Annotated in this window: 43 protein-coding genes (1 of these 43 cut by a window edge); 16 read left to right on the forward strand and 27 right to left on the reverse strand. The window is 58.1% G+C overall.

Annotated elements, in window-relative coordinates:
- Nucleotides 1-1110 carry the 3' end of a TonB-dependent receptor plug domain-containing protein gene (locus IE038_RS03440; RefSeq protein ID WP_189395126.1) on the forward strand. Its footprint begins 1695 nt before the window's first position, so 1110 of the gene's 2805 nt are visible here — the last part of the coding sequence; its start codon lies beyond the left edge, outside the window; it ends in the stop codon at nucleotides 1108-1110.
- Nucleotides 1107-2276: a cytochrome-c peroxidase gene (locus IE038_RS03445; RefSeq protein ID WP_229775603.1), complete on the forward strand. Its 1170-nt coding sequence runs from the start codon at nucleotides 1107-1109 to the stop codon at nucleotides 2274-2276. The genes IE038_RS03440 and IE038_RS03445 overlap by 4 nt, the downstream gene beginning before the upstream one ends.
- Before the next feature lie 32 nt (nucleotides 2277-2308).
- On the opposite strand, the gene IE038_RS03450 is transcribed toward IE038_RS03445, so the two are convergent.
- Both IE038_RS03450 and IE038_RS03455 read right to left on the reverse strand, forming a co-directional pair.
- Complete coding sequence (locus IE038_RS03450; RefSeq protein WP_163938689.1) at nucleotides 2309-2749, reverse strand: CopD family copper resistance protein; 441 nt, start codon at nucleotides 2747-2749, stop codon at nucleotides 2309-2311.
- A gap of 10 nt (nucleotides 2750-2759) precedes the next feature.
- On the reverse strand, nucleotides 2760-3947 hold the full coding sequence (locus IE038_RS03455) for an NnrS family protein (RefSeq protein WP_189395127.1): 1188 nt from the start codon (nucleotides 3945-3947) through the stop codon (nucleotides 2760-2762).
- Nucleotides 3948-4134: 187 nt separating this feature from the next.
- On the opposite strand from IE038_RS03455, the gene IE038_RS03460 reads away from it, so the two are divergent.
- Complete coding sequence (locus tag IE038_RS03460) at nucleotides 4135-7035, forward strand: HD domain-containing phosphohydrolase (RefSeq protein WP_189395128.1); 2901 nt, start codon at nucleotides 4135-4137, stop codon at nucleotides 7033-7035.
- 10 nt (nucleotides 7036-7045) lie between these two features.
- Here IE038_RS03460 and IE038_RS03465 read toward each other — a convergent pair whose 3' ends face one another.
- From IE038_RS03465 to IE038_RS03495, 7 genes are all read right to left on the reverse strand, one after another.
- On the reverse strand, nucleotides 7046-7732 hold the full coding sequence (locus tag IE038_RS03465) for a GNAT family N-acetyltransferase (protein WP_163938675.1): 687 nt from the start codon (nucleotides 7730-7732) through the stop codon (nucleotides 7046-7048).
- A 148-nt stretch (nucleotides 7733-7880) separates the two neighbouring features.
- Nucleotides 7881-9779: a lipase family protein gene (locus IE038_RS03470; protein WP_229775604.1), complete on the reverse strand. Its 1899-nt coding sequence runs from the start codon at nucleotides 9777-9779 to the stop codon at nucleotides 7881-7883.
- Between the two features lie 291 nt (nucleotides 9780-10070).
- The gene (locus IE038_RS03475; RefSeq protein WP_229775605.1) at nucleotides 10071-10904 is read right to left on the reverse strand and encodes a hypothetical protein; all 834 of its coding nucleotides are present in this window, start codon (nucleotides 10902-10904) and stop codon (nucleotides 10071-10073) included.
- Nucleotides 10905-10916: 12 nt separating this feature from the next.
- Nucleotides 10917-11687, reverse strand: a complete 771-nt coding sequence (locus IE038_RS03480) for a hypothetical protein (protein WP_189395130.1) — start codon at nucleotides 11685-11687, stop codon at nucleotides 10917-10919.
- On the reverse strand, nucleotides 11684-12538 hold the full coding sequence (locus tag IE038_RS03485) for a DUF4123 domain-containing protein (RefSeq protein WP_189395131.1): 855 nt from the start codon (nucleotides 12536-12538) through the stop codon (nucleotides 11684-11686). Before IE038_RS03485 ends, IE038_RS03480 begins: the two co-directional genes overlap by 4 nt.
- Nucleotides 12535-14577, reverse strand: a complete 2043-nt coding sequence (locus tag IE038_RS03490; RefSeq protein ID WP_189395132.1) for a type VI secretion system Vgr family protein — start codon at nucleotides 14575-14577, stop codon at nucleotides 12535-12537. Before IE038_RS03490 ends, IE038_RS03485 begins: the two co-directional genes overlap by 4 nt.
- A 155-nt stretch (nucleotides 14578-14732) precedes the next feature.
- Complete coding sequence (locus IE038_RS03495) at nucleotides 14733-16910, reverse strand: putative bifunctional diguanylate cyclase/phosphodiesterase (protein ID WP_189395133.1); 2178 nt, start codon at nucleotides 16908-16910, stop codon at nucleotides 14733-14735.
- Between the two features lie 260 nt (nucleotides 16911-17170).
- Here IE038_RS03495 and IE038_RS03500 point away from each other — a divergent pair, with 260 nt between their 5' ends.
- Nucleotides 17171-18337, forward strand: a complete 1167-nt coding sequence (locus IE038_RS03500; RefSeq protein ID WP_189395134.1) for an acetyltransferase domain-containing protein — start codon at nucleotides 17171-17173, stop codon at nucleotides 18335-18337.
- A 52-nt stretch (nucleotides 18338-18389) separates the two neighbouring features.
- Here IE038_RS03500 and IE038_RS03505 read toward each other — a convergent pair whose 3' ends face one another.
- The 5 genes from IE038_RS03505 to IE038_RS03525 all read right to left on the reverse strand — a co-directional run bounded on the left by IE038_RS03505 (nucleotide 18390) and on the right by IE038_RS03525 (nucleotide 22040).
- Nucleotides 18390-18677 carry a hypothetical protein gene (locus IE038_RS03505; protein WP_163939300.1) on the reverse strand — a complete coding sequence of 96 codons (288 nt, stop codon included), beginning with the start codon at nucleotides 18675-18677 and terminating at the stop codon, nucleotides 18390-18392.
- 135 nt (nucleotides 18678-18812) lie between these two features.
- A complete protein-coding gene (gene phnE / locus IE038_RS03510) occupies nucleotides 18813-19580 on the reverse strand; it encodes a phosphonate ABC transporter, permease protein PhnE (protein ID WP_163939299.1) in 768 nt (255 codons plus the stop codon).
- On the reverse strand, nucleotides 19577-20404 hold the full coding sequence (locus tag IE038_RS03515; protein ID WP_163939296.1) for a PhnE/PtxC family ABC transporter permease: 828 nt from the start codon (nucleotides 20402-20404) through the stop codon (nucleotides 19577-19579). The genes phnE and IE038_RS03515 overlap by 4 nt, the downstream gene beginning before the upstream one ends.
- Nucleotides 20398-21192 (reverse strand): phosphonate ABC transporter ATP-binding protein, encoded by a 795-nt coding sequence (locus IE038_RS03520; RefSeq protein WP_189395135.1) that lies wholly within the window; start codon nucleotides 21190-21192, stop codon nucleotides 20398-20400. The genes IE038_RS03515 and IE038_RS03520 overlap by 7 nt, the downstream gene beginning before the upstream one ends.
- Nucleotides 21189-22040, reverse strand: coding sequence for a putative selenate ABC transporter substrate-binding protein (locus IE038_RS03525; protein WP_163938532.1), 852 nt, complete (start codon nucleotides 22038-22040; stop codon nucleotides 21189-21191). The genes IE038_RS03520 and IE038_RS03525 overlap by 4 nt, the downstream gene beginning before the upstream one ends.
- Nucleotides 22041-22157: 117 nt before the next feature.
- Here IE038_RS03525 and selD point away from each other — a divergent pair, with 117 nt between their 5' ends.
- The 6 genes from selD (at nucleotide 22158) to IE038_RS03555 (ending at nucleotide 30509) form a co-directional block, all read left to right on the forward strand.
- Nucleotides 22158-23192, forward strand: a complete 1035-nt coding sequence (gene selD, locus IE038_RS03530; protein WP_189395136.1) for a selenide, water dikinase SelD — start codon at nucleotides 22158-22160, stop codon at nucleotides 23190-23192.
- Nucleotides 23192-24295 (forward strand): tRNA 2-selenouridine(34) synthase MnmH, encoded by a 1104-nt coding sequence (gene mnmH / locus IE038_RS03535; RefSeq protein WP_189395137.1) that lies wholly within the window; start codon nucleotides 23192-23194, stop codon nucleotides 24293-24295. The genes selD and mnmH overlap by 1 nt, the downstream gene beginning before the upstream one ends.
- Before the next feature lie 219 nt (nucleotides 24296-24514).
- Entirely contained in the window at nucleotides 24515-26461 is a 1947-nt protein-coding gene (gene hflK / locus IE038_RS03540) for a protease modulator HflK (protein ID WP_163938535.1), read from the forward strand.
- A 21-nt stretch (nucleotides 26462-26482) separates the two neighbouring features.
- Nucleotides 26483-27496 (forward strand): protease modulator HflC, encoded by a 1014-nt coding sequence (gene hflC / locus IE038_RS03545; RefSeq protein WP_163938538.1) that lies wholly within the window; start codon nucleotides 26483-26485, stop codon nucleotides 27494-27496.
- Nucleotides 27493-28539: a protease modulator HflK gene (gene hflK, locus IE038_RS03550; protein ID WP_189395138.1), complete on the forward strand. Its 1047-nt coding sequence runs from the start codon at nucleotides 27493-27495 to the stop codon at nucleotides 28537-28539. Before hflC ends, hflK (IE038_RS03550) begins: the two co-directional genes overlap by 4 nt.
- Nucleotides 28540-28553: 14 nt before the next feature.
- Nucleotides 28554-30509, forward strand: a complete 1956-nt coding sequence (locus tag IE038_RS03555) for a cation-translocating P-type ATPase (protein WP_189395158.1) — start codon at nucleotides 28554-28556, stop codon at nucleotides 30507-30509.
- A 42-nt stretch (nucleotides 30510-30551) separates the two neighbouring features.
- Here the strand turns inward: IE038_RS03555 and IE038_RS03560 are convergent, their stop codons facing one another.
- On the reverse strand, nucleotides 30552-30827 hold the full coding sequence (locus tag IE038_RS03560) for a metal/formaldehyde-sensitive transcriptional repressor (protein WP_065757639.1): 276 nt from the start codon (nucleotides 30825-30827) through the stop codon (nucleotides 30552-30554).
- A 68-nt stretch (nucleotides 30828-30895) separates the two neighbouring features.
- Between IE038_RS03560 and dmeF the strand changes: the two genes are divergently transcribed.
- Nucleotides 30896-31843, forward strand: a complete 948-nt coding sequence (gene dmeF / locus IE038_RS03565) for a CDF family Co(II)/Ni(II) efflux transporter DmeF (RefSeq protein ID WP_189395139.1) — start codon at nucleotides 30896-30898, stop codon at nucleotides 31841-31843.
- On the opposite strand, the gene IE038_RS03570 is transcribed toward dmeF, so the two are convergent.
- The 5 genes from IE038_RS03570 to IE038_RS03590 form a co-directional block, all read right to left on the reverse strand.
- A complete protein-coding gene (locus IE038_RS03570; protein ID WP_163938578.1) occupies nucleotides 31825-32127 on the reverse strand; it encodes a putative quinol monooxygenase in 303 nt (100 codons plus the stop codon). The genes dmeF and IE038_RS03570 overlap by 19 nt on opposite strands.
- Nucleotides 32128-32172: 45 nt before the next feature.
- Nucleotides 32173-33273 carry an NADH:flavin oxidoreductase/NADH oxidase gene (locus IE038_RS03575; RefSeq protein WP_163938576.1) on the reverse strand — a complete coding sequence of 367 codons (1101 nt, stop codon included), beginning with the start codon at nucleotides 33271-33273 and terminating at the stop codon, nucleotides 32173-32175.
- Nucleotides 33274-33353: 80 nt separating this feature from the next.
- A complete protein-coding gene (locus IE038_RS03580; protein WP_163938572.1) occupies nucleotides 33354-34028 on the reverse strand; it encodes a type 1 glutamine amidotransferase domain-containing protein in 675 nt (224 codons plus the stop codon).
- 185 nt (nucleotides 34029-34213) lie between these two features.
- Nucleotides 34214-34966, reverse strand: coding sequence for an anti-sigma factor family protein (locus IE038_RS03585; RefSeq protein WP_189395140.1), 753 nt, complete (start codon nucleotides 34964-34966; stop codon nucleotides 34214-34216).
- A complete protein-coding gene (locus tag IE038_RS03590) occupies nucleotides 34963-35472 on the reverse strand; it encodes a sigma-70 family RNA polymerase sigma factor (protein WP_189395141.1) in 510 nt (169 codons plus the stop codon). The genes IE038_RS03585 and IE038_RS03590 overlap by 4 nt, the downstream gene beginning before the upstream one ends.
- Before the next feature lie 130 nt (nucleotides 35473-35602).
- Between IE038_RS03590 and IE038_RS03595 the strand changes: the two genes are divergently transcribed.
- From IE038_RS03595 to IE038_RS03605, 3 genes are all read left to right on the forward strand, one after another.
- Nucleotides 35603-36649: a catalase family peroxidase gene (locus IE038_RS03595; RefSeq protein WP_163938569.1), complete on the forward strand. Its 1047-nt coding sequence runs from the start codon at nucleotides 35603-35605 to the stop codon at nucleotides 36647-36649.
- Complete coding sequence (locus IE038_RS03600; protein ID WP_163938567.1) at nucleotides 36646-37167, forward strand: cytochrome b; 522 nt, start codon at nucleotides 36646-36648, stop codon at nucleotides 37165-37167. The genes IE038_RS03595 and IE038_RS03600 overlap by 4 nt, the downstream gene beginning before the upstream one ends.
- 67 nt (nucleotides 37168-37234) lie before the next feature.
- Nucleotides 37235-37783 (forward strand): cupin domain-containing protein, encoded by a 549-nt coding sequence (locus tag IE038_RS03605; protein ID WP_163938564.1) that lies wholly within the window; start codon nucleotides 37235-37237, stop codon nucleotides 37781-37783.
- 108 nt (nucleotides 37784-37891) lie between these two features.
- On the opposite strand, the gene IE038_RS03610 is transcribed toward IE038_RS03605, so the two are convergent.
- On the reverse strand, nucleotides 37892-39382 hold the full coding sequence (locus IE038_RS03610) for a DASS family sodium-coupled anion symporter (protein WP_163938561.1): 1491 nt from the start codon (nucleotides 39380-39382) through the stop codon (nucleotides 37892-37894).
- Between the two features lie 370 nt (nucleotides 39383-39752).
- Between IE038_RS03610 and IE038_RS03615 the strand changes: the two genes are divergently transcribed.
- The gene (locus tag IE038_RS03615; protein ID WP_065757698.1) at nucleotides 39753-40082 is read left to right on the forward strand and encodes a hypothetical protein; all 330 of its coding nucleotides are present in this window, start codon (nucleotides 39753-39755) and stop codon (nucleotides 40080-40082) included.
- Nucleotides 40083-40170: 88 nt separating this feature from the next.
- Here IE038_RS03615 and IE038_RS03620 read toward each other — a convergent pair whose 3' ends face one another.
- Genes IE038_RS03620 through IE038_RS03640 form a run of 5 tightly spaced genes read right to left on the reverse strand, consistent with a single transcriptional unit; the run spans nucleotide 40171 to nucleotide 45775 of the window.
- Nucleotides 40171-41469 carry an MATE family efflux transporter gene (locus IE038_RS03620; RefSeq protein WP_189395142.1) on the reverse strand — a complete coding sequence of 433 codons (1299 nt, stop codon included), beginning with the start codon at nucleotides 41467-41469 and terminating at the stop codon, nucleotides 40171-40173.
- Entirely contained in the window at nucleotides 41466-42635 is a 1170-nt protein-coding gene (locus IE038_RS03625; RefSeq protein ID WP_189395143.1) for an NAD-binding protein, read from the reverse strand. The genes IE038_RS03620 and IE038_RS03625 overlap by 4 nt, the downstream gene beginning before the upstream one ends.
- 34 nt (nucleotides 42636-42669) lie before the next feature.
- Nucleotides 42670-43191: a hypothetical protein gene (locus IE038_RS03630; protein WP_189395144.1), complete on the reverse strand. Its 522-nt coding sequence runs from the start codon at nucleotides 43189-43191 to the stop codon at nucleotides 42670-42672.
- Nucleotides 43188-44678: a hypothetical protein gene (locus tag IE038_RS03635; protein WP_189395145.1), complete on the reverse strand. Its 1491-nt coding sequence runs from the start codon at nucleotides 44676-44678 to the stop codon at nucleotides 43188-43190. Before IE038_RS03635 ends, IE038_RS03630 begins: the two co-directional genes overlap by 4 nt.
- Nucleotides 44679-44713: 35 nt before the next feature.
- Nucleotides 44714-45775, reverse strand: a complete 1062-nt coding sequence (locus IE038_RS03640; RefSeq protein WP_189395146.1) for a hypothetical protein — start codon at nucleotides 45773-45775, stop codon at nucleotides 44714-44716.
- 891 nt (nucleotides 45776-46666) lie between these two features.
- Between IE038_RS03640 and IE038_RS03645 the strand changes: the two genes are divergently transcribed.
- Nucleotides 46667-47089, forward strand: coding sequence for a group II truncated hemoglobin (locus IE038_RS03645; RefSeq protein ID WP_189395147.1), 423 nt, complete (start codon nucleotides 46667-46669; stop codon nucleotides 47087-47089).
- On the opposite strand, the gene IE038_RS03650 is transcribed toward IE038_RS03645, so the two are convergent.
- Entirely contained in the window at nucleotides 47086-47388 is a 303-nt protein-coding gene (locus tag IE038_RS03650) for a hypothetical protein (RefSeq protein WP_163939915.1), read from the reverse strand. The genes IE038_RS03645 and IE038_RS03650 overlap by 4 nt on opposite strands.
- Nucleotides 47389-47821 lie beyond the last annotated feature (433 nt).

Consider the following 47821-nt stretch of genomic DNA (forward strand, 5'->3'; position numbering starts at 1 on the left):
ACCCAAGGCAAAATAGACTTCGATACCCAGTCCTGGGCGCTGTTCCTTCAAGACGATATGCGCTGGGGACGCGTGAAGATCAGGCCTGGCGTACGTGTCGACGCCGATGACTACATGAACACCACCACGGTTGCCCCGCGCCTGGCGGTGGAACTGGACGTGTTTGGCGACGGCCAGACCCGAATCACCGGCGGTGCCAACCGCTATTACGGACGCAACCTCTCCGCCTATCGTCTGCGCGATGGGGTCGCCGCCCTGCAAAGCTACTACACCCGTGCCAGCCAGACCTCGGAATGGGTCTACACGTCCCGCGTGGCCAACGGCGCCAAATTCAACGAGCTGGATGTACCCTACGACGATGAGTTGACCCTGGGCCTGACACACATCCAATGGAACACCGAGTTCGCGCTGAAGTACGTCAACCGCAAAGGCCATGACCAGATTTCGCGGGCATGGGGCGCTCAGATCGGTCAGCCCAGTACCGACACCCACGTACTGGCCAGCAACTACTTCACCTATTACAACGGCGGTGAAAGCGAATCCGACATCTACACCTTGACCATCACCCCGCTGCGCGACTTCGCCTTATGGGGCACGCGCAGCAGCGGCCAGTTGGCGCTCGACTGGACCAAGGTGCAAAGCTCAGGCCTGTCCGATTACACCACCAGCATTGGCCTGCTGTATGTCGACGATCCGATCATTCAGTACCAGGGCACGTTCATGAACTATTCGGACCGTCCTGCGGAGAACTACAACCGGCCCTGGACCGTGCGCCTGACCACCCTCACGGAGATTCCCCAACTTAACCTCAACTGGGGCAACTTCCTGCGTTACCGCGATGGTTACCGGCGCATTGCCGGCACCGGTGAGACGGTCGCTTACAACGGCCAACAGGTGCGCGTCTGGGAAGAAACCGATTACGCCGCCGCACTGACCTGGGACACCCGACTGGCCTGGGAGCTGCCTACCGCCAAGGATCAGGCACTGTTCGTCAATCTGGATGTCAGCAACCTGCTGGACAAGGCCATCGTCAGCAACACGGACAGTGACGACATTGCCACTTACGAGGTGGGCCGCCAGTTCATGGTTGAAGTGGGGTACCGGTTTTGAATACGCCTGAATACGGTCACCCGTTCGAGCTGAAACGGCAGCTCACGTGCGCCTTTCTGACCACGGCCTGGCTCGTGACCTTGCCGATGACTGCCAGCCCAGCCGATGCCGCCGAACCCTGCGAAGCCCTGGCAGGAACGCTACCTGCCTACCAAGCCTGTATCGGTCAGCTGTACCGTAAACCCATCGCGCAATGGCCCGCACCGCAGATTGACCCTGATGTGGCCTGGGAAGAAATGGGCCCCTTGCCTGAACGGGCCCCCTCCCCACCGGAAAACCCCTACACACCAGCCAAAGCGGCCTTGGGTGAGCGTCTGTTCAACGACCCGAAACTGTCCCGCTCCGGCCAGATCGCCTGTGCCTCCTGCCATGAACCTGACGAGGCGTTCGCCGACGGACGCCGGGTATCGTTCGGCCACGACCGCCGAAGCGGTCGGCGCAACGCCCCCAGTGTGGTGATGAGCGGCTTTACCCACCAGCTGTTCTGGGACGGTCGCAGCGCCAGCCTTGAGGCCCAGGCACTACGCCCCGTCAACGACCACGTCGAGATGGCATTCACCACCGATGAACTGCTCTCACGCTTGAACGCTGATGCCGAATACCCCGGTCTCTTTGACCGGGCCTTTGCCAGTAAAGGCCCGGTCACGGCTGAGCGCATTGCTCAGGCACTCGCCACCTACCAGCGCACGCTGGTCACGGCCACCCGCAACACCGCGTTCGAACAATTCCTGCGCGGCCGCCCACAACGCATGAACGACGAGCAGCTGCATGGTCTGCACCTGTTCCGTACACAGGCACGCTGCATGAACTGCCATTTCGGCCCAAGCCTGAGTGATGACCAGTTCCACAACCTGGGGCTGACCTATTACGGCCGCACGTATCAAGACCTGGGGCGCTACGAAGTGACGGGCAATGTGGAGGATGTCGGTGCCTTTCGCACCCCGTCACTGCGCCTGCTAAGCAAGACCGCACCGTGGATGCACAATGGCCTGTTCGTCAACCTGGAGGGCACTATCGCCCTGTACAACACCGGCATGCCTCGCCCACAGCCTGCCGGGCAACAGAAAAACGATCCGCTCTTTCCCAAGACCAGTGAGCGCCTGAAGCCGTTGGGGCTGGACATGAACGAACGCCGGGCACTGATGCGCTTTCTCGAAACACTGTGAAACCGTCGGCTGCCCAGTCCTGCGGCCAGGCATCACCAGCTCAGCAGGAACATGGCCTTGGCGAGAAACAGAATGCCGAGCATGTGCAGCAACACACTAAGGTGAAGCCGCCGTGACCGTGATGCGGTCATGCGGCCAGTACGCATCAGGTACACCACGCAGATGAACTGAACGAGGATACTCACGGCCAGGCCGATTTTCAGCGCCATCATGGTGCCGAGGCTACTGGCCAGGGGGTTATGCAGCACCGCTCGATACTGCCAGGCCAAACCCAGGCCAGCACCGTAGAGCACGGGTATCACCCAGCGCATGACACTGCGCGCGCGGGTGCCCAGCACGTTGGACAGTTGCTCACGTGACGCTGGCGCCAACTGTCGGGCCGAGCGACTGAGGATCATCACCTCGAAGAAAACACCGCCAATGAAGAACGCTGCCGCCGTCAGGTGGACAAACTTCAACAACAGATAACTCATACCGTCTCCATCAGCCTGGATGGCCATCAGCGCGAGTGCGCCAGAGCATGGGCGCATAGCAGAAAAGATACTGGGCAAATGCCCCCGTCCAACAGGCTGCCGCGAGCCACAGTGCCAGCGGGTGCCAGAAGCCGACCGCCAATACGCGGAACAGGCCGCCCAGGTTGAGCAGCACAAATGCCCAGGCGAAACCGTGTGGCAGCACCAGCGGACGCCCGGTATGACCCAGCGAGACACGCGCCAGCATGGCCAGGATCAACCCGCCCAGGGCGCCGACCGTGACCCCGTGCAACGCCTGGCTTGCACTGCCGAGCAAGCCGAAGTGCCAAAGCGCCATGCCAATACAGGCCATTGCCAACCAGGCATACGCCACATGCAGTGACCACAACAACGGCACCTTCAGCATGCCGCGATCAAACCAGCGCACCAGGCGAGTACCGTGCCCCGTGGCCAAGGCGACAAAGACCAGCCCCAGCCAGGCATGCACCTGCAGCGCGATTCCCAACGCATACAGCATCGCCAGCGAAACCGTGACAATCAACAACGCCCAGTCCAGCCAGGCCCACGGCTGAACGGCAGCCGCACGCCCAAGCCCCCGTTGAGTAAAGAATGGGATCACCCGGCCCCCGATCAAACCCATCATGGCGGCGACCAGCCAGACTGCCGCCCAGACGCCTTGTCGCTGCAAACCGTCGTTTGCCTGCTGTAACCCGAGCTGCGTCAACAGGTCGGCGCCCATCAGCAGCACCAGGACCGCCACAATGGGGTAGTTACGGGTTTGCCGTACCGCCCAGAGGTGATGAGCCATGACCACGGCCACGCTGGCGAAGAACATCAGGTTGGCCGTCATCAGCACCAGTGGCGAACCCGTCCACCATGCCAGCCGTGCCGCCAACCAGACCACCACCAGCACACCGAGGGGCGTGCCAGACACGCCGGGACGCCCGGTCCACGTCTGTACCGCCGTCAGCAGAAAGCCGGCAATGATCGCTCCGGCGAAACCGAAGACCAGTTCATGTCGATGCCACGCCAGCCAACCGCCCAGAGGCTGCGCTGTAACGGCATAGCCCTGCAAGGCGAAGATCCATAGCGGAATCGCCAAGGCGGCCAACAGGCTGCCCAGCAGAAAAAAAGGCCGAAAGCCCAAGCGCAACACGGGCCACGTGCTCATGGCCTGGCGTTTATCGAGAATCTGCATGGTTTCTCCGGGAGACAGGCCACTCATCCACGTCAGTCTTGCAGTTCTATGCCCACGTCGCCATGACGAACATCAAGTATCAGGCCACTGCCCCCACCATCAGCCCCCTCGCTTTACCCGACCTGGCGGCAACCTTGAGCATCAGCGCCTATAGTCCATTCTCTTATCGCTGACAGGGAGGCGTGCGATGCCATCGCGTCGAATTCCACTTTACGTCCATATCGCCTATCTGTTCGTCGGCTTGCTGCTGACCTTTGCCATTGTCAGCAATGGCTATCAGTTCCTGCAGAACCGCGAACAGATGGTCAATGGCGCGAAAAAACACTTTGAACTGGTCCGCCAGCTCGCGCTTTCCGAACTGGACGCCCTCTATCGGCCAACGGTAAGCACGGTGTCATTGTTGGCCCATCAGCGCCTGATGCGGGCGCAGACGGTTGAAGCGCGGCTCGATAGCCTGCAGTTCCTGGTGGCAGCCCTGGATAGCCAGCCGGCCTTGACCTCACTGTACATGGGCTACGACACGGGCGACTTTTTCATGATCCGCCCCTGGCGCGATGAAGCTGCACTGATTCCCCTGTTCAACCCTCCCGCTGGCACACGATGGATCGTGCAGAGTATCCAGGTGATTGACGGCCAGACGGTAGGCGAGCATCTGTTTATTGGTGCGGACTTTCAGGTCATAGAGCGGCGAGCGCGGCCAGACTACCGCTACGATCCTCGTAGCCGCCCGTGGTTTGTCTCCGCCAAAGAGCGCGGTGGCCTGTACGTCACCGACCCCTACCTGTTTTTCTCCACAGGGCAACCCGGCGTGTCCTTCGCTCACCCGACCGAAAATGGCAGCGGCGTTGCCGGCGCAGACATCACCCTGAACTCACTGAACGCCCTGCTGCTGGCGCTTAAAGCCACCCCAGACAGCCGCATTGCCTTGCTCAATGCCAAGGATGAAGTGCTGAGCTGGCAAAAAGGCGCCCCGCAGATGATGGATGCCGGCGCGGGCAAACTACGGTTGCCACATCTGGACGAGTTGCAGGCGCCGATACTGCAGCGCCTGGTCAACACGCTGAACCAAGCCGCAGAGGACAGCCTGAGCTTTCAGACTGCGGGAGATGACTGGCAAGGCATCCGCATTGCCCTGCCCACCGTTGGCGGGCAAACCTTGACGCTGTTGATGGCATCGCCCTACCGCGAGTTGTTGGCGGACGCTATCGCACTGCGCAACCGCGGCATGCTGATTGCCTTGGTGTTGCTTGCCCTCGGTGTACTGATGGCCTTGGCCATGGCACGCCTGGCGTCCAGACCCTTGCAAGCCTTGACCGTCGAGGCGGCGAAGATCGAGCACTTCAACTTCGACGAGCCGATCGAAGTGGAGTCGCAGATTGCCGAGGTGGTCGACCTGTCCCGGGCCATGGGCAGCATGAAAAACACCATCCACCGCTTCCTTGAACTATCGATTGCCCTGTCCAGCGAGACCAATTTTCAACAGTTGCTGGCCCATCTAGTGCGTGAAATGCAGGAAATCACCAACGCCGAGGTCAGCCTGATCTACCTGGCAGATGCCGATGCCACTCGCCTGCAACTGGCGCGAGCCCACTGTCGTAGCGGCCTGCTCGACGTCGAGCCCGGCACTGATATCGACCTTGCCGTGGCCGAGGATCACCCGCTAGTGCGGGCCATGCATGAAGCCAGGCCCTGTTCACTGTCGACCGAAGTGCTGCAGCGCCACTTCCCCCAGTTCAGCGGCATCAACCCGCCCTCGTCGTTGTGGGTGCTGCCATTGAAAAACCGAGCGGGCCATCTGCTTGGCGCACTGGCATTGCTCGTCGACGAACAGCAACACCCACTCAGCCCGGAACTGATGGCCTTTGTCGAGGCACTGTCCACGACCTCGGCGGTGGCGCTGAACACCCAGCGTCTGGTCGATGAGCAGAAGGTTCTGCTGGAAGCGTTCATTCAGTTGATCGCCGGTGCGATCGATGCAAAGAGCCCCTACACCGGCGGGCACTGCCAGCGTGTGCCCGAGTTGACCAAGATGCTCGCACGCGCCGCCTGTGCCGAACGCAGCGGACCGTTCGCGGCATTCAACCTCAGCGAGGATGAATGGGAAGAACTGCACATTGCAGCCTGGTTGCACGACTGCGGCAAAGTCACGACACCTGAGTACGTGGTGGACAAAGCGACCAAACTGGAAACCCTGCATGATCGTATCCATGAAATACGCATGCGCTTTGAAGTGCTCAAGCGCGACGCTGAGCTGGCCTGCTGGAAGGCAATCGCTGCCGGTGGCGATACTGGGCCGCTGCAGACCGCACTGGACGAGCAGTTGCGTGAGCTGGACGAGGAATTCGCCTTCGTTGCCGAGTGCAATGAAGGCGGCGAGTTCATGGCGCCAGAGCGTGTCGAGCGGCTACAACGCATCGCCGCACGCACCTGGCGCCGTACCCTGTCCGATCGCATTGGCATTTCCCATGAGGAGAAAGCACGCAAGAACCTCACCCCGGAGCCAGCACTGCCCGTCGACGAGCCGCTGCTGGCCGACAAGCCCGAACACATCTTCCCGCGCGGGCCGCGCGAACAGATGCCTGCAGACAACCCCTGGGGGTTCAAGGTCAAGGTGCCCGAACACCTGTACAACCGTGGCGAACTCTACAACCTCAGCATTGGCCGAGGTACCCTCGTCGAGGAGGAGCGCTACAAGATCAACGAGCACATCATCCAGACCCTGATCATGCTGGATAAACTGCCGTTTCCACGGCACCTGCGACGGGTGCCGGAAATTGCTGGCGGCCATCACGAGAAAATGGACGGCACGGGCTACCCCAAGGGCCTGACACGCGACCAGATGAGCATACCCGCCAGGATGATGGCCATAGCCGATATCTTCGAGGCACTCACCGCCGTCGACCGTCCCTACAAACAGGGCAAGACCCTGTCCGAGGCGATCAGGATCATGGGCTTCATGCGCAAGGACCAGCACATCGATGCCGAGCTGTTCTCACTGTTCCTGCGCTCAGGTACCTATCGCACGTACGCCGAACGCTACATGCCCCCGGCGCTGATTGATGAGGTGGACATCGCCGCCTACCTGTAGCCGTTGGCGTCTAGACGGAAATCCCTGCCTGCTGTACGAAGGCAAGGGCCTGACGGGTCAGTTGATCGAGGTGTCGGTCACGCTGCTTTTCCGCGTCCACCATTGCTTTCTTGCCCTGTTGCTGGAGCAGGTAGGTGTGTATCTGGCGTACCTCCACGGAGCGGTAAATCGGCGCGACATCCAGCACCGCAAACTGTCCGTGAGTCCGGTAATCACGGGTGTTCATCAGCACCTGCGGGCCACGCACACCGATGACCTGAAACCCCATCGACTCAAAGCACGGCACCTTGCCAGTAACGCACGCCAGCTCGGCATGGGGGTATCGGCCGAGCATGGCCTGTACCATCGACCGGGCAATCCCCTGACGCCGGTGGCTGAGCGACACCGCCATGTAGGCCAGCGAGCAGGCTTCGGGATCGCCCGTGGCAGGCAAATACAGTAGAAAGCCGACAACCGTTGCCGGGTCGTCGGCATCCAGGGCCACGATCAATTCGACAGGCATCTCCCTGGAACCGTCCATCGCCTCCAGATAAAGATGAACCTCGTAGCCGACACCGTATTGGTAGAGCCGGTAAAGCGGGTTGCTCGGCGCAATGGCCACCGCGCTGATGTCCGTGACGTAATCGACGACCATCTGCATGATCTGGCTTCTGATCGCCTCGGGGGGTGGGCTTTCAAGGCGGGTGACAGTGAACATTGTGTTTCGAACTCCGGGACTAAGGCCTGCCCAAAGCCTGGGGGTTGGCGCTGGGGGTCATATGATAACGCGTGTTTGCGCCGCTGAGCTGCTGCATGGCTCTGCGCCAATGATGAGGGGGTATCCGTGCGCCGGCACACCCAGGTATTCAAGAAGGCTCGTCACCATCATCGTCATTGAACACGTCTTCCCAGTTGAACGCCAACACGCGATCGTCATCAGCAGAGACCGGAGCCATGGCCAACTGCTCAGCCTTCAGGTTCTCCGGATGCTGCCGCCAACGCTCGAGGCTGGCAGTCAATATCGCTGCCTGAGACGCGTAATGGCCGTACACATCCTCCGCATGGAGGCGAATGGTGTGTAGCATGAGTAAACGTTCCCGGGTGTTTTTCACCTGTTCGGCTTCACGCGCCAGCGCCCTGACCTCATGCTCGTGGGCATTCACGTAAGCATCGGGCCGAGCGAAAAGGTTGTGATGCTGCTGGCGCAGTTGCGCCTCGATGCTCACCAATGCCTCATCCACCTGGTTGAACTCGCGCCGGGTGACCAGGTAACGCTTGAGCTCATATGTTTCCTGCCATCGACGCAACGTCGCCCAACAGCTTGGGATATACCCACCCACCATCGAATGATTACCGGCACTGAACATTTGCGCCAACAGCGACTGACGCTCCGGCAAGCCATTGCGCTGCCTGAGTGCCAGGGAGCAGGCGGCATGCTGGCTCACCGTATCGCAACCCGGCGACCAGAGAATCGAAGATTGCTCATGGGTGTCGAACTGCACCGGGAAGAAGTGCCACAGGAGGCCATGGTGTGCATAAGGCTCCCCCCCCCAATTGCTGATACCGGCGACAAACACCGAGAGGCCGACGGGCACATTGGCGAAGGTCATCGCAACCCCGGAGCCATACACCGACGGTTTGGTGTTCAACCAGGTACCAGGCACGCTCGGCACCGGGTCGTTGTGGTTGACCATTCGGTAGTGCTTTAACGCCTCGGCGCCCTTGACGAAGGTGGCATCCCCCGCCCGGGGTGCGCCGTAGGTGTAGAGCGAAATACTGTAACCATCAGGCTTGCGGCGCAGCATCTCCGAAACCAGCAAGGCTATGGCGCCGCCCAGGCTGTGGCCGCAGATCATTAGCCTTTGCCCGGCATAGAACTTCTCCAGGTAATTCAAGACAAAACCCAAAACCACTTGGGCGGCTTGATAGAAGCCTCGATGTACCTTACCTTCGCCCTCCTCGAAGGGCACCTGCAGCGCGTCGACATCACGCAAGGCGTCCCAAGGCATCTCACTGGTGCCACGAATGGCAATCAGGATCAGTTCGTCATTATGGGTGATGAACGCCTGGCTATCCGTGCCCCCTGTGCTTTGCCTCGAGTCATCGAGAAAATGGAGGCTCTCGGGGTTTTCCTGCTTATCCCTGAGTTCGGGGTTGTTCTGGGGGTAGAGGCCAGAGTCAAAGGGCACCACTTCCAAACGCCGGGAATACGCCACGTCTTCGTACAACGGGTAGTAGGCCTGTTTTTGCCCGGCATCGACCTGCCAGACCTCATCGAAACGGCACAGCGCGTCCCCCAGCATATTGCCCACGCTCGGCTGCCGCGGAAAGCTCACCAGACCACCCCGCACCGGTAGATCGCGGGGCGACTGCCCGAACGGGCAATAACTCAGGGTGGCCATCAACGCCAGTTGATAAAGGTTCAGGGCGCAGAACTGCGGGCGGGTTGAGAGCATCGGCAGCAGTGCGCGCAGCGGGCGGACCTCCAGCACCGTGTGCCGGTTCGGCAACAGGCCAAACCCTTGCTCGCCGTACTTGCCCATCAGCCGCCGTAACCCAAGGGTGCGCTTGAAATGGCAGGCGACCTCGGGAGGCAGATGCGCGACATGCCTGACCAGGTGCCGAACCTCGACCTGATAATACGCATCCGCACAGGCCTGGGCCGGGTTGCTGGTGGTACGCGCACCATCGTGATTGCGGTAGCGGGTCTGTTCCGCGCGGACCTGAAGTTCGGTGATGGGGAGTGGGTAGGACTGCCTATCCATTAAGCGTGAGTAAAGTGGGACGCTTTGGTTATGCAAACTATTAAAGTTCACAGCAACCGGCCCCGCGAAGTGATTGTCTACTTTGCCCTTGCCTGCACTGTCCAAACTCCCCTTATAAACATGACCTTCGCTGTCAATGACCTCATAAAGAAGACCCGCATAGGGCTCACCAGACCCAAGCTCGTCTACCAATTGAAAGCTGGTCCATCGACCTTGTCGAGGGCAAGAAAACATACGACTACCCAATGGGGCTTGTAACTCGTCATCCGACTTTGACACTTTGCGATCTCCTTATTCTGTGCAGCTCGGGTAAACCGTACATCTACGCCCATCAGGCATCATGAAGTCGGTGAACCTAGGTGGGCTTATACAACTTTCTTCATTTTCCGTACCCCACCGGCCTGTGCATGGGCGCCAGCCCTCTTTCGTTTTCAACCAAAAACCGTCGTAATACGGTTCTTCACTTTCATCGACCCTTACATTCAGCCTCACTGTTTTACCCGGCAGTTGCTCAAGGGTATACCCTGCAAAAGGATGCCCAGCACCCAACTGACCCTCCGCATCAATGGCTTTACAATCCAGTATTTTCACAATGCGCCGCTTCGGCCCCATCGTGCGAAAAAACCATTGGCACTGGCCATGAAACGTACTTTCACCTGCAGCATTGAATATTTCTCTGTACTGCCCCTCTCGTTCATAGCGAATCGCGACTAAACCCGTATCTTCGCCAAAATCAAACCAGTCGTCGCTATACGCAGCTGCAATCTGTAACTCTATGCGACGCAGTACCAACGGACACCCGCTGACCGTTCGATACAAGGCAATGACCGAATTGGGCTCGTACTCTTTTCGCCATTTCAAGTTATAACCCACCTCGGTTTTTCGCCCGCCCGGCACCGTACAGGTTTCCCCTTCGTCGGGCACGTAAACCGCAATCGCCTTGTAGGCAAAACCTGGCGGCAAATCGGCGGTGAAGGTGAAGTGGTTCGGCGGCGCGCTTGTGCAACCTGCCAACAATGTGAAACCAAAGTAAAAGAGCAGCCGTGCGCAACTACTGATTTGCACTTGCTCAGTCACTGGCCCATTACCCAATAATAAATTCAAGACTTTATCCCGTGGTGGCATCGCGTAATGTCCTTATTCTGTACAGCTCGGGTAAACCGTACATCTACGCCCATCAGGCATCATGAAGTCGGTGAACCTTGGCGGATTAATGCAAGGCTCCTCGTTTACCGTACCCCATCGCCCCGTACATGGCCGCCAACCACCCGGACTCTTAAGCCACCAGCCGTTATAATAGGGGCTCTCTTCTTCCGCCAACTTTATGTGCAGTCTTACGACCTTACCTGACAACTGCTCAACTGCATAAGCAGCAAAGGGTTTTCCGCGACCCAATCGGCCCTCTTCGTCGGTCGATGTGCAATCAAGAATTTTGCGAAGCACACGATGCTTACCCATCGTGCGAAAAAACCATTGGCACTGGCCATGAAAAGTGCTTTCGCCAGCAGTGTTGAATGTCTCTTTATACTGCTCATCCAGCTCATAGCGAATCGCTACACCGCCGGTGCTATAGCTCCTATCCCAAACACTTTCACCATAGACCGAACCAATGTTCAAATTGATACTTCTTAACACCAACGGACACCCACTGACGGTCCGATACAAAGCAATAACCGAATTGGGCTCGTACTCTTTCCACCACTTCAAGTTATAACCCACTTCAGTCTTTCGCCCGCCCGGCACCGTACAGGTTTCCCCTTCGTCGGGCACGTAAACCGCAATCGCCTTGTAGGCAAAACCCGGCGGCAAATCGGCGGTGAAGGTGAAGTGGTTCGGCGGCGCACTTGTGCAACCTGCAAGCCATGTAAAACCGAAGTACGCGAGCCCTCGTTGCATAGCCCGGATCATCGACTGCCACCTTGGGTACAAAATCGGGTACGCAGGTACACGCGTTCAAAATGTGCGCTCGGCCTTTCACCCGGCTGTACCTCCCACCATTCCGGCAGCCGATAGTCGGGCGACTGCAAACTCTGGGTCAGTAGAAATTCCAGCTGCGCTGCTTGCTTCCACCCCCATCGCTCTGCCAGTTCCAGCAAGCGCGTCAACCAGAGGTCCGGTGGATGACGCTCGGCCAGGGCTGCGTAGGCCTCGAGGTGCTCGGCCAGCAGGTAGCGATGGGCGTTGGTATACCGCAACTCAGCCGTGAGCTGTGCGGGCGCGGGAACGTGCAACCACGCTGGATCAGGGGGTAGCGGGTATCGACCTGGCGCGGGGTTTTCGGTGACAGTCCAGCACGCCCCCTGCCAGTAACAAACGCTGATGGCCGTACCCAAGTATTCGGCAACGACCGATACTGGCAAGTACGCCAGTGCCCGGCTCAGCACACGAGGATCCTGGAAACGGTAGAGTGCCTGGTGCGGTCGGGGGCCAATCAGCAAGCGCTCGCGCCAGTGTTCGACCCATTCGGACAACCCGCCTTCAGGAAGGCTGGCGAACCAGCCCCACTGGCAGTCCGGGGCGTTGATGAGTCGATCGAGTTCGTCATCATCGCCCTCCCCCAGGATAAACAGGAACGGGCCAATACCTGCCAGCTCCGCAACCGGGGTCGCGCTGCAAACACTGCTGTAGCGATCAGGGCTACGGCGGCCCGCCAACGCCTGCCGGGTTTCGAACTGATCCTGGGCATCCAGCACCAGGCACAGCGAGTAACCGTGGCGCAGTTGTTCGGCCATCCATTGACGGGGCGATAGTATTGTCATGGGGTTTCCCCCTCAGGCACACAGAAACCGGCCTTGCAGGCCTCGCACACCGGACAGAAATCAGCACCGAGCGCTTTGCTGGCCGACATCAGTGCGTGCTGTGATGGTGCGACACTCAGTGCCAACGGCAGCGGAGCATGTAGCGCCGGTAGACCGTCCGGCAGTACCACGGCCCCCGCCCCCAGTGCAGCGCCGAGCTGTATGTCGCAGCTACTGAAGATTCCCCCGGCACCGATCACGATGTGTTGGCCACCCGCGCTCAAGGTAATGCTGGCGCCAGCCATGATATGCACGTTCTGCCCTGCCTCAAGTACTGCGCTCTGCCCAACCTGGGTGTGACGGTTGTCAGCCACCTGAAGGTAATCATTCGCTTCAAGCTTTACCTTGCGGTTGCCATGAACACTATGGTGCTCCTCAGCGTTCAGTACGCTGATGCTATTGCCCTTGACCGTGACCGTGCGCTGGTTACCGATCTCCATGCGGCTGTCGTGCTCGACCTTTTGCTCAAGGTCGCGCTGGGCGCGCAGGTAGATCAACTCCTGACCAACCCGGTCCTCGATGTGCAGTTCGTTAAACCCGCTACTGCCTGTGGAACTGCGACTGCGAAAGACGCTGCGGGTCTTGTGTGCCGGCAGTTCGTAGGGCACCGGGTTGAGGCTATTAGGTAGGCAACTGCTGACCACCGGCCGGTCAGGGTCCCCTTCCAGGAAGGAAATCAGTACCTCCATACCCACCCGTGGAATGCTGATGCTGCCGTAACCATTGCCCGCCCAACCGGAGGCAACCCTCACCCAACAACTGCTGTGATCGTTGTACGCACCTTCACGGTCCCAGTGAAACTGCACCTTGACCCGACCGTACGAATCGCAATACACCTCTTCCCCCTTTGGACCGGTCACCCGCGCAGTCTGTTGCCCTAGCACCCGCGGTTTGCGGTAGACCTGTTGCGGGCGATAGAACACATCCCAAGGGGTTGCGATAAAACGATTACGGTATCCCTGCAGAAAACCGCGCTCAGGGTCGCCTGCCTCGTGGCTGATGCTTTCCTCCAGTACTTGGGGTTGCCTACCCTCGTGATGGATCTCGGTCAGCAACCAAAAGTCGTTCCACGCCTTGCGTGGATGCTCGGTCAGCGGCAGCAAATGACCGCTGACCAGTAGGGCTTGGTCGCTGTGGCCTTCGGCCTGCCGGTGGTCGATACGGTGACGCTCCAGAGCTCTCTGGCTGAGTTGTTTACCGCGTTCGCCTTCGCTGAAGCCGCCCGGGTAGGTGTAATCCTCCAGGTCCGGCTCGGGGTAATGCGTGTCTTCACGGTGCTCGGCTTGCAATACAACGCTGGACTTTTCAAAGTCGTAATCACGCCATGTGGTACGCCTGGTACGCGCCTCCAGACGCAATTGAAAGCGCTTGATTACCGGTTCATCGGCGACCAGACCGCTGTCCTGAGCATAGGCCGTGGGCTTTTCAAGTTTGGGGAAGAAGGTCTGGTGATCGCTGAACACCACCCGATGGCCTGCGGGGCTATGCCTGAAGGAGTAACTGACGCCCTCTTCAAAACACAGCCGCTGGATGAAATGCAGATCGGTTTCGCCGTACTGCACGCAGTACTCCCGCTCTGTGGCGGTCTTCTCGAGGTGCATCTGGTAGGCATTGCTGAGAATGCCGTGCTCCTTGAGGATCTGCGCGATGATCTGCTCCACCGTGCGCTTCTGGAAGATACGGTGATTGCGACGCAGCTCAAGGTAAGCCAACTGCGGTACCAATGTCAGGTGATAACGCGTAAGACGCTTGCCAGCCTCACCCAGGGCTGCCCGGAACACCTGACCGTGGATACCAGCCCCTCGGTCATCGAATGCCAGAAACGCCTGTTTGTGCAACAGGGTTTCAAGCGCCAGATCGGCGCGCTCGCTGACCAGTTCCACATCAAACGCGTAGGGTGTGCTGATGGCCTCCTGGCCGCTAAATGACAACACTTGCAGGTCATGCTGAAGACCCTCAAGCGTCAGGCTGAATTGCACCGTATTGGCGGCTGTGAACATTCCTTGTCCCTCTCGCGATGGCAGCGAAAAGGCGCCCACTGTGAAACAAGCGCCTTCAATTACGAAGGACTGGAACGCTAGCAGATACCCTTCCCGAAGGATGTAGGACCCTTCCGAAAGTGCTTACTGCACGACCATTGTTCTGGCGCCCGCGCTCAACCGCGAAGGCGTCTCACCAGTGCCGGGATCACTTCCGCTGGCACCGGGCGCGCCAACAGATAACCCTGGCCCAGCTCACACCCCAACCGCAGCAGTTCGTCGGCGGTGCATTGATCTTCGATGCCTTCGGCCAAGGTTTCCAGCCCCAGCGAGCGGGCCATCTGGATGATCGCCTCGACGATGGCGTGGCCATCGGCGGCACTGGTCATCCCGCGCACAAAGGACTGGTCGATCTTGAGCGTGTCTACCGGCAGCCGACGCAAGTACGCCAGCGATGAATAGCCGGTGCCAAAATCGTCGATAGACAGTTTGATGCCATAGGATTTAAGGCTGATCAGCGTCGCCAGCACCTGCTCGGTGTCTTCGATCAGGCTCGACTCCGTCAACTCCAGCTCCAGTGCCGATGCCGGCAGGCTGGCATCGCTCAGTGCCCGTTTGATCACCGCCTCCAGCGAGTGATGATGCAGTTGCACGGGCGACAGGTTGACCGCAACCCTTGGAATATCCAGCCCATTGGCCCGCCATTGTGCGGCCTGCCGGCAGGCTTGCTGGATAATCCAGTCGCCCATTGGAACGATCAACCCGCTTTCTTCAGCAGCAGTAATGAAACGGTCTGGTGAAATCAGCCCTTGCGTTGGATGCTCCCAACGTACCAGCGCTTCGGCACCGACAATTCGCCCGCTGCCCAGCTCGAACTGCAACTGGTAATGCAGCGTCAGCTCATGCTGGTCGATAGCCTGGCGCAGGCTGTTAAGCAGTTGCAGGCGCTCACTGACCTCCAGGTTCATGGCCGCGCTGTAGAAACGCCAGGTCTTGCGGCCCGCCTGCTTGGCCTTGTACATCGCGGTTTCTGCGTTACGCAGCAACTCAGCCGGTGCGTCGCCATCGTGGGGCGCCACGGCGACGCCAATGGACACCGACGCTGCAATCGCTTGCCCGCCAATCTGGAAGGGTGCGGCCAGCAGGTCCAGGATAGTTTGCGGAACGCTGGCAATGTCATCGGCATTCGTCAGGCCGGTCAGCAGTACAGCGAATTCGTCGCCGCCATAACGACACACGGTAGCCGTCGCCGGCAACCCTTCACGCAAGCGCTCACCTATCGCTCGCAGCAGATTGTCGCCGTGGGCATGGCCCAAGGAATCGTTGACCAGCTTGAACGCATCGACATCCAGAAACAGCAAGACGACCGGGTTATCGTCACCGCGCACACTGACCAGTGCCTGCAGTATACGGTCTTGCAGCAGTACCAGATTAGGCAGGCCTGTCAGTGCATCGTAGAACGACATCACCTCGATACGTTTCTCGGCAGCCTGGCGGTCGGCGATTTCTATCGCCAGGCGCTCATAGGGCTCGCGCACGCTTGAAACGAACACAATGCGGTAGATCAAGCCGTACGAGAGGACCTTGTACAGGTGTCCGGTCAGGCTGTAGAGCCCGTTGACGTTGTGATACGCGGTGAAGCACAGCTCAGCGAGTATGGAAATCAGCGTAGCGGCGAGCAGGCCGTTGGCATCGTAAGCGCGGCTCTGCCGCGCATGCCAAAAGCAAACGGCCGCAATGGCCAGCAAGCCGATGATGGCCCATTCCATAGCGATCTTGAAGGGTGTGAGACCGCTGCCATCAATGAAGGTAGGCGGCCAGGCTTCAGGGAAAAACAGGCCGAATACATAAACCATGGCCACCATCGTCAATGCCGTAAGCAGCATTGGCAGGCGCGGAGTGCGGCTAGTCAGCGGACGCCACGAGCGCACCGAAATCAGCAACAACGTGGCGGCGGTCAGTGCACGCGACACCAGCCAGAAATCAATCGCCTTTTCGGGAGACGCAGGCGTAACGAATACCGGCATGCCCTTGTAGGACAGCACATGTGCCAGATCAAGCAACGCAATGGAAAGGAACGCACAACCGAGCAACAACAGGTTGCTGGGCTGCCCTGGCCGATAGCTGTGCCAGGTCACCGCGAATACCAGCACCGCAACCGTAATGGCAAAGATTTCACAGATCGCATGCAACGCCACCGGGAACCAGTCGGCACTGCTGTGAACAGAAGGGGGGGCAAGCCATACGGCAAGCAGCACCACGCCGAGGACAAGGACCATGGTCAGATGGTTGCTGTCGCGAGGCTGACGGTCTGTAGCAGTGAATGTCGGAGAGGAACTGCTCGGATAGGTCATGGGCACAATCAGGCTGTGTTTCCGATAGCAGCATGGATACCGTCAGCTGCGGGCGGTCGCCATTGTATAAGGCGGCCTGGGCTAAAACCATATTTAAAATGGGTTTACTGGTGCTCTTTAAAGCCCCAAAGCAGCGCAAAACAAGGCACGAACGTCCCAAGTATGCGGCAACTTTGTCCGCTTAAAGATTTCGATTCTCATCAGCAATGTTATAGAGTAACCACACACGCGCACCTCAACCCCTGCACTGCGAACGACACATGAACGCTGCTCTTCCCCACACCACTACCACGGCCAACCGGCTGCTCTCGATTGATGCCTTGAGAGGCCTGGTGATGCTCTTCATGCTGCTGGACCATGTCCGGGAGACCTTCCTGCTCCATCGGCAAGTGTCCGACCCGATGGACGTCACGGTGACAGAGCCTGCGCTGTTCGTCAGCCGGACCCTGGCCCACCTGTGTGCGCCCGTGTTTGTCTTGCTGACCGGACTGTCGGCCTATCTGTTCGGCGAGAAGCATGCCGGCAAACGTGATGTGAGCGTTTTTCTGTTCAAGCGCGGGCTGTTTCTACTGGTGCTGGAGTTCACCCTGGTCAACTTCGCCTGGACATTTCAATGGCCACCCACAGTTATCTACCTGCAGGTCATCTGGGCGATTGGCCTGAGCATGATTGCCTTGTCGGCCCTGGTCTGGCTGCCACGCCAGATGCTGATAGGTGTGAGCCTGATGATCATTGTCGGGCACAACCTGCTCGACCCGTTGCATTTTCCAGAGGGAACGGCAATGCACGTGCCCTGGGCGATTCTGCATGATCGCGGCTGGATTGAGCTGTCGGATACGCTGCGGCTGCGCACCTCCTATCCCCTGCTGCCGTGGATTGGCGTCATCGGCCTGGGCTATGCCATCGGCCCCTGGTTCGCACGCAGCGCAGTGGCCGCTTCACGTCAACGAAAACTGCTGGGCTGGGCGATCATCGGTTTCACGGCCTTCATTGCCTTGCGCGTGATCAATGGCTACGGCGAACGCCCCTGGCGCTTCGGTGAGACCTCATTGCTCTCACTCATGAGCTTTTTCAACATCACCAAGTACCCGCCTTCGCTGCTCTTCCTCGCCTTGACCCTGAACCTCGGCCTGTTGCTGCTACTGAGCTTCGAACGCACACAGGTACACCAGGCAATCCGCCCGCTGAGTGTTCTGGGATCAGCACCGATGTTCTTCTACTTGCTGCATCTGTATGCGCTGAAAGCACTCTATGTGCTCGCTGTAGCGCTGTTTGGGCCGAACCAGGGCAACTATTTCGGATTCGATAGCATCTGGGCCATCTGGTTGACCGCCGGGGTGCTGACGGTGGCGCTATACCCTGCAGTGCGCAGGTTCGCTACCCTGAAGGTTCAACGCCGTGATATTGCCTGGCTCAAGTATTTCTAACAGCCCTTGCAAAGCATCGCCGTGATCGGCCCACGGCGATGCTGACGCGGAATTAAACCAGCAGTTCCGGATTGATCATGTCGCACTCGAAGGCCAGCCAGCCGCCATTCGGTTCAGCATGGCCGTTAACAATCGGACCGTAGTAGGACAAGCCATTCTTAAGGGTAATGCACACATGCGTCGGTGCATCCGGAGCCGCCAACTGGCCAGTGAAATGCACCTTTTTCAGGTTATCCGTCACAGCTTCCAGGCCAATGGCTACGTTTTCATTGTCGACTGCCTCGACCTCACCTGCGCTTTGCTCAGCGCTGACGGTCACGGTGGCTGTGTCTTGGTACATGCTTGAACTCCATCGGCAGGGCATTTGGCACAGTGTCGCGCCAAAAAGACACTAGGGTAAGCCAGTGGCGGCATTAGCTGAAGCGCCTGCACGAAAAGAGTTACCCGCGACATGCCTTTGGCGGCGGACAGCACATCAGTTGAGCACCCAACGCTGACGAATGCGGTCACTGACAGCGTCGACAATCAACACCAGCGCCAGCATGGCGATGATCACCGTGCTGGCCCGCGACTCCTGGAACAGGCTGAGCGTCATGTACAGCAACTGGCCCAGCCCTCCGGCACCGACGAAGCCCAATACTGCCGCCATGCGAATGTTGTTTTCCCAGCGGTACAGGGTGTAGGCCAGCAGCTGTGGCCACAGGTTGGGCAGCATGCCATAGCAGAACGCCGAAACCTGGCTGCCGCCCTGCAAGCGAATGGCCCGGGCCGCTACGGTGGGCGTGTTCTCAAAGGCCTCGGCGTACAGTCGGCCCAGCACGCCCGCCGTGTGCAAGGCCAGCGCCAGGGTACCGGCATTTGGCCCAAGCCCGGCCGCCAGTACCATCAACACCGCCCAGACCAGCTCGGGTATCGCCCGCAAGGCATTGAGCAGCAGCCGTGCAAGCCCGCGCAAGGCTGCGCCGAACAGCCCGGCCGCCGGCAATGCCAGAAGCAGCCCCAGTACCGCTGCCAACAACGTGCCTATACCCGAAATAGCCAGTGTTTCCAGCGCACCCCGTGCCACGGCCTGCAGATGCTCGCGGCTGGTATCAGGGTTCAGGAAACGTGCGGCGTACTCCCCCATCTTGCCCGCGCCGCCCTCACCCACCAGCGCCCACAGATCCAGGCTCAAGTAAGCAAACGACGACACTATCGCGGCCAACACGGCGAACAGCACCAGCAGGTTGATCAGGCGCCTCATGCCAGCCTCCTGCGCAGCAAACCACTGAGTTGATCGGCCAGCCAGACCAGCCCCAGGAACGTCAACAGCATGCTGGCCACTTCCGCACCAGCAAACATGCGCATCGACAAGTCGATCTGCTGGCCCAACCCGCCAGCACCCACAAAGCCCATGACGACCGAAGCCCGGATGGCGCATTCCCAGCGATAGACGGTGTACGACACCAGCTCGGTACCCGCACACGGCAAGATGCCGTAGAAGAAGGCTCCCAGACGACTGCTGCCGGCCTGCAGCAACGCGTGAGCAGGACGCTGATCGACCGACTCGAAAATTTCCGCATAGACCTTGCCCAACATGCCGCTGTAAGTAATGGCGATGGCCAGCACACCCGCTGTCGGGCCAAGGCCCACGGCCCGTACAAACAGCAGCGCCCAGACGATTTCCGGGACACTGCGCAGGAACACCATCAGCGCACGCACTGGCCAGCGCAGGGCCACAGCCAAGGCGCTGGGGCGACCGCCCCTCGAGGCTGCGGATAACGACAACGCTCGACTGGCCAGCAAGCTGGCCGGGATCGCCAGGAGTAAGGCCAGCGTCATGCCCGCCGTGGCGACCGCGAGGGTTTGCAGCGTAGCGCGCCATAACAACTCGAGGAACGCGTGGTCATGGGCGGGCGGCCAAAAGGCGCTGACGAAGCTGCCGATCTGACGACGGCTGTCGGCCTGGAACAACACACCGAGATCGAGTTCGCTCACGTGCAGCCCCGGCCAGAGCAGCACCAGCGCCAACAGGGTCAGCAACAGCCGTGGCGCGGCTGCCGGGTCGCGCTGGTCACGACTCAGCATCGGGGAATCTGCAGGGTCAGCGGCGCGACTGGCTGAGCAGGCAAGGTCAGTTGCTCATTGGCGTACAGGGCATCCAGCAAGTCCTCGGTCACGTCAGCAGCCGGTTTGTCAAAGACCAGGCGACCTTCACGAATACCGATCACCCGCGCGAAGTGGGCCAATGCCAGGTCTACCGCATGCAAGCTTGCGACCAGGGTAATACCTCGTACGCGGGCGTAGCTGCACAGGGTACCCAGGCTGTGTGCGGCGAGCACCGGATCCATCGCGGATACCGGTTCGTCGGCCAGCAGCAAGTCCGGCTGCTGGTACAGCACGCGGGCGATGCCCACGCGCTGCAATTGACCGCCGGACAATTGTTGGCACTGCACGAACAGTTTGTCTGCCAGGTCCAACGTCGACAGCACCGCACGCGCGCCCGCCACATCGATGGGGCGCAACAGGCTGAGCAACCCGCGCAACGTCCCCCACTGCCCCAGTCGGCCAGCCAATACCGTCGTGACCACCCGCTGACGCGGCGGCAAGGGTGGCACCTGATGAATCAGCCCCACCCGTGCGCGCAGCTTTTGCCGCAGTCGGGCCGGAAGGCGCCAGGGTCGCTGGCCAAGTACTTCCAGCTCGCCGCCAGCCGGCTCGATGGCCGTGGCAATCAGGTGCAACAAACTCGACTTGCCAGCACCAGAGGGGCCAATAATTGCCACCTGCTCGCCGGCCTCAATAGTCATGTTCAGGTCACGCAGGGCTTGCAGCGCGCCATGGTTGAGGCAGGCCCCGGTCAGTCGGATCGTCATTTCAGCAGTTCAGCAGCCCGCGCGGCCTCTTCGATACCGGCATAGTTCTCCGGGCGCGTTTCGATGAAACGAGTAGCCGCCTGCAGGTCCAGAATGGCCTTGTGCTCGGGGTTGGCTGGATCAAGGGCCAGGAACGCTGTCTTGATCTTCTGCGCCAGCACCGGATCGAGGCTGCCGCGCACGGTCCAGTTGTAGTCGAAGTAGGTAGGCGTAGTGGCGAACACATGCACCTTGCTGGTATCGACCTTGCCTGAGGCTACCAGTTTGTCCCACACACTGGCGTTGAGCACACCGCCGTCGACCTTGCCCGCCTGCACCCAGGCAGCCGTCGCATCATGGGCCCCGGAATAGGCCACCCGACTGAAGAACGTTTCCGGCTTGATGCCGTCCTTGAGCATGAAGTAGCGCGGCATCAGGCTGCCGGAGGTGGACGATACCGAGCCAAAGGCAAAGGTCTTGCCCTTGAGGTCAGCCAACTGTTTGACCTGCGGGTCGGCCGTGATGAATTTGCTGGTAAACCGGGCGTCCTGCTCGCGCTGCACCAAAGGCATGGCACCCGGGCTTTTCTGGTGAACCTGGACGAAGGTGAAACCGCCGAGCCAGGCGAGGTCCAAGCGATCACTGGCCAATGCCTCGACCACTGCCGGGTAGTCGGCCACCGGCACGAACTCCACCTTCATGCCCAACTGCTGCTCCAGGTAAGCGCCCAGCGGCTTGAACTTGCGCAGCAGCTCGGTTGGCGCCTCATCGGGAATCGCGCTGACGCGCAAGGTTTCGCTGGCCTGGGCCAGAAAAGCGGAACCACTCAGTACCAGGCCGGCAAGCAGTGCCAGGGTGTTTTTGAGCATGGGGATTCTCCGGTTCAACAGCGCAATAGGTAGGGCTTACAGGTGCCGAATTATAGGAGTTAGCAGCGCAAAGACCAGCTTTGCTAGAATCCGACGCGATAACTCCTGAGGTGTGACATGAGCGAACCCATTCGCCTGACCCAGTACAGCCACGGTGCTGGCTGCGGCTGCAAGATTTCTCCCAAGGTGCTGGACGTGATCCTGGCCGGTAGTGGCGCCCAACATCTGGACCCGAAACTCTGGGTCGGCAATGCCTCCCGCGATGATGCCGCCGTCTACGCACTCGATGACGAACGCGGCGTGGTCTCGACCACCGACTTCTTCATGCCAATTGTCGATGACCCCTACGATTTCGGCCGTATTGCGGCAACCAACGCCATCAGCGACATCTATGCAATGGGTGGCGACCCACTCATGGCCATCGCGATCCTCGGCTGGCCGGTGAACCTGCTACCCGCAGAAGTGGCCCGCGAAGTGATTCGAGGTGGTCGCGCCGTATGCGATGCCGCAGGCATTCCCCTGGCGGGAGGCCACTCCATTGATGCACCCGAGCCGATTTTCGGCCTGGCCGTCACCGGCGTGGTCGAAAAACGCCACATGAAGCGTAACGACACCGCTACTCGCGGTTGCCGCCTCTACCTGAGCAAGCCACTGGGGATCGGCATCCTCACCACGGCGGAAAAAAAAGCCCGGTTGCGCGAACAGGACAAGTACCTGGCCCGCGACTGGATGTGCACCTTGAACACCCCCGGGAGCCGATTCGGCAAGCTGGAGGGTGTCAAGGCAATGACCGACGTCACCGGTTTCGGCCTGCTCGGCCACCTGGTGGAAATGGCCGACGGCAGCAACCTGACCGCACGCATCATCTACGGCGCCGTGCCGCGTCTGCCTGGTGTCGATTACTACCTGGCTGAAGGTTGCGTGCCCGGTGGCACGCAACGCAACTTCGACAGCTACGGCGAAAAGATCGCAGCCCTGAATGATGAACAGAAAAACCTGCTCTGCGATCCACAGACCAGCGGCGGCCTGTTGGTCGCGGTAAGCCCTGAAGGTGAAGCCGAGTTCCTGACTGTAGCCGCCGAACTGGGCCTGACACTGGCCCCGATCGGTGAACTGGTCGAGCGACAGCGACACGCGGTAGAGGTGATGTAATGGCTGACAACACCTGTGACTACCGCACACTGTTTCTCAAGGATGTTGCGCTGATGGACGTTCGCGCCCCCGTTGAGTTCAACAAAGGGGCCTTCCCCTGCGCAATCAACCAGCCCTTGATGAACGATCAGGAACGTCAGCGGGTTGGCACCTGCTATAAGCAGCATGGCCAGCAAGCCGCTATCGAACTGGGCCACCAACTCGTAAGCGGCAAAACCAAGGACGAGCGTATCGCCGCCTGGACAGCCTTTGCCAAGGCTAATCCAAGTGGTTACCTGTACTGCTTTCGTGGCGGGCTGCGCTCACAGATCACCCAGCAATGGCTCAAGGATGAGGCCGGTATCGACTACCCGCGTGTAGTCGGCGGCTACAAGGCGATGCGGACCTTCCTCCTGGAGACCACCCAGCAGGCGGTGGGCCACTGCGATTTCGTGCTGGTAGGCGGGCTCACCGGCACCGGCAAGACCGAGGTGATCCACGCCTTGCGCAACGCCATTGACCTGGAAGGGCTGGCCAACCACCGTGGCTCGAGCTTCGGCAAGCGCGCCACCGGCCAACCGGCACAGATTGACTTTGAAAACCGCCTGGCCATCGACCTGCTGAAAAAGCGCGATGCTGGTATCGAACAGTTCGTGCTGGAGGACGAAAGCCGCCTGGTCGGCAGCTGCAACCTGCCTCTGGAGCTCTACCAGGGCATGCAGCAGTACCCCATGGTCTGGCTGGAAGACAGCCTGGAACACCGTATCGAACGCATCCTTCAGGACTACGTCACAGGTTTGTGTGCCGAGTTCATCGCCGTCCACGGCGAGGAGACGGGGTTCGCACAGTATGCCCAGCGCCTGCAAAACAGCATGGCGAACATCCAGAAACGCCTGGGTGGCGAGCGCTACAAGCGTTTCTCTACCCTGCTGCAGGACGCGCTCGATGAGCAGCAACGCAGTGCTCAGGTCGACTTGCACCGCGGTTGGATCGCAGGCCTGCTGAACGAGTATTACGACCCGATGTACGCCTTCCAGCGCGCCAGCAAGAACGAACGGGTTGAGTTCGTCGGTAGCCAACAGGCGCTGATCGAGTATCTGCAACAGCGCGCAATACGTCGATAACCGAAAAGTTTCATGAACGGCACCCGACACACAAAGTAACATTCGCACGCACCGTTATAAGGTTACACGGCCTCAAACAATGCAGGGTCAACCATTGCACTGTGACCGGCCGTGAGCCCATGCATCTATCCGCCCCATGGGCTTTACTCAAAAAGCATGGCGCTTCCCCCGTCGACAGCCCGCTGAGCCATGCCCTGATCTTGAATGTACGGAGTGCTGATGAGGGTCGACCTCGACACTGATAAAGCCCAGCTGGCAGCCCTGCCGCGCTTCCAGCATGCAGCCTTGCATGCCCGACACCTCCTGATCATGGGGCTGGTATCAGGCGTGCTGATTGGTCTGCTGTTGCTCGCGGCACTTTTTGTTGACTTGTTTGCCGCCGACTCAATCTGGCTGCCCCTGCTGTGCAACACTGCGGCCACGCTGCTCTTGCTGGCCGCTGCCACACAGGCGGCCTGGCGTGTTGCCAAATGGCGCGCCAGTGCCTTGCAGGATGAACCAACACCAGGCGCGGATGGCTCCAACAGCAATACCGAGCAATCCCTGGCAGCACTCAGCCCCTATGACCGCCTGCTGGAGCATGTCAGTCAGGGCAGCCTTGCCTTGCTACGCCACATTGGGCTCAGCGCAGTCTGGATCACCGGGCTTTCGCTGCTGGCATTACTCTGTGTAAAGGGAGGCTGGCGCCTCGACCTGCCCGCAGCGCCACTTGGGCAGAATGCAAGCGTAGCGGTCGGTGTGGCGTTACTGGTGGCTTTCGCACTGCTAGTGCTGGAGCGACAGCTCAGCGCCAACAGCTCACTGCAGTGGCCTGAGGCAGCTGGCCTGGCGATGCTCAGCCGGGTGGTTATCGCCAGCCTCCTGATCGCCGCCCTGTGCCTGTCCTTTGTCTCGGCCGAAACAAATTGGCCAGTACGCCTGGCGGTGCTGAGTGGCCTGCTGCCCGCACTGGTGGCGCTGGAGTTGATACTGCGCGCGCTGCTCTCTGTCTTCAGCCCACAACGTCCAACCATTGAGCCACAGTTCATCGCTGAGAGTTTCATTGCCAGCTTGCTACAGTGGCCGCCACGCCCCCTGGACAGCCTGCAAGACGCACTGCAACAACGCTTTGGTATCGATCTGCGCCAGGTATGGGCATTCGGGTTCATGCGTCGAGCATTTCTGCCAGTGCTGACGCTGGTCGCGCTGGTAGGCTGGCTACTCAGCGGCATCAGCGAAGTGCCCATGAACGAACGTGGCATCTACGAACGCTTTGGCAAGCCGATGGAAGTGCTCAATCCAGGGCTCCACGCCGGATTGCCCTGGCCGTTTGGCCGGGTACGAGCCGTGGAGAACGGTGTTATCCACGAAGTGGCGAGTAGCAGCGGCGAGCTTTCCTCGGAGACCGCAACCACTGCCGAAGGGCCTGCGCCAGACAGCGCCAACCGCATGTGGGATGCCTCGCACCAGAGCGAGAAGTCGCAAGTCATCGCCAGTGCGAACGACGGCAAGCAGAGCTTCCAGGTGGTCAACATGGACGTGCGCTTTGTCTACCGCATTGGTCTGAGCGATCAGGCCGCACTGGCGGCGACCTATAACAGTGCCGACGTGCCAGCCTTGATCCGCAGCACCGCCAGCCGGGTGCTGGTTCACAACTTCGCCACGCGCACCCTCGATGATCTTCTCGGAGAGGAGCGGCTGGCACTGGCTGCGGACATCGGCAATGCCGTACAGGGCGACCTCGACCGCATGAACAGTGGCGTCGAACTTCTCGCCACGGTCGTCGAAGCCATCCACCCGCCTGCGGGTGCTGCCAATGCCTATCACGGCGTACAGGCCGCGCAAATCGGGGCCAAGGCACTGATTGCCCGAGAACGCGGCACAGCGGCCGAAACGACCCATCAGGCACGACTGCAAGCCAGCATTATCAGTGATCGTGCCAATGCCGCCGCCCATGAGACGCAGGCCGCAGCACACGCCGCCGGCTTGCGCTTCGATGCCGAGCAACGCGCCTGGCGCACTGCCGGCCAAGCCTTTATCAATGAACAGTACTTCAGCCAACTTGGCCTGGGCCTAGCCAACGCCAAGGCGTTGATACTCGATCACCGTATCGCCGTGCAGGAACCGCCAACCCTCGACCTCAGAACTTTTGCCGCGCCAATCGACCCCGGCAAAGCACATCCGTAACGGCCAGCAGGAGCGCACCCTTTGAGTTCATCGCACAGCCACTCCGGGCATGCCCACGACCATCACGATCACGATCATGACCACCCACCGACGTCCGGTGCATTGCCTTGGCGGCGCATCGCCTTGGCGGCACTGCTGGTACTGTTCGCCGCCGCGTCCGCCTGCCTGGTGCAAGTACGCTCAGGCGAGGCCACAGTGATCACCCGCTTCGGCAATCCGGCACGGGTGCTACTGGATCCTGGCCTAGCCTGGCGCCTGCCCGCGCCCTTCGAGTCGGCAATACCGGTTGATCTGCGCCTGCGTACAACCTCCAGCGGCTTGCAAGATGTCGGTACGCGCGATGGCCTGCGCATCATCGTGCAGGCCTACGTTGCCTGGCAGGTACAAGCCGACCCGGAAAACATCCAGCGTTTCATGCGGGCGGTACAGAACCAGCCCGACGAAGCTGCGCGACAAATCCGCACCTTCGTCGGCTCGGCATTGGAAACCAGCGCCAGCGGCTTCGATCTTGCCAGCCTGGTCAACACCGACGCCAACCAAGTGCATATTGCCGACTTTGAGGCACGCTTGCGTGGGCAAATCGAACAACAGTTGCTCAGCACCTACGGTGTACGCGTCTTGCAGGTGGGCATTGAGCGCCTGACGCTACCCTCGGTCACCCTGGGGGCCACGGTCGACCGCATGCGTGCCGAACGTGAAACCATTGCCACTGAACGCACTGCCGAGGGCAAACACCTGGCCGCCGAAATTCGCTCTGCGGCTGAACGCGATGCGCGTATTTTGCAGGCCGATGCATCGGTACAGGCCGCCAGTATTGAAGCCCAATCGCGGGTCCAGGCCGCCGAGCTCTACGGTAAGGCCTACGCCAGCGCCCCCGAGTTGTACAACCTGCTGCGCTCGCTGGATACCTTGGGCACCCTGGTCAATGCCAACACGCGCTTGATCCTGCGCACCGACGCGGCGCCCTTCCGGACATTGGTCGAGGGGCCCGCGAACCTGGTACCTCCCGGGCATAACGGCGGACAGCAACCGTGAACCCTGAACGTAACGTATCCGCATCAGACAGCCCTTGGCTACAGGCCAGCCGCCTGGCCTTTATCGCCCTCTACGGGATTACCCTGGTGGCCGCACTTGGCTGGGCAATTTCCAACATTCGCCAGATTGGTCCTGAAAGCCGAGCGGTGGTACTGCGCTTGGGCGCACTGACGCGGATAGAGAACGCGGGCCTGCTGTTGGCCTGGCCGCGGCCCTTGGAGCAAGTGGTACTGCTGCCATCAGCCGATCGCATCATCGAACGACGCGTCGAAACCTTGCTGCGTTCGGCGCAGGCACAAAAAGCCGAGCTTGGCGCTGGACCGCTCGGCGATGCACTGGCCGGCTCCGGTTATTTGCTGACCGGCGACGCCGGGGTCGTCCAACTGGATGTGCGGTTGTTTTATAAAGTCACCGACCCCTACGCCTATGTCCTTCAGGGCGAACATGTTGCACCTGCGCTGGATCGCCTGGTAGCACGCAGTGCAGTGACCGTCTGTGCCTCACGCGACCTTGACACCATTCTGGTTGCACGCCCGGAACTGGTCGGTACTGACAACCAGCTTGCCGAACGCCGCGAGCGCCTGCGCAGTGACCTGGTACAGGGCATCAACACACAGCTGGCCGCACTGGAGGCAACCGGCACCGGACTGGGCATACACATCGAGCGGGTCGATCTGCAATCGAGCCTGCCACGCGACGCCGTGAATGCCTTCAATGCCGTACTGACCGCCAGTCAGCAGGCGGAAAAGAACGTCGCCAGTGCACGCAACGACGCCGCCAAGCAAATTCAAGCGGCAACGCAGGCGGCGGATCGCACCCTTCAGGTAGCCAAAGCCCAAGCCGGCGAACGTGTCGCCAGGGCCAACACCGACACGGCAACCATCATCAGCCTGGCCCAAACACAGCGTACGCATACTGACCCTGGCTTGCTGCTGCGCCTCTATCGCGAACGTATCACGAAGATTCTTGCACAAGCCGGCTCGATTACCACCCTTGACCCCCATGACGATGCCCACCTTATCCTGCAGGGCACGCAACCATGAGTGAGCACACCGGGATGCCCCATACCCACGATCAGCGCGGCCATGATCACGCGGCCCACTGCCACTCGCATGCGCATTTCACCACTGCACTGCTCAGCCAGGCTGAACAGCGCAGTGCCGCCCGACAACTGAGTCTGGCAATGGTCGCCCTGGGCCTTCTCGGCCTTGGGCTACTATGGCGCGGGTTCGCGGCGCAGCAGGAAGGCGTCAGCCAACTGTTGTTCGGGGCCGCCTCGTTGCTCGTCGCACTCCCGGTGTTGAAAGCCGCCTGGGGCAGCCTGCGCCATCCAAGCCTGCACGGCATCACTGATCAACTTATCGCACTAGCCATGATTGGCGCATGGGCCAGTGGTGACCTGCTGACCGCAGCGCTGTTGCCGATCATCATGATATTCGGACATGTGCTTGAGGAGCGTAGCGTCATAGGCTCTCAAGAAGCCATCGAGGCGCTTGGGCGACTGACGCGCAGCCAGGCCAGGCTGATTGACGCCGACGGCGGCATACGCGAAGTGGACAACACTGAACTGCGGTCCGGCGATCAAATTGAAGTGCGCGCCGGAGACCGCATACCCGCAGACGGCCGGGTGCTTGAAGGCCAGGCCAGCCTCGATACGGCGCCCATCACCGGCGAGTCGGTACCGCTTGAGGCCAGTGCAGGCACCGAGGTGTTCGGCGGAGCAATCAACCTCGATGGATTGCTGCGTATCGAGGTCACCCGCATCGGCGAGGCCTCGACACTGGGCAAAGTCATCGCCTTGATGCAGAGCGCCGAACGCGCCAAACCGCCCATCACACGCCTGCTTGAACGTTACGCCGGGCGCTACATGACGCTGGTCTTAATGATTGCAGCGGTAACCTGGTTCATCAGTAACGACGCCCAGGCCCTACTGGCCGTGCTGGTAGCGGCCTGCCCGTGTGCACTGGTGCTGTCGGCCCCGGCAACGGCCATCGCCGGCATCGCAGTCGCGGCGCGGCATGGCATCCTGATCCGCAGTTCGGCATTCCTTGAAGAGTTTGCCGACCTCAGCTCATTGGTGATCGACAAGACAGGGACACTGACCTACGGCACACTGCAGCTACAAAGTATCAAGGCCTGCGACGACACAGGCGTCGATCAGGAAACACTGTTGCAACTGGCCGCAAGCCTGGGTGCCGCCAGCAGCCACCCGGTCAGTCGTGCGCTGGCCAACCTGACACCGCATGACGCCTACCATCCTCTGGAGGGTATCCACGAACGCAAAGGGCTTGGCGTGATCGCCAGAACGGCATCAGGTGAGGCGGCCCTAGGCCGCGCTGAACTGTTCGCCCAGCTGGGTATTGCAACGCCCGAAGTACCTCGACATGACGGGCCGATTGCCGGTCTCGCTTTGAATGGGCGCTTCCTGGGCTGGCTGCTACTCACCGACCGGGTGCGCCCAGAAGCATCTGTGGCGCTGGCCGATCTGCGTGAGCTTGGACTGGGTCGGCAGTTACTGCTGACCGGCGATCGCAAGCCGGTGGCAGACACCTTGGCACATGAGGTCGGTATTTCCGAGGTTGTCGCCCAAGCATTGCCCGAAGACAAACTGCATCGGGTCAATGCAGAAATCCGTAAAGGATTCCGTCCGTTGGTGGTCGGCGACGGCATCAACGACTCGCTGGCACTCAAGGCCGGTGTCGTGGGTGTCGCTATGGGCGCTGGTGGTGCTGACATCGCGCTGGCGTCAGCCGATATCGTGCTGATAGGCAGCGATTTGCGTCGACTGGGAACCTGTGTGCGACTCAGCCGCCAGTGCCGCCGTACGTTACAGGTGAATGTCGCGATCGGTCTGGGCTGGACACTCGCCATCATCGCCGCTGCCGCGTTTGGCCTGCTCGGCAGCGCCGGAGCAATGATTGCCGCGATCCTGCACAACCTCAGTACCTTGCTGGTACTGGGCAACGCTGGTCGCCTGCTGCGTTTCGAGGAAGCACTACGCACGCTGGACTGAGCAACAGGCACTCCATTCGACGGGTTCGAAGCCCGGATCGCCCTACTTCAGATAAGACCTGAGCAGCGCGGCGATCTGGTCGACTTCGGCTTGCCGCTGCTGCGCAGTCAAATCTTCTGCTCCGAGGTGCTCACGAATGTGGCCCTCCATCACCTCGGTCATCAAGCCATTGACGGCGCCGCGAATGGCCGCGATCTGCTGCAGGATCGCGATGCAGTCAGTGTCCTGCTCCAGTGCCGTCTCCAATGCCGTTGCCTGCCCTTTGATCCGGCGTACCCGGGTCAGCAGTTGCTTCTTGCCTTTGGTCGTGTGTGCCATGGTGATCTCGTCAATTAGTATACTGGGGTATAGTATGCAACCCCCCTGTTATCCCGAGCATGATACCCATGAATTCGCAGACCTCCGAGTACCGGCATTCCCATGTCTTTGACGAGGGCAATCCGCTTGCGGAAAGAAAGACACGCTGGGCCTTGGGCCTGACGCTGGTGATGATGGTTGCGGAGATCTTCGGCGGCTGGCTGTCCAATTCGATGGCGTTGCTTGCCGACGGCTGGCACATGAGCTCACACGCCTTGGCACTGGGCCTGTCGGTGGTGGCCTATCGCGCAGCCCGGCAGTTGGCCAACGACGGGCGCTTTGCCTTCGGCACCTGGAAAATCGAGATACTGGGCGGCTACTCAAGTGCCATCGTATTGCTGGGTATCGCCGGTTTGATGCTGTTCCAGTCCGTCGAACGGCTGTTCAGCCCCAGCCCGATCCACTACGACGAAGCCATCGCGATTGCCGTTATCGGCTTGGCGGTCAACCTCGCCTGCGCCTGGCTGCTCAAGGACGATCACGCGCACCATCACGATCACCACCACGGGCACGCTCATGAAGGGCACGGGCATGACCACCACCATCACGACCTGAACCTGCGCTCAGCCTACCTGCACGTCATGGCCGATGCGGCGACCTCGGTGCTGGCAATCATCGCCCTGATCGGCGGCAAACTGTGGGGGGCGGCATGGCTGGACCCGCTGATCGGGATTGTCGGCGCGGCAATGGTCGCGCTCTGGGCAATAGGCCTGCTACGTGAAACCGGGCGAGTGCTGTTGGATGCAGAGATGGACGCGCCGGTCGTCGAAGAGATTCGCGAGGTGATCGAGCAGTTCCCCATCCAGGCCGACATTGTCGACCTGCATGTCTGGCGCGTCGGTAAAAGCAAGTACGCCTGCATCCTGTCCCTCGTCAGTCATGGCTCGCTGAGCGCCGACACGGTGCGTCAGCAGTTGAGCATTCACGAGGAACTGGTACACATTACGGTTGAGGTGAATCAGCCCAACGCGGCTTGATCCAGTGCGCGCAGTACCTGAACCTCGGGGGAAGCCGCAAGCCAGCCGGTAATACGGCTGCGGTAGGCCTGATAATGCGCGCTGTCACGGTGCGCCTCCAGCGCGGTCTGATCGGCGTAGGTCTCGAACAGCGAGAACCCTGCGCCACCGTCAAGATCAGCAAACAGGTCATAACGCAGGTTACCCGGCTCACGGCGAGTCGCGGCAACCATCGTACGCAACTCAGCCTCGACCTGTGCCTGGTGCTCCGGCAACGCGATTACACGGGCAATGACGTGAATCATCAGTTCAATCCTCTCTTCGATATTCAGTGTTCACCGTCGGTCAGCTTACTGGCTGACCTGATAGCGTTCCAGCCAGTGGGCATAGGGCTTAGGTAGCACCCAGGATGGGCGTTCTACCTGCAACTGCAATGCCGCCTGGTAGGGCCAGTTCGGGTTGGCCAGGTGAGCACGGCCCACCATCACCAGGTCCATCTGCTCCTGGGCAAGGGTGTTTTGCGCGATTGCCGGGCTGTCAATGCCCCACGCAGCGGCCACTGGCAGCTCCGCTTCGCGGCGCACGCGCTCGGCAATCGGTGCAAGGAACGCTGGCCCCCAAGGGATTGACACCTCTGGGACAGTGAAGCCCACGCTGACACTGAGCAGATCCAGCCCGCCCCGGCGAAATGCCTTGGCCAGCTCAATGGACTCCTCAAGCGTCGCCTCGTCGCGACCATCATATTCAATGACACCGAAACGCGCGGTCAGCGGCAGGTGCTCTGGCCAGACCTCACGCACCTGTGCGAGGGTTTCAAGCAGGAAGCGGCTACGGTTTTCAAAGCTGCCGCCGTAGGCATCATCACGCTGGTTGCTATGGCTGGAAAAGAAGCTCTGACCCAGGTAACCGTGAGCAAAATGCAGCTCCAGCCATTCAAAACCGGCCGCCAGGGCACGGCGTGCCGCTGCCACGAAGTCTGCGCGGACACGGGCAATATCCTCCAGCGTCATGGCCTTGGGCGTTTTTGGCAGATGAGCACCGAACGGAATCGCCGATGGCGCCAAGGTGTCCCAACCACGGGCATCCTCTGCGGCAATATGATCGTCGCCTTCCCAAGGACGGTTGGCACTGGCCTTGCGCCCGGCGTGAGCGATCTGGATACCCGGTGCAGCACCGGCACGCTTGATCGCAGACGCGACCTCAGCCAACGCTTCGGCCTGGGTATCGTTCCAGATACCGGCACACCCCGGGGTAATGCGCCCTTCCGGAGAAACGGCGGTGGCCTCGACAATGACCAGACCGGCACCACCACGCGCCAGGCTGGTGTAATGCGCCAGGTGCCAGTCATTGATCAAGCCGTCATTGGCGGAGTATTGGCACATCGGCGGCACGGCGATGCGGTTGCGCAAGGTCACGCCCTTGAGCTGGAACGGGGTAAAGAGTGCGGACATGTCATCAACTCGTCTGATGCTGAAGCGAAGAGAAAGCAGGCGGCGTAGCGCCTGCCTCAGGGGGAGGTACGCGATGGACCTCAGAGCAGCTTGAGCAAGGCGTGGGCAGTGGCGTCGGAGGATGCCGGGTTCTGACCGGTCACAAGCAGGCCGTCGACGGCCACGTGGTTATGCCAATCCTCGGCGCGGCTGTACACACCGCCATGACCCTTGAGCATGTCTTCGACCAGGAAAGGCACCACGTCCGTCAGATTGACAGCTGCTTCCTCCGTGTTACTGAAGCCGGTTACCTGCTTGCCCTTGACCAAAGGCGCACCGCTGGCATCCACCGCATGGCGCAGCACCGCAGGTGCGTGGCAAACGGCACCGACTGGCTTGCCCAGCGCCTGGAAACGTTCAATCAAGGCGATCGAGCGCGGGTCTTCAGCAAGGTCCCAGAGTGGGCCATGACCACCGGGGTAAAACAGCGCATCAAAGTCTTCGGCGTTGACCTGCGCCAAGGTCAGGGTACTGGCCAAGGCCTTGCGGGCAGCCTCATCGGCATTGAAGCGCTCGGTAGCGGCAGTCTGCGCACCGGGATCGTCGCTCTTGGGGTCGATCGGCGGCTGGCCGCCCTTGGGCGAGGCCAGGGTGACCTGCGCCCCGGCATCGAGAAAGGCGTAGTAAGGCGCCGCAAATTCTTCCAGCCAGAAGCCGGTTTTATGGCCGGTATTACCCAGGGTGTCGTGAGAAGTGAGCACCATCAAAATGTTCATCGGGTTCCCCTGCTGCGGCCGGTGGGCCAGTAATGAGTCAGTGCGAGGCATCTTAGAGTTAGGAGGTGGATTCGATAAATCGAACGCAGTGATTTACGGTATTCAAAAAAATGAATAGCAGACGGCAACCCCAAGACCTCTCGGCAAAACCCCAGCAGCAAGGAGCGACTGTTGGCCCCGACCGGCTACAGGGCGGTGCCCAGCACCTGCCGCAACTGCGCGCCACGCACATCGGCCACATCACTGATCAATGCATAGTTGTAATCACCCCGGGACCAGTAGCGCGCCTGCAGTTCGCCCTCGGTGCGCTCACCGCTGGGCATCCGCACGTAACGCTCACTGGGAGAGCGCAGGAACAGGCTGACACGCTCACCGTTTCGGTCCTGGAACAGCAACAGCGCAGCAGGGCCCTGCTCATTGCTCAGCAACCGTGCCCCTACCGGGGTAAACCCATAGGCCGAGAGGTCCGGCAGATTGCCGGCATGCCTGAAATGCTGGCCCAACCAGGCTTGCAGTTGCTCCGGGCTGTTTACCGACAGGTCCAAGGAGGATGTATAGGCGAACAACCGGTGCGCCTGCACGGCGTCAGCCATCGGCGGGTTGCCTGCCATCAGGTTGACATCCCGCGCCTGCCAGCCACCCAGCCCACCAACACCCAACGCTACCAGCAGCATCGCCGCACTGGCCCAGCGTCGCTGGCGACGCTGACGCAGATCACGGCGAACCCAGGCCGGGTCGAGACGCGGATTAGGTGCGTGTTCGAGTTGCCCCGCCAGGGCGGCCCGCAAACGCCGGGCATCGGCACGCCAGGCATCGAGCTCAGCGGCCCGTTGCGGATGGGCCGCCAGGTACAGATCCACCTCACGCCGACGTTCGGGCAGCAACCGATCATCGACATAGGCCTGCAATTCTTCTTCGGATGGAATCAACTGACTCATTTAAACCTCCGCAACCCAGGGGGCAACGGCGCGCCCTCGGTCAGTTCTCGCAATGCTGCACGGGCCCGCGACAAGCGCGACATCACCGTGCCAATCGGTACATCCAGGGCCTGCGCGGCCTCCTTGTAGCTCATGCCTTCGACACTCACCATCAGCAACAAGGCGCGCTGTTCGACCGAAAGCCTGGCAAAGGCAGCCAGCCCGGACTGAGCTTCGACGATGTCCTGAGTATTGTTACCGACCTCCTCGCTCCCCCCGAACCAGCTCAGCCAGCGCAGGTGTCGCCGCTCTCGACGCTTGCTGTCGAGAAACTGCCGGTAAAGGATAGAGAACAACCAGGCCCGCAGGCTCCCATGATCTCGCTGCTGCGCGCCACGGCTCAAGGCTCGTTCCACCGTCGCCTGCACCAGGTCGTCGGCGCTCGCGGCCTCGCGGGTCAACCATAAGGCGAAGCGGCGCAGCCGCTGAAGCATCTCGCGTAGTTGGTCGTCATCCAGTTCGTTCATCGGGTGATCCGTGATCTGTGTGCAGTCAGTGTACGAGGCAGACGGTCGACAGCGAATTTTATTCCGAGCCAATGGAATAAAACATCTGCTGGTGCGTCGTACCCGCTCATTTACAGACCTGGATAGCCCCATGAGCACTCCGCTAAACAGTCGCGCCCGTGCACTGCGCCTGACTGCCATCGGTCTTGGCGTCGCTGCACTGGGAGCAGGCTTCGCCTTCGCCGCCGGCTGGGTCGGCCCGGACCGGCTGACGCCGAAACGTATCGTCGACACCTTCGAAGCTCAGGCCGGGCACTACCCCGGCTACCGGAAAAACCATGCCAAAGGCGTGTGCATCAGCGGTTACTTTGAAAGCAGCGGCCAGGCCGCCGAGCTCTCAAGCGCTCGGGTGTTCAGCCAATCAAAAGTACCGGTCATTGGTCGCTTCGCCATCGGCGGTGCCAACCCGCACAGTGCCGACGCCAGCGTAGCCACCCGCAGCCTGGCCGTGGAGTTCACCAGTGATGATGGGCAGCGCTGGCGTAGCGGCATGAACACCCCGCCGGTACTGGCGGTGAATACCATCGAGGGTTTCTACGAACAGGTGCTGGCCATGACACCGGTTCCGGCCACCGGCAAGCCCGACCCGGCAAGGTTGCAGGCCTTCTTTGCTGCACACCCGGAAAGCGCGGCCTTCCGTCAGTGGGTCAAGGACTACAGGCCCTCTGACAGCTTTGCCAACTCGGCCTACCACAGCATCAACGCCTTTCGTCTGATCGATGCCAAGGGCACCGTGCATTACATGCGTTGGAAACTGCAGCCACTGACCCCGTTTGACCCATTACCGGCTCAGGTGGAAGACCCGAACTACCTGCAGAATGACCTGCGCCAACGCCTGGCTGAGGGTCCATTGCGCTGGAACCTGCTGCTGACCCTGGCCGAGCCCGGCGATGCGGTCAACGATCCCTCTCAACCCTGGCCTGCACAGCGGCGACAAGTCAACGCAGGCACCGTGGTCATTGAACAGGTCGACGCGGCCGAACAAGGCGCCTGCCGTGACCTGAACTTCGACCCGCTGATTCTGCCAACTGGCATTGAACCGTCCGCTGATCCGATTCTGGCCGCCCGCTCGGCCGCCTACTCGGAGTCCTTCAACCGCCGCAGCCGCGAAGCGGCGCATTCTGGAGTACAACCATGAACGCTACCTTCCATCCCCTGCTGCGCGGGCTGCATTGGCTGATGGCCCTGCTGATCCTGAGCATGCTGTTCATCGGTGTGAGCATGATCAGCGACCTGTCCCCCCGCCACAGCCTGTTGGTCAACGTGCACAAGCTGATCGGACTGGCCCTGTTGGTGCTGGTAGTGGTCCGTATCGGGGTGCGTGTGTTCGTCGGCAGCCCCGCACTGCCCGGCGACCTGCCCTCGGCACAACGCTGGGCAGCCAAGGCCTCGCACCTGGTGCTCTACGGAATGATGCTGGCCATGCCGCTGCTCGGCTGGGGCATGCTCTCGGCGGGTGGCTACCCGTTACCGCTGCAACTACCCGCACTGTTGCCCCAGGATATCCGTGTGTATGCCCTCCTTCGCCAGGCGCATGGCTGGCTCGCGTACCTGCTCTTCGCAACGGTCTTGTTGCACCTGGCGGCCGCGCTGGTTCACGGTTTGATACGTCGGGATGGTGTGTTGCGCAGCATGTGGTCGGGACGGGTCAATTGAGCGTGCGCTAATGAGGGCCTGAGTGTGCTTTAATGCGTCGCCATTTATTTCTGACATTAAGGCAGCTATGGACACGGGGACACGACTCAGACTGGTGCGTGAACGCAACAAGCTCTCGCAACGGGAACTGGCCAGACGCAGCGGCTTGACCAACTCGACGATCTCGCAGATCGAGCAAAACCGCGTCAGCCCGTCGGTCAGTTCCCTGAAGAAACTACTCGAAGGCATCCCAATGTCGTTGGCCGAGTTCTTCAGCTTCGATGAACCGCCGCGTCAGGAACGCTTTGTGTTCCGCTCCAACGAACAGCCCGACCTGGGCAACAGCGGTCTGCGCCTGTTGCTGGTCGGCGCCAGTGTGGAAGGTCGGCAAATGCGTATGCTGCGTGAGCTCTATGCCCCTGGGGCAGACTCCGGTGATGAACCGATCGTGCACACCGAAGGTGAGGAATGCGGCCTGGTTACCCGTGGCACCATCGAATTACGTGTCGATGGTCAGGTCAGCGTGCTCAACTCGGGTGACGGCTACTATTTCCCCACCACCCTGCCCCACAGCTTCAAGAACATCGGCCCGGATGAGGCCGAAATCATCAGCGCCAACACCCCGGCGAACTTCTGACCTGCAGGCGCATGCGGGAACGCGGATGTCAGCGCGTTCGCGGTGCCTGCATCAGCGGCAAGCCAGTGCCCACAGGGTGTTGAAACAGGTCGACGTCTTGCGCTGTTTTCACATCCAGCCCAACCAGTGCCACCAGGTCGCCGCGAACACCAGCATCAACAGGTAGCCGATCAGGGTAATCAGCACCCCAACCCGGGCAAACTGCCTGGCATTGAAGGTTTCTGTACCCAGGCAGACCATGTTCTGCGGCGCATTGATCGGCAAGATAAAGCCGTAGCTGACGACAAACCCCAAGGCCATGCTCATCCCCAGTCGGCTGAAGTCGCCGGGCAGGGTCTGCAGTACGGCGATCAGAATCGGCAGCAGCGCCGAGGTCAATGCCGTGGCGCTGGCAAAGCCGAGGTGGATGAGAATCAGGAACGCGGCAAGAATCGAGAACACACCCAAGGTACCGAGCTGGTCCAGGCCGGTATGGGCGACGACCTGCTGCCCCAGCCACTGCCCCGCCTGGGTCGTGAGCAAGGTAGTACCCAGGCTGATGCCGACACCGAAGACAATCACCGTGCCCCAGGGAATACGCGACTGCACGTCTTTCCAGGTCATCACACCAAAGCGCGGCAACAACAGGAAGACCAGCCCGGCATAGGTAGTCGATGTGGTATCGAAACGATGCAGCTTGCCTTCCGTCGCCCAGGCCAGCAGTAACAGTACCGAAACGCCCAGCAAGCGCTTCTGCGCAGAGGTCATCGGTCCCAGCGCGGCCAACTGATCAGCCACCGCCGCCTTGCCGCCGGGAATGCTGTCACTCTCCGGCGGGAGCATCTTCAGTACCACGACAATCAGCACCAACGACATGATCACAGCCCAAGGCGCGCCGGCGATCAGCCAATCGATCCACGAGACCCGCCCGCCGAGCATCTTGTCCATAAAACCCGCCGTCAGCAGGTTCTGTGCCGCTGCAGTCTGGATACCGATGTTCCAGATGCTGGTGCCCTGGGCGACGATGATCATGATGCCAGCAGCGATGTTCGAGCGTTTATCGACACCAAAGGCTGCAATCACGCCTATCATGATCGGCACTACACAGGCACTGCGCGCCGTGGCGCTAGGCACCACCAGACTGAGCAGCACCGTGACCGCCACAGCCCCCAGCAGGATACGCCGGGTGCTGACACCGACACTGGACAAGGTCACCAGGGCGATACGCCGGTCCAGCCCGGTGTGGGTCATGGCTGCCGCGATGAACAAGGCGCCAACCACCAGCGCCAGCGCCGTGTTGGAAAACCCGGTCAACGCCATGGTGACCCCGGCGGACGAACCATACGTCACCGAAGGATCGGCCAGGGTCGGTGCCGTGCCGAGCAAGAACGCCATCAGCGAAGTGATCATGATGGCGCTGGCTTCGTACGACACTGCCTCGGAGATCCAGATGACTACGGCGAACGCGAGGATCGCCAACACCCGCTGCCCCGCCACAGGCAAGTCAGCCGGCAATGGCAACAACAGTACCGCGATCAGGGCGGCGATGCCGACCATAAGACCCAACGGCAGCGAAGCCTTGGCGGTTTGCGAGGAAGGCGCTGCGGCCGGTGAACTCATGAGGATCTCCCTGAAAGGCATGTGCCAGCCATGATCCGCCATCTCGATGACAGCCGCGCTGATGCGGATCAATTAGCGCTGACCCTACATTGTCGGACAATATGTAGTGCCGATAAAAAAACACTACAAACCCTATTGACGCCGTTCATCGCCGCTTGCATGATGCAGACGTCTCCCCGATCGGGAGCGCTGGCAAGGGTGTTCCAGACCGCTCAACGGATCCAAGAGCTGTCCCTGGATGGGTACTGCCCAAAAGGCAGAAAGTAGAAGCCCCCTGTTGTGACGCTGCTGTAGCAGCTTTCTGTCAACGCTACATGATTGGCGCCAAGCAATAACTCAACAATTAATGGTGGTTAAGGGGGCTTTAATGATGAACTTGAACAATCAACCTACTATCGACGAATTGGCCCGGCTGTTCGCAGCACGCAAGGACAGTCTCGACAGCCACATCCTCTGGGTCTGCGACTCGGGTGAAGTTCGCATCGACAAAGTCTCGCCGCTGGCCGGCGAAGAAGAGTTCGAGCAGCGCAACCCGAACATGCGTGCCCGCTTCAAGATGTACCGTCGTGGCCATGGCTACGTCGGCAAGAAGGCTGCTGCCGATACCCACTTCATCGGTAACGTCCTGCAGACCCTGCAACATGAATGGGCTGCCGTACAAAACCAGCCTGGGGTCCGCTTGATCGACCGCTACAGCTGATCAATCGATCCAATGAGGAAGCCCGGCCTGAAAAGGTCGGGCTTTTTTCGTTCAAGTGCGGCAGGAGTACGACAAGTAACGCCAGCGATTATTGAGCCAGAGCGCTTCGCCGATGTGTATCAGTAAACCGAATATATCTTAACACCAGAGACACCATAAGTATGAAAGTGCAGCCTGTTAAAGCCAAAATTATCGACTTGACGCCCGGCTGATACATTATGAAAAGACCCCAAGTAAGAAGCAAGCCGATACCGTTAAGACAGACTAACGTCATAGCCGTTGGCAACCAAGAATCACCAAGACTGCGCAAGACCATGCGGGTCACCACGTAGATAAGCTCAAAGACCAAAAAAGGGGTTGCTAGCTGTATACTTCCGGCTACCATAGCAGCTACCTGCTGATCTGAAGTATATAACAACGCTACGTAGTCCGGTAAAAACACACATACTACGAGGCAAGGAGCCATTAGCAAACTACCAAATACAATACCTTCGACTAGCCTAGACCGAGAAATGGTAACGGAATCTCCTTGAGTATCTCCTGCTATCAATATCGCCGCGGCGTTTCCCACGCCAATGGATATCATGTATATAACACTTAGAAAGTGCATGGAGATTTGATAGGCAGCGAGCTCTATATCGCCCATTTCTCTAGAAATTAGCGATAGTGCAAAATAAAGAAAACTTTCCCCACCAAAACATAGAGCCAGCGGTGCTCCGCTTGAAATAAGTTTAGCCTGACCGAGCCAGTTGTTTTTACCTAAACGCCAAAGACTATAATGGCGCAGATCTACTCGCACAACGAAAAATATAACCAGCACTACCCCAACCCACCGTAACAGGACATATGCAACAACATATTCAATTATACTTATTAGGGGCCTGTAATAGAGATACACCAAACTAGCCACTATGAATAACGCATTGATTGACCACAGATAAAACAGCTCATACCTTGCCTTTCCCTGAGCATTAAGAAAATTAAAAACAACTATCTGGCAGTACAAAGCTGGAACTGCGAGTGACATTACCAACAATATTTTTTGACCTGAAGGAATTTTTTGAATTGAGCCACTTACACCTATCACATAGATAAATACCAAGCCAACAATGACGAAACCAAATGTCAATGCTAGCTGTATGGCCGCAGAAAGCAGGCGCGCTAGTTTATCAACACAAGTATTCCCGAACACCGCAACATCAATTAAAATCGTTGAAAAAAGACCTATTCCTAGCACCGTAATAAAAGAAATGAATGCCCAGGCAAACGACGCTCGCCCCACAAAATCGGGTAGATAATGCCCGACGAAAGCTAGAAACAAAAAAGAGGCTGTCATATCCCCCAACCTCGACACTATCAAAGGTGTCGCTAGCTTTGCTATTTTCATGGAAGCTGTATCTCGGCAATTATTTCTGAATAGACATCTTCTTCCCAGTCAGACGACAGCGAAAAGCCTAACGAGCTCAAAAATATTGAAAATATCCTACCGAAGAGAATGTGCAGTGATAGATTTCTCGCATCGAAGGCGGCGTAAACCGATAGATTAACCGGCCTTCCGCGATTAACTACATTAATCCTCTTTCCGCGCCAATCAAAAAAACTCTCACCCCCTTCTTCAAAAAGACGCTTAACAGGCTCATCAAACTCATCATCGTAAGACGTTACCACCGAGACATACGAGTTACTTCTCAATGTTGAAAGAACTTCGGTAGTTACCCCTTTTTGTCCTGACATAGAAAAACAATAATCAAATCGATCAGCTAAGCCCACTAGTTGCTTTGATGCTTTAGCTTCGAACCCTTCAGTTGATGCCATGAAAAGTCTAGCCTTATCTGCGTCGACCACAACAATATTTCTAACCCCTCTGCTACGCAATCCAAAACAGAGTGAGCGACCAATCCTTCCATAACCAATGACTAGTGTTGCCTTATATGTAGACCAATCAGCAACAAAGGAATGTAAGTGACCTAAAATCATATTTGCCACCATTACATTTTCTGCCATTTTGTATGAATCGTAAGCTACTGACTTGAACCTCTCGGACGAGCTGTAGCCTGTGTCCCTGTACTTGATATGGCCGTTGGCAGTATCCTCCAAAACAAGCAGAAGGCGATCACCCAGTCGTTCAGCTAGCCGATCTATGTATGGGGCAAAATACCCCCCAATATCAAATAGAATAACTGGAAGACCAGTCTCAACTACGATAGCATCTATTTCCTCGACCGTTCTGTAAAACTCAGCCCGGTCACGTGATTTAAGTATGCGCGTAGGATTATTTATATGCCTAAGCAAGTTAGCATTAAGCGAAGACTTTTTGGGTATCAAATAGATATTTTCAAATATCTTCATCCAACTATTACAGATACTGAGATTCACCGTCGTCGAAAGATGACAAAAACAGAATACCAAACAATTCTTTAATTCATTACTCTCGGCTGCCTTATGAGCAACCATGACCCGACCATAAAATAGCTCCGCAATACGGTGGGCGCTTATATAATTAAGCCGGTTCGAAACTGGTGAATTCCGGAAGAGACTTTCGACATTATTCATCATGACTTCCTGTCATTTAATTATTATAATCTTTCTAGTTCAGGATCATATTCAATAGCATAGTATAAATTAAGGATAGCGAGTTCAAAGGCAGATCAATCTGTTGCTCTGTGGCCCCCACCATGCTATTTGGGTGGCCGAACATAATCGAGTTAAAATCAGATAAAGCGTCGCTAAAAACTTCCATATTTTTCGACTGACAAACTCCTCCTGCCCATTTAAACGCTAAACCGTTGGCCACTTCACCAGGAAGCTTAAGCGCGATACCTAAATCCACCTCAAGAGAATTAGCATTACTCTCTTCACGCAATCGAACACACATATCGGAAATTCGTTTCGTGAGATACAGCAATCCCATTAGAGCTTGCACTCTTGCCTTAGTGAAATCCTTAGTTTCGAGTGAATTAAATATCTTGGTAACCAGCTCACTTAGATCATTATCTGAAGCGACGGTAGTGCTTTTGAAATAGTTATCCCACACCAGAGTGGTTGTCACCATTTTTACAGCAGCTATGCACTCGAGCTCTTCCAAGGCGATCATATAATCATCATTCATAGTGTCACTACCGATCTAGTAGGAGTATCAAGGTAAATTTTTTTGCCCTCAATGAGGTTTAAATCAAAAGTCGAAGCTTCAAAAAATATAGTGGGTATACCCATATTACGCGCGCAGGAGGCCCTGAAAAAAAAATCACTTCGTTGGGCGCCTACAAGAATTAAGCCTTCAGGTAGATCGTCATTACCAAATAAAAAATCAGAGCCAGAACGGCACAAACAAATCTTTCCCTGCCCCCAACCATTTTTGCCCTCATGCACTGTTCCAATTGCAGTGCCCGGCACCTCACATACGCCCAGGCTTAGACCCAAACGATCTGTGACGCCACTAAATTTTTCGCACTCATCCAAAATACAAATTTGCTCATCAATATCAACCAAATACAAGGTGATGCCATCCGCTTCAACTGTTAAGGCCTCGGGTTTACTAAGCTTAGCGATCAGTTTTTCCATAGTTTCTATGGAAATCACTTTAGCGTTATATAGCAGTGTAGGTCCCAACCATCGATGCTTGGTCGCTAAGCCCCCAGAGAAAATAAAGCTGTTAGCGCTTGGGACTTCTGCGATAGTCCTGAAAAGCTCAACACCATTCGCTTTTAAATATGACAGCTTCACCTCATTAAACTTTGGCAAACACAAAATATCTTCAACAGTGGTAGTACTATCAGCTGGCAAACCCGCCAATCCATATATTCCGCTCAAACGATTATATACATGACTTAATGATGATGGATCAAGACCATACTTTAAAAGTCGCAGAGATATTCCGGGCGGTTGCGTACCCGCTCTATTGTGCATCACCGGACCATCGCAGGCCGCGTATTGCATAGTATTGTAAATTAACTTTCCATTCTCAACCGCTGAAAAGCTTACGCCTGAACCAACCTGGCAAATAACACCCGAAAAATTTCTGATTTGATTATATTTTTTTACTTGCTCAAGACATGCCTTGATCGCCAGCCCATGATATCCATGAGCTAATAGCCCGTACCTTCTGATCAGAGAATGACTAAACGGTATCTTATATTCCTTATGGAGAGACAAATCCTCCACTACCTGATCTCTCACCATCAGTTGGTTAGCCGAGGGGAAAGCTATTTTGCATCTACCTAACACCTCTAAGCAGAGGGTATTGTGCCGAGAGCTCAAATAATCATTGAACTGCATCACCTCCTCTTTTGCTTTGGTAAATTTCTCAACGACCTTACCGTACCCTGCAAATTTTACGCGATGACCGATCGTGCTCGGCTTCGGCCAGCCAAGTCTTTCCAAAGCTTCTACCACGTTATCAATGATAACCGTCGCCGCTTTTCGTAAATCGTCTCTGACGGCAACTTGATATATGTAATCACTCATCCCCAACAGGCCGCTGTACTTGACCTTTACTTTCTGAACAGCCAAACCAATAAAGTTTATATTTACATCGACCCGATCAGACTTATAGAATACTGATGTTTTTATAGACGAACTTCCGACATTGACAGCCATTTTGCTATCCTGGCAATTCACATTCCTTACCATATTTAGTCCCACTCTTTCAAAAGACTTACGAGCGAAGGTGTATCTTCTGCTGCAAAGAATTTCTTCCTAAAATAATATTCGCATGTGGAAATTTTGTGATCCGTATGTTTTCTGCTATTAAACTCGTAGTTAAGCGCCGCCAAGGATGTTTCAGATGAAGGAAAAATTGGGTTCTTCGCCAGCAAGACCTCAATGGCCATGAAGACTTTGTCCATATACTCTAATGCATCCTCAATATAGCTGCGACACTCCTCCTCTGTAACAGCTCCACGTCTGGACAGATCAAAAAAAGCCTTCTTCAGGTCCTCATGCCCCTCAACCCTGAAGACGTTGGAATATACCCACTTCGGATGTTTATTAGTAATTCCCGTCAGGTATGTAAAACTCATAGTGGTCTTGAGCATCATGTCTCGAGTAATCTCACATCCCATCCATAAATTCCCTGATTGCCAGCAACCTTGGACATCTTGGAACGCGTAAAAAACTGGTAACTTCTCGCGGTGAGCAACGTAAATATGTTTATCCCGGGGGATTTGTTTTTTCAGCTCAATGAATTGTGCTTCATTAGCTAGTGCATATCCAGTTAGCGAGCGATGAATAACGTTGTTTTCGCGCTCCAACAAGACTGGGCTATACAAGAATCTTTGATCAAATGAAATTCTTTCGAACGCAAGTTCGATTTTTGAAATAACCTCCTTAACTTCACCGAAGGTGATATAGTCAGTATCAATGTGTAACCCGCTTTCGCCATAAAAGTCAGTAGTATTGTGAACTTCTTCATTACGTATCAGAAAGTGATAATTTATATCAGTTACAAGCGCGTGGTCATTTGCTTTTACATCGTTTGCTTTCGGCCTTTCATCACACAAAACGATACAATCAATATCAGAATGCGCTGTCCCGATCCCTTCAATGAGCGTACCCGAGACTATCAGGATACTCCCCTCTTCCAATCTAACCCTTTGACGGAGATAGTCTGTTGGAACAACAACCGCACCGTCCAAAACTGATACTTCACTTTCCGTAATCTTAGACCTGGCCAGCTTGATTAGTTTACTTTCCATCGGATGCTCCAATATTATGGGCTTAATTCGCGCCTTCGCGACCAAAGGGCGCAGGTACTTTTAAATCACTATGCTATAGACGAACGTCCGACAGACCAGAAAGCCCGGTGTTCGCTGTCCTGGCTTTGCTTAGCATTGAGGCAAAACTTTAAAGCCTACATGCGGATACAGAAAATGGGGAATGGAACGGGAATACATAGTGTGTCCTTACCGTTTGAATACCTTAGCCTTTTTAGACAAGCAAAAGATTCTTAAATTGACAAGTCGTTTTTACGATTATTTTTACACACAGTTAAAAATCAAAAAAAATCATAGAGTTAGAGTTTAACTAACACTGTGTCTAGATGGCTCTTCTGCATTCGATGTTTATGACTTGTGTTTCCTAAAGCGAATTATCTAGCCGCACACCTATATCAGTTTCAGACCTTTCCTACAAACCCGATCATTGACCTCTATCCATTAATTGCATAGTGCCCAATGTATACCTAATAAACGTGTAACAAAGCGGCATAAGTGCACCCGATAGATACGGCTACTTCCTCTAATTTGGAAAGCCCCGTAGACCGACTGGAAATGCTGATCCAGGCTCTGCAGATGAACTGCGAATGGGGTGACGTTGTTCCAGTGCTACCGCTGATCGGACAGGAACATGGAGCGCTTCTCGAAAACGGCGAGTGCGTTTTTCCACGTCGGAAGATGATTGCCGTCTTGCTGATGCGCTGAGAAACCGCAATTTCGTCGGTGCAGTGAAACCTGGCCTTGAAATATAAAACGCCCGATGCGATGCATCGGGCGTTTTGAGGCTGAAATAGCTGTAAACCTATTTCAGCACTAGACAAAGGCTACGCCAGCTCTCGCTACAATGACGCTTTCATCTCAAGAGTCCTGCAAATGAACAGCACTGCATTCGGTACCGGAGACGCGTCCTACCAAGCCGCTGGCGGCATTGATGGCCTGCACCGCCTGGTCGACGATTTCTATCGATTGATGGATGAGCGCCCGGAAGCCGAACTCATTCGACGCATGCACCCGCAAGATTTGAGCGTGGCCCGGGACAAACTGGCCTGTTTTCTCAGCGGCTGGCTGGGTGGCCCACGGCTGTTCAGCGAGCGCTATGGGTCCATCTCGATCCCGGCATTCCATGCACAGTGGCCGATCGACGAAACCCATAGCACTCAGTGGCTGGAGTGCATGGCACAAGCCATTGCCTTGCAGCCCTATGACGCCGCCTTTGCCGAGTACCTGCTAACGCAGTTGCGCGTACCGGCCCAGCGCATTGTCCAGGCCAGCCACAACCGCCACGGCCAACCCTAGGCCTGCCGGCGTAACGGCTGTGTTTCGATCGCTATCGCCCCCGTGGCCAACGCCCGGGCACGATCGACACCCCACACCAGCGCCCGGGTCATGCTTTCGCATGGCCGGTTCGCATAGTACTCCTCGACCAACGCCTTGCCATTGCGGGCATAAATGCCCACGAACAACTGTGTAGCGCCAGTACGTGAAAGGCGGGTTTTTACATCGATACTGATGCCGTCACTGAGCTTTTCATCATGGCTACGGCAGCTCAATTGCCGGTCTGCCCAGCGCCAATAAGTCGCTTCCCTGATACGCATTGAGCGTCCTCCTCGATTGAATCGCACCTAGTAAGACACACAAGTGTTACAGCCGCGAGACCAACTGCTCAGGCGTTTGAGCGAGATCAAACAATCAGAAAAAATACCTTGCCCAACAGGCTGTTACCGACAAAAGGTATTAAAAAGCCCCACACACGTGTCCACCCTGTCTCCGGTCCATACATGCCGTTCAACAGTGGGTCGCCGTAAAAGGCGAAACCAGTCGCTGGTACCACTGTAGGGAATGGATATGTTCACGAGATGAGTGCCAGTAACCACAAACATGCATTGCCCCTGATGGAGGCAGGCATATCCGTTTGCGATGTCGGGCGCAATACCCCTTTCCGCCTTTACGGCGTGTCACTTTTGAGGGGTGTATGGACCGGACACATGGTGGACACGTGTGCGGAGACATGGTGGACACTTTTCGGCA

The sequence above is a fragment of the Pseudomonas laurentiana genome (assembly GCF_014648275.1).
GTDB lineage: Bacteria > Pseudomonadota > Gammaproteobacteria > Pseudomonadales > Pseudomonadaceae > Aquipseudomonas > Aquipseudomonas laurentiana.

Coding starts and splice junctions, on each gene's coding strand:
- IE038_RS03635 (WP_189395145.1), bottom strand. CDS start 44,678: ATGGCTGTCAATGTCGGAAGTTCGTCTATAAAAACATCAGTATTCTAT.
- IE038_RS03600 (WP_163938567.1), top strand. CDS start 36,646: ATGAACGCTACCTTCCATCCCCTGCTGCGCGGGCTGCATTGGCTGATG.
- IE038_RS03610 (WP_163938561.1), bottom strand. CDS start 39,382: ATGAGTTCACCGGCCGCAGCGCCTTCCTCGCAAACCGCCAAGGCTTCG.
- mnmH (WP_189395137.1), top strand. CDS start 23,192: ATGGCTGACAACACCTGTGACTACCGCACACTGTTTCTCAAGGATGTT.
- IE038_RS03590 (WP_189395141.1), bottom strand. CDS start 35,472: ATGAACGAACTGGATGACGACCAACTACGCGAGATGCTTCAGCGGCTG.
- hflK (WP_163938535.1), top strand. CDS start 24,515: ATGAGGGTCGACCTCGACACTGATAAAGCCCAGCTGGCAGCCCTGCCG.
- IE038_RS03625 (WP_189395143.1), bottom strand. CDS start 42,635: ATGAATAATGTCGAAAGTCTCTTCCGGAATTCACCAGTTTCGAACCGG.
- IE038_RS03560 (WP_065757639.1), bottom strand. CDS start 30,827: ATGGCACACACGACCAAAGGCAAGAAGCAACTGCTGACCCGGGTACGC.
- IE038_RS03505 (WP_163939300.1), bottom strand. CDS start 18,677: ATGTACCAAGACACAGCCACCGTGACCGTCAGCGCTGAGCAAAGCGCA.
- IE038_RS03575 (WP_163938576.1), bottom strand. CDS start 33,273: ATGTCCGCACTCTTTACCCCGTTCCAGCTCAAGGGCGTGACCTTGCGC.
- IE038_RS03465 (WP_163938675.1), bottom strand. CDS start 7,732: ATGTTCACTGTCACCCGCCTTGAAAGCCCACCCCCCGAGGCGATCAGA.
- IE038_RS03580 (WP_163938572.1), bottom strand. CDS start 34,028: ATGAACATTTTGATGGTGCTCACTTCTCACGACACCCTGGGTAATACC.
- IE038_RS03585 (WP_189395140.1), bottom strand. CDS start 34,966: ATGAGTCAGTTGATTCCATCCGAAGAAGAATTGCAGGCCTATGTCGAT.
- IE038_RS03475 (WP_229775605.1), bottom strand. CDS start 10,904: ATGCCACCACGGGATAAAGTCTTGAATTTATTATTGGGTAATGGGCCA.
- IE038_RS03500 (WP_189395134.1), top strand. CDS start 17,171: ATGAACGCTGCTCTTCCCCACACCACTACCACGGCCAACCGGCTGCTC.
- IE038_RS03570 (WP_163938578.1), bottom strand. CDS start 32,127: ATGATTCACGTCATTGCCCGTGTAATCGCGTTGCCGGAGCACCAGGCA.
- IE038_RS03525 (WP_163938532.1), bottom strand. CDS start 22,040: ATGCTCAAAAACACCCTGGCACTGCTTGCCGGCCTGGTACTGAGTGGT.
- IE038_RS03455 (WP_189395127.1), bottom strand. CDS start 3,947: ATGCAGATTCTCGATAAACGCCAGGCCATGAGCACGTGGCCCGTGTTG.
- IE038_RS03490 (WP_189395132.1), bottom strand. CDS start 14,577: ATGTTCACAGCCGCCAATACGGTGCAATTCAGCCTGACGCTTGAGGGT.
- IE038_RS03615 (WP_065757698.1), top strand. CDS start 39,753: ATGAACTTGAACAATCAACCTACTATCGACGAATTGGCCCGGCTGTTC.
- IE038_RS03605 (WP_163938564.1), top strand. CDS start 37,235: ATGGACACGGGGACACGACTCAGACTGGTGCGTGAACGCAACAAGCTC.
- IE038_RS03555 (WP_189395158.1), top strand. CDS start 28,554: ATGCCCCATACCCACGATCAGCGCGGCCATGATCACGCGGCCCACTGC.
- IE038_RS03620 (WP_189395142.1), bottom strand. CDS start 41,469: ATGAAAATAGCAAAGCTAGCGACACCTTTGATAGTGTCGAGGTTGGGG.
- IE038_RS03645 (WP_189395147.1), top strand. CDS start 46,667: ATGAACAGCACTGCATTCGGTACCGGAGACGCGTCCTACCAAGCCGCT.
- IE038_RS03640 (WP_189395146.1), bottom strand. CDS start 45,775: ATGGAAAGTAAACTAATCAAGCTGGCCAGGTCTAAGATTACGGAAAGT.
- selD (WP_189395136.1), top strand. CDS start 22,158: ATGAGCGAACCCATTCGCCTGACCCAGTACAGCCACGGTGCTGGCTGC.
- IE038_RS03595 (WP_163938569.1), top strand. CDS start 35,603: ATGAGCACTCCGCTAAACAGTCGCGCCCGTGCACTGCGCCTGACTGCC.
- IE038_RS03480 (WP_189395130.1), bottom strand. CDS start 11,687: ATGATCCGGGCTATGCAACGAGGGCTCGCGTACTTCGGTTTTACATGG.
- IE038_RS03450 (WP_163938689.1), bottom strand. CDS start 2,749: ATGAGTTATCTGTTGTTGAAGTTTGTCCACCTGACGGCGGCAGCGTTC.
- dmeF (WP_189395139.1), top strand. CDS start 30,896: ATGAATTCGCAGACCTCCGAGTACCGGCATTCCCATGTCTTTGACGAG.
- phnE (WP_163939299.1), bottom strand. CDS start 19,580: ATGAGGCGCCTGATCAACCTGCTGGTGCTGTTCGCCGTGTTGGCCGCG.
- IE038_RS03630 (WP_189395144.1), bottom strand. CDS start 43,191: ATGAATGATGATTATATGATCGCCTTGGAAGAGCTCGAGTGCATAGCT.
- IE038_RS03515 (WP_163939296.1), bottom strand. CDS start 20,404: ATGCTGAGTCGTGACCAGCGCGACCCGGCAGCCGCGCCACGGCTGTTG.
- IE038_RS03485 (WP_189395131.1), bottom strand. CDS start 12,538: ATGACAATACTATCGCCCCGTCAATGGATGGCCGAACAACTGCGCCAC.
- IE038_RS03650 (WP_163939915.1), bottom strand. CDS start 47,388: ATGCGTATCAGGGAAGCGACTTATTGGCGCTGGGCAGACCGGCAATTG.
- IE038_RS03495 (WP_189395133.1), bottom strand. CDS start 16,910: ATGACCTATCCGAGCAGTTCCTCTCCGACATTCACTGCTACAGACCGT.
- IE038_RS03470 (WP_229775604.1), bottom strand. CDS start 9,779: ATGGATAGGCAGTCCTACCCACTCCCCATCACCGAACTTCAGGTCCGC.
- IE038_RS03460 (WP_189395128.1), top strand. CDS start 4,135: ATGCCATCGCGTCGAATTCCACTTTACGTCCATATCGCCTATCTGTTC.
- IE038_RS03520 (WP_189395135.1), bottom strand. CDS start 21,192: ATGACGATCCGACTGACCGGGGCCTGCCTCAACCATGGCGCGCTGCAA.